This is a genomic window from Pantoea sp. Morm, assembly GCF_016643525.1.
Classification (GTDB): Bacteria; Pseudomonadota; Gammaproteobacteria; order Enterobacterales; family Enterobacteriaceae; genus Pantoea; species Pantoea dispersa.
The window spans coordinates 115344-171961 of sequence record NZ_VOQX01000001.1; the positions used below are offsets into that span (position 1 = coordinate 115344).

Genomic DNA, 56618 nt, shown 5'->3' on the forward strand with positions numbered 1-56618 from the left:
TGCGCGCTGCGGTTATAGACGTTGACCACCGCCGGCACAGCACGGCGCACGCCCTGATTGAAACTGAAGGGCGCTTCATCGGCGCTGCTGTCGTGATCAAAGGTGACGTTGCTGCCCATTCGCAGCGCCGGGATCGCGACAAGCAGTAAACCTGCCACGATCAGGCCCATCACCACAGAACGTAAAAGTTTAAGAAACATGGTGTTATTTCAGGCAAGAGTTGATCGCAGGGCAGAATAGCACGAGAAGGGCGGACAAACACCTGCTTGTCCGCCCGTTGCGAGGATTATCGCAGAAGCAGGTAAATACTCTCGTCGCCGCGCACCACGTTCAGCGCCAGTACCGGCGGTTTGCCCTCCAGCACTTTGCGCATCTCGGCGAGGCTCTGCACCCGCGTACGGTTAACGCCGACAATCACATCGTCTTTCTGCAGGCCAACCTGTTCTGCCGGCGTGCCTTTTTCGATGGTATCGACTTTGACCCCTTTATCGCCGGCTTTGGTATTGCCGTCACTGAGCGTGGCGCCCTGCAGCGCTGGCGACATCAGCTGGGCGCTGGCGGTACTCTGCGCGCTCTGTTCCAGCGTTACGGTCACCGTCAGCGGTTTGCCATCGCGCAGCAGACCGATTTTCACCTGCTGGCCTGGCGGCGTGGTGCCGACTTTCACCCGCAGTTCGGCAAAGCTGGTGATTGGCTTATCGTTAATGGCGGTAATGATGTCGCCCGCTTTGATGCCCGCCTGTTCCGCCGCCGACTTCGGCAGCACTTCAGAGACAAATGCCCCGCGCTGCGCATCGACGTTAAACGCTTTCGCGATATCGGCGGTCATTTCTGTCCCTTTGATCCCGAGCTGACCGCGCTTCACTTCGCCGAACTGAATCAGCTGCTGAGCCAGGTTCATCGCCATGTTGCTGGGGATGGCAAAGCCAATACCAATGTTGCCGCCGCTCGACGCCAGAATGGCGGTGTTAATGCCGATCAGCTCGCCGTTGAGGTTCACCAGCGCGCCGCCAGAGTTACCACGGTTGATGGCGGCATCGGTCTGAATAAAGTTCTCCAGCCCTTCCAGATTCAGCCCGCTGCGGCCCAGCGCCGAGATAATGCCGGACGTCGCCGTCTGACCGAGGCCGAACGGGTTGCCGATAGCCACGGCAAAATCACCCACTTTCAGCGCGTCAGAATCAGCAATTTTCACCTGCGTGAGGTTTTTTGCGCCTTCTACCTGAATCAGCGCGATGTCGGTTTGCTCGTCATGACCAATCAGCTTTGCGTCATATTCGTTGCCATCACTCAGCTGCACGCTGATTTTATCCGCACCGTTTACCACGTGATTGTTGGTCAGAATGTAGCCTTTAGCTGCGTCGATGATGACGCCGGAACCCAGCCCTTCAAACGGCTGTGGCTGAGACTGCCCGGGCGCCTGGCCAAAGAAGCGCTTCAGCGGCTCGGGAATATCCTGGCCCTGCTGACCGCTGTCGGTGCCCTCGACATGCACGCTGACCACCGCCGGCAGCACTTTTTCCAGCATCGGTGCCAGGCTTGGCAGTGCTTGTCCCTGAATCTGTGCCGGCAACGTGGCCATGGCACCCGGCGTCGCCGCCAGACTCATCCCAATGCTCAAGGCTAATGCGCTTAACAGTCGTGCTGGTTTTTTCATTGCTATGACGCTCTCGCTGCGAAAAGGGGGATAAAAGAAGTGTGACAGTTATTGGTAATAAGCGTTCGGAAAACAAAAAGGGCACAGCCATGCTGTGCCCCAAAAGGATTAACTGCGGGTGGTGCGTTCGCCGCTGCGCAGCAGGCCCGATGCGCCTTCAGAGTAGTCGCGCGGGATCTGCACCGGCGCCTGGTCGTTATCGGCCTCGGCTTCCGTCAGCTGGTAAGCAAACGGGTTTTTCTCGCCCGGCAGATTTGGCAGCAGGTCATTCGACCCTTTCGCCATGTGCTGATACAGCTGGCGATAGTCGCGCGCCATGTTGTCCAGCAACTCTGCGCTGCGCGCAAAGTGGTTGGTGAGCTCTTCGCGGTAATCCGCCAGCTCCGCTTTGGATTTTTCCAGTTCGTACTGCATGCTGCGCTGCTCACGCAGCTTTTTGTTGCCAAAACGCATCGCTACCGCGCCGACAATAATGCCAATCACTAAACCAATCAGCCCGTATTCCCAGGTCATAATGACTCCCGTGTAATTTCCGTTGCTTCGTAGGGCATTGCTTCTGTTTCAACTTCAATAGTAGCCACTATACCCGTTAATCCATCGGAAGTGGAATCCTCGGGCTGTATCGCTTAGTGTAGAGCGGCCTAATTTTCGACAACCGACACGTGAATCGGACTTTTTCAGGGATTCTGAGAGAACCATGCAAACCTCATCTCCGCTTGCGCGCTATGAGCAGGCGCTGTCGCAGGGCGAGTTTCGTCCGGACGATGTACAACGTGACGCCATCACCCGTTTAGATCGCATCCAGCAAGGCCTGATTGCCCGCCAGCAGCAGCCGCAGCCGGCAGCGAAAGGGCTGTTTGGCCGCTTATCGAAGCTGATGAATAAAGCGCCGGAGAGCCATGAAGCGCCGGTGCGTGGCCTGTATATGTGGGGCGGCGTCGGACGCGGTAAAACCTGGGTAATGGATCTGTTTTTTCAGTCTATTCCTGGCGATCGCAAACTGCGTCTGCATTTCCATCGCTTCATGCTGCGCGTGCACGAAGAGTTAACGCAGCTGCAGGGCCACAGCGACCCGCTGCTGATTGTCGCTGACCGTTTCAAAGCGGAAACCGATATTCTCTGTTTCGACGAGTTTTTCGTCTCCGACATTACCGACGCAATGCTGCTTGGTACCCTGATGGAAGCGCTGTTTGCCCGCGGCATTACGCTGGTGGCGACCTCCAACATTCCGCCGGATGAGCTGTACCGCAACGGCCTGCAGCGGGCGCGTTTTCTGCCGGCTATCGAGCAGATTAAGCGCCACTGCGATGTGATGAATGTCGATGCCGGCATTGATTATCGCCTGCGTACCCTGACATCGGCCCATCTGTGGAATTTCCCGCTAAACGACGCAACGCACGCGGAGATGGAGCGCATGTTCAGCGCGCTGTCCGGTAAACCGCGCGGCGACGCGCCGGTGCTGGAGATTAACCATCGTCAGCTGCCGACGCTCGGCGTTCACGAAGGCGTACTGGCCATCAATTTCCTCGCGTTGTGCGGTGAAGGGCGCAGTCAGCACGATTACATTGAGCTGTCGCGCCGCTTCCACAGCGTGCTGCTGTACGATGTGCCGGTGATGATTTACAAAACGGAAGACCAGGCGCGGCGGTTCCTCGCGCTGGTGGATGAGTTCTACGAGCGCCACGTCAAGCTGGTGGTGGCGGCAGAAACCTCGCTGTTTGAAATCTATCAGGGCACGCGGCTGAAATTCGAATATCAGCGCTGTCTGTCGCGCCTGCAGGAGATGCAGAGCGAGGAGTATCTTCGCCTGCCGCACCTGCCCTGAGGGGCAAACAGAAATCACCGCTTCGGGCGCAAAAAGAGTCGATCTTTAGATTCGACTTCTCTATAATCTTGCGACCCCACGTTACAGCACAGGCTTTCTTTTCCCGGAAAACTGTGTGATCCGGTAACTCTACCTGAGGGGGTGGGCTTGCTGGGCGAATTGGTCGTGTGAGCCTCAATCGTTAACTTAGCGTTTGGGATTTCACCAACGTGTAACTTTTATTTGGGTAAGCTTTTCAATGAAAACTTTTACAGCTAAACCAGAAACCGTACAGCGTGACTGGTATGTTGTTGACGCAACTGGCAAAACCCTGGGTCGCCTGGCGACTGAACTGGCGCGCCGTCTGCGTGGTAAGCACAAAGCGGAATACACTCCGCACGTTGATACCGGTGATTACATCATCGTTCTGAACGCTGACAAAGTTGCTGTAACCGGCAACAAGCGTAACGACAAGATTTACTATCACCACACTGGCCACATCGGTGGTATCAAGCAAGCGACCTTTGCAGAGATGATCGAACGCCGTCCTGAGCGTGTGATTGAAATCGCGGTTAAAGGCATGCTGCCAAAAGGCCCACTGGGTCGTGCTATGTACCGTAAACTGAAAGTTTACGCAGGTAACGAGCACAACCACGCGGCGCAGCAACCGCAAGTTCTTGACATTTAATCGGGATTATAGGCAATGGCTGAAACTCAAAACTACGGCACTGGTCGCCGCAAAAGCTCTGCCGCTCGCGTCTTTATCAAGCCGGGTAGCGGTAACATCGTAATTAACCAGCGCTCTCTGGAGCAGTACTTCGGTCGTGAGACTGCACGCATGGTCGTGCGTCAGCCGCTGGAGCTGGTTGATATGGTTGGTAAACTGGACCTGTACATCACCGTTAAAGGTGGTGGTATTTCTGGTCAGGCTGGTGCGATCCGTCACGGTATCACCCGCGCTCTGATGGAATACGACGAGTCTCTGCGTTCTGAACTGCGTAAAGCGGGCTTCGTTACCCGTGACGCGCGTCAGGTTGAACGTAAGAAAGTCGGTCTGCGTAAAGCACGCCGTCGTCCACAGTTCTCCAAGCGTTAATTGCTGGCTGCTTCGGCAGTTACAATTGGCTCAAAAAACCCGCTTCGGCGGGTTTTTTATTGCCTGAATCGCGGCTTTTTCAGCGCAAAAACGCGAGCTTTCCCCGCATTTTGCCCGCAAATGATTATCCCCGCCCCACAAGCTGCTTAAAATCTGGTAAACTGACTGACACTTTGCGCCCGTGAGTCGCGGCGTTGTGCATACTGCTCCTGTCGGGACGACCGGACAATGCCCGTGACGCCCGGCTGTGTGCGAATCTGATGAGCAGGTGAGTCGCCGCGTGGTTGGCTATTCGCAGTATTTTTTTGTGAACAAACTTGGAGGTTTTCATGGCTGTCGCTGCCAACAAACGTTCGGTAATGACGCTGTTTTCTGGTCCGACTGACATTTTCAGCCATCAGGTACGTATCGTGCTGGCTGAGAAGGGCGTCAGCGTGGAGATCGAGCAGGTTGAAACGGATAATCTGCCGCAGGATCTGATTGACCTCAACCCGTATCGCACTGTGCCAACGCTGGTCGACCGTGAACTGACGCTGTATGAATCCCGCATCATCATGGAATACCTCGATGAGCGTTTCCCGCATCCGCCACTGATGCCGGTTTATCCGGTCGCGCGCGGTGAAAGCCGTCTGATGATGCACCGCATTGAGCAGGACTGGTACAGCCTGATGCGTACCATTGAAACCAGCAGCGGTGCCGAAGCCGATGCCGCGCGCAAGCAACTGCGCGAAGAACTGCTGGCCATTGCGCCGCTGTTCTCACGTACGCCGTTCTTTATGAGCGAAGAGTTCAGCCTGGTGGATTGCTATCTGGCGCCGCTGCTGTGGCGTCTGCCGCAGCTGGGTGTGGATCTGGCTGGCGCAGGTTCGAAAGAGCTGAAAGGCTACATGACGCGCGTATTTGAACGTGACTCCTTCCTCGCTTCTTTGACGGAAGCCGAACGTGAAATGCGCCTGCAAGCCCGGGGCTAATCTATGGAAATGTCGCAACTTACTGCCCGCCGTCCCTATCTGCTGCGGGCCTTTTATGAATGGCTGCTCGACAACCAGCTGACGCCGCATCTGGTGGTGGATATCAATCTGCCTGGCGTACAGGTGCCGCTGGAGTACGCTCGTGACGGACAGATTGTCCTGAACATCGCGCCGCGCGCGGTGGGTAACCTTGAGCTTGCCAACGATCAGGTGCGCTTCAATGCGCGTTTCGGCGGCGTGCCGCGCCAGGTATCCGTGCCGATGGCTGCGGTGCTGGCGATTTACGCGCGCGAAAACGGCGCCGGCACCATGTTCGAACCGGAGCCTGCGTATGAGCTGTCCGGCGACGAGCAGGAAGGCGGCCAGGAAGAGACGCTGATGTCGGTGATTGATGGTGACCGTCCGGACGATGCGACGGATGACGACTCTTCACCGGATGACGAACCGCCGCCGCGCGGTGGACGTCCTTCACTGCGCGTAGTGAAGTAAATCGCGGAAAATAAAAAACGGGCTGACTAGCCCGTTTTTTTATGCCTGTGTCGCGGCGCGGCTTAGCGCGCGGCAGACCAAAGGAAGCGCAGCGCTCCCTTTGTACCGATCTTAATAAACGTCGCGCAGATAACGCTTATCTTTCTTCAGTTGATCGATATAGGCTGCGGCACGCTCGCTGGAAAGACCACCGAACTGACGCACCACTTCATACAGCGCGGCATCGACATCTTTCGCCATGCGTGAGGCATCGCCACAGACGTAGAAGTAGGCGCCTTCCTGCAGCCAGGCGTACAGCTCAGCGCCTTTCTCCAGCATGCGGTTCTGCACGTAAATCTTCTCTTCCTGATCGCGGGAGAAGGCCAGGTCGAGATGCGTCAGCAGACCGCTCTGCTGCCAGCCCGCCAGCTCATCCGCGTAAATGTAATCATGTTCCTGATGCTGGTCGCCGAAGAACAGCCAGTTTTTACCTTCAGCACCGGTCGCCTGGCGCTCCTGCAGGAAGGCGCGGAACGGCGCGATGCCGGTACCCGGACCGACCATGATCAGCGGGGCGTTATTGTTCGCCGGCACGCGGAACGCTTTGTTCGGCGAAATAAAGATCGCCGGCTTCTCTCCGCGACGCACGCGTTCAGCCAGGTAAGTGGAGCACACGCCTTTACGCTCACGGCCACCGCTGTGATAGCGCACGGAAGCGATGGTCAGATGCACCTGGTTAGGGTGCGCCTTCGAGCTGGACGAAATGGAGTAAGCACGGTGCTGCAGCGGACGCAGCATCGCTACCAGCTCCGGCACCGACAGATTACGCTTCAGCTCGAGCTGCAGCAGATCCAGCGTATCTTTGCCCCACAGCCAGTTGGCCAGTGTGTCTTTATCGTCGTGCTGCAGGACGTGCAGCAGCTCCTGGTTGGTAGTGTGCTGTCCGACCCACTCAATCAGCTTGCGCGACGGCTCAGAAATCTCGAACTGATAGGTCAGCAGATCGCCGAGGTTACGGTCAAAGCCCGGCACCGGGGTTTCGTAGTCAGCTTTCAGCTCGCTCAGCAGCAGGCTCACCAGCCCGGCATCGTTAACCGGGATCACGCCCAGCGCATCACCGGCTTCGTATTTCAGGCCGCTGTCGCTCAGGTCAAATTCGAAGTGACGGATATCTTTGGCGGACTGCTCGCCGGACAGACGCTTATTGGTCACCAGCGCCGCCGCGTACGGGTTTTGCTTGTTGCTGCCCGGGATCACCGGCGCTTCCGGCGCGCTCTCCAGCACCGTGCCGCTGCTGCCCGCGCTGGCGGCAAACTGTGGCATGGCACTGCCAATCCACTCGCTGGAAGGCTCTTCGTAATCGATGTCGCAGTCGATGCGATCCACTACGCGTTTCGCCCCCAGCTGCTCCAGGCGCATATCAATGAACTTACCGGCCTGGCAGAAACCGTCGTAGCCGGTATCGCCGATTGCCAGCACGGCAAAGTGCATCTGCTCCAGACGCGGCGCGGTGCTGGCTGAGATGGCCTGCCAGAACAGCTGTGCGTTGTCTGGCATTTCGCCTTCGCCGTAGGTGGAGGTGACGATCAGTACATGACGCATGGTGGCGAACACATCCAGATCCACTTCACCCAGTGCCTGCACTACCGGCACCAGGCCTTTAGCGCGCGCCGCCTTGGCTGCGGTCTGCGCCAGCGCTTCGGCGTTACCGGTCTGGGAACCAAACAGAATATGCAGCTGGGTGGTGGCGCTGGCGCCCGCTGCCGGTGCGGTCTGCTTGTCTTCTAATACCAGCAGGCGCGAGTGGAGACCGGCGAGAAACCCCGCCAGCCAGTATTTCTGTTCGCCGTTAAACGGCGCGTCTTCAGGAATGTAAGGAATCTTCATGGATATCAGTACTCAAACCGTTTTATCGTCATCAATCTTCTTTCGCAGCGCAATCAGGAGAGTTTCCCGACCGCGGCGGCAATCTCTGGCAGTGCGGCGCGTGCAAACAGCTCTTCAAAATCAGGCAGATGGCCCAGCACCTCACGGTTGCAGGCGTCCTGATAAATGATCCAGCCATAGGTTGCCAGGCTGTCCATGGAGCGAATGTTGCGCTGCGTCAGCGCGGCTTTGTAATCCGACATACGCTTGGCGGCGATCAGGCTTGCCAGCTCATCATCACTGTAGTTCTCAATGGCCGCACGGGCATGACGCTGCAGCTTGCTGACCAGCGCGAAATCTTCGGTCATCAGCAGGTTGCGAACCGCTTTCTCGACTGCCGCGTCTTCCACCGCTGTGCCTTTCGGCAGTTTGCCCAGCGCCAGCTGCTGCGCGAAGCTCAGAACAGTGTAGTTATTCAGCAGAACAAACATCTCCTGCGTATCGGTCGCGCCGTAGGCCGGTACCGCACCGTCGGCGATGGTTTTGCCCGCACGCCAGGCTGATTTGAACTTGGCAACCTGATGCGCGGCCAGCGACGTGGACAGCTCTTCCAGCAAATCCTTACGCGTTTTCGCTTTCAGGATTTCACCGCCGTCCTGATACAGCAGCAGCGAGCGCGGCATCACATAAACGAAGTGCTGACACTCGGTTTCCCAGTTCTCCAGCAGCCATGCCGCGCGCGGCGACTGGGTGGCTTCGAGGTGCCAGTGCAGCATGGTCAGCACTGCCTGCTTGTGCACCTGCGCCATTTCGTCTTCGTCAGCGATGGAGCCGAACAGCACCGAATCACCGGCGGCGTGCGCGGCCAGGGAGCGGTACGGATCGTACTGATAGGCGAAGCCGCCGCTCATGCCGTTACCGAAACCTTTACCAAAGGTGCCGAGGTTAAGAATCGCGCCGTTGGTCATGTATTCACAGCAGAAGTCGCCGACGCCTTCCACCACCGCGGTGGCGCCCGAGTTACGCACGGCGAAACGGTCGCCTGCCTGGCCCTGAACAAACAGACGACCGCCGGTCGCGCCGAACAGCGCAAAGTTACCGATCAGCACATTGCCGTCGCTGTCCTGTGCGCCGCCGCCCGGTGACATCACCACCAGTTCGCCGCCACACTGACCTTTACCGACGCCATCGTTACAGGTGCCGTAATGCTTCATCTGCATGCCGTCGTTGCAGAACGCGCCAAATGACTGACCGGCTGATCCGCGGGTATCAATCTGCACTGTGCGCGGTGCCAGATATTTCCGGCCACGGTCATCCTGCAGTACCGCTGGCAGTGCGGCCAGCTGCTGCGCCGACAGCTCGTGGTTCAGCATGCGCTCAATATCGATCGCCAGCTGACCGCCAACGCTCTTGTTACGGTTGTTCAGCGTCACGCCGTTACCCAGCGTAATCTCGCGGCGGGCGGCATCAACCAGCTGCGCTTTCAGCTCTTCTACCCAGCCATCGTCCAGCTCGAAATCTTTTTCCAGATACACCGGCTGAGCGATCTTCTGCTCCGGCACCACGGTCAGCATGGCGCGCAGATCGAGTTTGCCCACTTCCAGCGGATGATCCATCAGGTGCAGCAGGTCAGAGCGGCCGCGCGCTTCACGCAGCGAACGCAGACCGAGGCGTGCGAGGAACTCACGCACTTCCTGCGCCACGTTGATGAAGTACTGCGCCAGCTGACGCGGATCGCCATCGAAGGCTTCAGCGTTAGTGGTGAGGCCTGCCGGGCATTTGACGTTACAGTTTTTCGCCATCACGCATTTCAGCATCATCAGCGCGGTGGTGCCGAACTCGAAGCTGTCGCCGCCGAGCAGGGCCGATTTGATCACGTCGCTGCCGGTCTGCTGTGCGCCGGAGCAGCGCAGCTGCACTTTGTCACGCAGCCCGTTCGCGCACAGCGCCTGGTGTACTTCGGCGATACCGATTTCCGCCACGCGCCCGGTGTATTTCAGGCTGGTGACCGACGCCGCGCCGGTGCCGCCGGTGTTACCGGCGACGTTGATAACGTCTGCGCCAGCTTTTGCCACGCCGACTGCGATAGTGCCGATGCCTTCAGACGACACCAGTTTGACGATAACGCGCACGCGCGCCGCTTTACAGTCGTGGATCAGCTGCGCCAAATCCTCGATAGAATAAGTATCGTGGTGCGGCGGCGGTGATACCAGCTCAACGCCCGGCGTACCGCCACGCGCGGCCGCAATCTCCACCGTCACTTTCGGTGCTGGCAGCTGACCGCCTTCGCCCGGTTTAGCGCCCTGGCCAATTTTGATCTCCAGCTCTTCCAGCATCGGGTCGGCCAGATAAGCCGCCCACACGCCGAAACGACCGGACGCCAGCTGTTTGATGCGCGATGCGCGAATGGTGCCGTGGCGTGAATAGTGTTCGCCACCTTCACCACAGTTACTCATTCCGCCCACCATATTGGTGCCGTGCGCTACCGCTTCGTGCGCCGGCGCGACCAGCGCGCCGTGGCTCATGGCGCCTGAGGCGAAGGTACGGGTGATTTCGTGCGCCGGCTGAATCTCTTCCAGCGGCAGCGAGGGCAGCGCGGTAAAGATTTTTGCCAGATAGTCTGCTGCCTGACCGTAAGCGGTAATGTGCAACACGCCTTCAGTGATGCTGCTGCTTTCGATCTCATCGTTAAAGCGGGTTTTCAGCGCGCGTGACAGCGCGGCCAGACGCTCGCTCTCCGGCTTCAGGCCGGCAATGGCATCAATCAGACGCAGCTCAAACTGGTTGAGGCTACCGTTCACCGCTTCGCAGCGCAGGCCGCGAATGGCGAAGCCGTTATTGACCAGCGAGTAGCGGCCCAGCTTGCGGCCAAATTCGGCTTCGCTGTCCACGTGGGTCAGATCGCACGGCAGCGCGAGGATGTCGCGCAGCGCCGCCGGACGACGCTTACGCTCAGCGTGCATCAGGCTGGAGAACTGACGGTAATCCGGCGTGATAGCAAAGCTGTCGATCACCGCATTCGGGATGCGCTCGAAGCTGCTGTCTTTAAACGACTCGGCTTTGATGCTGAACGCGTTGTCCAGCCTGGCCAGCGTCATCAGACGGATAAAGTTGTCCTCTTCGCGCGCTTTGTCGGCGAAACGAATCGGCTGCTCTGTCATATCAATAAAGGTACGTACTGCGATGGTGCCATACGAGTGGCCCGCACCCTCAGAACGTTCTTTGAACAGACCCAGCAGTGGCACTTCGGCTTCGCCCTGAATTTTCAGTGCGCTCTGGTGCCAGTCCACCGCCATTTGCGCGATGGCCGGGAAGCCCGCGCCGCCCACCGGAGTTTTGATATTCGGGAAATATTTCTTCAGCACCGGATCTTCGGTATCGAGGAAGTTCGGCTCGAAGAACTCACCGCAGCTGTAGCTCTCAACGGTACACAGGCCCACTTTGCCCATGGTTTTCATCAGCGCTTTTTCTGCCGCTTTGGCATAGCGTTTGAACGCTTTGTTGCCTTCTTCACCTTCGCCAAACTTCTCTTCTGCACGCATCTGTACGCCCAGCGGATACACGGCGGAGGCGCCGAAGCCGAGCGTGGCGGCGATATGGTGCGAGGAGATGCTCTGGCCGCTCTCGACCACCAGTGACACATCCAGACGCAGGCCTTCCTGCACCAGACGCTGGTTGATGGCCGACACCATCAGCAGCATCGGAATGGCAGCATGGGTTGAAGAGATATGGCGATCGGTAATCACCGCGATGCCGCCCTGCTGACGGGCAAAATCCACCACCTGCTGCGCCAGGTTATCGATAGCGTTTTCCAGCGCTTTGGCGTTGGCGGCGCGGCTGACGATGTCTTTACCGATCACCGGCTCATACAGCATCTCGAAGCGCGCATACGGCGCCACTTTCTGCTCGCGCAGACGCAGCATGTCCAGGTGCGTCAGGATTGGGCTTGGCACGATGATCTGCTGGCCTTTACTGCGGCCGAGGTGCGGTTTAGCGCCGAGTGCCACGCGCAGCGTCATGCCGTCCGCTTCACGGATGGAGTCGAGCGGCGGGTTGGTGACCTGTGCAAAGCGCTGCGAGAAGTAGTGCGCCATGCCGCCTTCATGATCGGACAGGCCATTGATGGCGTTGCCGTAACCCATCGCGGATATCTTCTCAGCGCCGGTTTGCAGCATCGGGTCCATCATGAATTTGAAGCTTTCCTGGTTGTAGTAGTAAGCCACAAAGCGCTGATAGGTTTTCAGGTCGCCGCGATAGCGCAGCGGCGAGCCGAGTTTCTCTGCCGGCACTTCCGGCAGCTGTTGCAGTTCAACGCGTGCCGCCTGCACCAGGGACAGATAATCTTTTTCCGCCGCCAGCTTTTCCAGCGCCTGCACGGTGGTGTAAGAGCGTTTCTCTTTGTGATCGTAATAGAGCATGCCGCCAGCTTCGATACGGCCACGGCGCAGCACGCTCTCCGGTGGGAAGGCGATCTGGCCGGCTTCTGACATCGCACCGATATACTCAGCGGTTTCGACGGAGCGCAGCGGACGCAGGCCAAGACGGTCCAGCCGTGCGCCAATCACTTCGCCGTTACCAAAGATCAGTGCGGCGGGGCCGTCGTTCTTCTCTTCATACAGCGAGAAGTATTCCAGCATGGCGCGCACTTCAGCCGACAGCGAGGTGTCGTTTTCCCACGCCGGCGGCATCATTGAAACCACGGCGTTGATCAGATCGAGGTTATCTTCCATCAGACGGCTGTGGATGCTCTGATCGAGACGCGAACTGTCAGACTGGCCTTTTGGCCGCACGATCTTTTTGCCGCGCGCCAGCATCAGTGCCGCTTCCGCGATGCGGTTTTTACGGTCCGTGTTCAGCTCACCGTTGTGCGCCATCAGACGGAACGGCTGCGCCATTGTGGTATGCGGATCGGTATTGGTGGAGAAGCGGGTATGGAAAAACAGTCCGCGCACCTGATGATCGGGATCGGTCAGATCTTTGAAGTAAGGAATTACTTCGTTGGAGTTCAGGCGGGCTTTGAACACCTGAGTGCGCGACGACAGCGACAGCGGATAAAGGCCGCCGAATTCGCTTTCGGTAAAGGCGCGTGCTTCGATGTCCAGCAGCGCACGGTAAATGTGGCGCTCGAAGTCGCTCTGCTCGGTAACGTCCTGCGGTGCGGCAAACACCCACTGCACGATCGGCAGCTGGAACTGCTGTGCGGCCGGGCGCGTGACGCTGTTGTCCAGCGGCATATCACGCTTCAGCAGCACCGGGAAGTTGTAAGCGGCCAGCGTCTCTTCAACCAGACGCTCTGCGTTCGCGCGCAGCGCCGCATCTTTTGGCACAAAGAAGTTGCCCACGCCAAAGCGGCCCGCTTCCAGCGCCTGACCGGTCAGCTTACGGAAGAAGTTCAGGGAGAGGTCAACGTTAACGCCCGCGCCATCGCCCACACCCTCTGCAGACATCCCGCCACGGTGCGGTACCGTGCACAGGGCGCTATGCGCCATCTGCAGGATTTCATGGGTCTGCTCGCCGTCCTTGCGGGTAATAAAACCTACACCACAGCTGTCGCTTCCTGCTGATGGATCATACAAACCCCAGGGGTTAGGTTGTTGAGTGGACATTGAGGGTCTCCTTAAACTGCTTTAGACATTACCTGCATTATTTCAGGCACAGAGCGCTGCTGCGTGCTGTATCAATTTGTTTTCGCGCGCTTTTACGCGGACGTCGCAACACCGGACAACGACAATCAAGGCACTGATTCACGTCCTTGATTGGCTGTCCATAAAATCCGGTCTCTAAGGGAGATAACTTGCATCCAGAGGGAGTCTTCTTGCTGCATAGATATGCCGAGACACAGTCCCGACTGGAAAGCATCCAGCGGAATTCCAACTTATCGGGAAAGCGAACTCAGGTCAAATAGCCAGCTTTATTACGGTTAATCAGCCTTTTTGCGATTTAACTGTATGATTATTATGTTTTTATTACGTAAATATATGTCAATCTGACCTTTCTGATTCCCTTATGAAGTGTGAGCCGTCTCACTGTGTGATCGGCCTCATATTTCCAGACCATGCTGTTGAATGTAGGGATGCCAGCACAAAATTCTGTTTGGACCGTTTCGTGCACAGCATGTATCTGTTTTTCTTATGGCGGAACATTTGAATCAAAACGCGGTTGCCATTAGTAAAATTAATTAACCGGGGTGTGATTAAAACAGCACTTAAGCTGAATGGATATGCAATAACGGAAGGCAACCATCAGGAGGGATGGCTGCAGAAAGCGGATGCGCCGGGCACGCGGCACCGGGACCCGCAAAAGCGCGGCCCTCCAGATTATTCAGTTAGCAGAATTAGTCAAGCGCTTTAGGCATAAAGGCGCGAACGTCGGCGAAACGCCGCGCTGCTGCACCATAACAGGGCGTAAAGTCAGTCCGCACGGCGCGTGCGGCGGCGCAGCGCGCAGATAATTACGCTATGATGAGCCAGATTCGTTCAGGGAGCGCGTAATGAAACAGATTCGTCTTTTAGCACAGTACTACGTGGATTTAATGGTCAAGCTCGGGCTGGTGCGGTTTTCACTGCTGCTGGCTTCGGCGCTGGTGGTGCTGGCAATGGTGGTGCAGATGGCGGTCACCATGGTGCTGCGTGGCCACGTTGAAAGTATCGACGTCGTGCGTTCGGTGTTTTTTGGCCTGCTGATTACCCCGTGGGCGGTCTACTTTCTCTCCGTAGTGGTCGATCAGCTGGAGGAGTCGCGCCAGCGGCTGTCGAAGCTGGTGGACAAGCTGGAGGAGATGCGCACGCGCGACCTTGAACTGAATCAGCAGATGAAAGAGACCATCAGCCAGCTGAACCAGGAAATCAGCGACCGTATTAAAGCAGAGCAGGCGCGCGAGCAGGTGATGGATAAGCTGCGCGAAGAGATGACGCGGCGTGAACAGGCGCAGATTGAACTGGAGCAGCAATCTTCCTTCCTGCGTTCGTTCCTTGATGCCTCGCCCGACCTGGTGTTCTATCGCAACATCGACAAACAGTTCTCCGGCTGTAACCGTGCCATGGAACTGCTCACCGGCCTGAGCGAGAAGCAGCTGATTGGTCTGACGCCGCGCGACATTTATGACGAAGATGCCGCCACCAAAGTGCTGGAGACCGATGAGAAGGTGTTTCGCCACAATGTGTCGCTCACCTATGAACAGTGGCTGCAGTATCCGGACGGGCGCAAAGCCTGCTTTGAAATCCGCAAAGTGCCGTATTACGACCGCGTCGGTAAGCGCAGCGGCCTGATGGGCTTCGGACGCGATATTACCGAGCGTAAGCGCTATCAGGACGCGCTGGAGAACGCCAGCCGTGAAAAGACCACTTTTATCTCCACCATCAGCCACGAGCTGCGTACGCCGCTTAACGGCATCGTCGGGTTAAGCCGCATCCTGCTGGATACCGATCTCAACCAGGAGCAGCTGAAGTACCTGAAAACCATTCACGTCTCGGCCATCACCCTCGGCAACATCTTTAATGATGTGATTGAAGTCGACAAGATTGAGCGGCGCAAAGTGCAGCTGGATAACCAGCCGCTGGATTTCACCGGCTTCCTCGCCGACCTGGAAAACCTCTCCGGCCTGCTGGCGCAGCCGAAAGGGCTGAAGTTCGTCATGGCACCGGAATTGCCGCTGCCGCACAAAATCTCCGCCGACGGCACGCGCCTGCGCCAGATTCTGTGGAACCTGATTGGCAATGCCGTGAAGTTTACCCGGCAGGGCGAAATCGTGGTGCGCGTCGCTTATCGCCAGGACGAAACGCTGCACTTTGAGGTGCAGGACTCCGGGATGGGCATTCCGCAGGAAGAGCAGGACAAAATCTTCGCCATGTATTACCAGGTAAAAGATCAGCACGGCGGTAAACCGGCCACCGGCACCGGGATTGGCCTGGCGGTGTCACGCCGGCTGGCGCAGGCGATGGGCGGCGATATTACTGTTAGCAGCGCACCGGGTCAGGGCTCGTGCTTTACCGTGGAAATCCATGCGCCGCGCGTGGCGGATGAAGTGGAAGATGAGGATCAGGACGACAGCATGCCGCTGCCGGCGCTGCACGTGCTGCTGGTAGAAGATATTGAGCTCAACGTGATTGTGGCGCGCTCGGTACTGGAGAAGCTGGGTTGCAGCGTGGAGGTGGCGATGACCGGCGGTGAGGCGCTGGCGATGTTCGATCCGCAGGAGTTCGACCTGGTGCTGCTGGATATCCAGCTGCCGGACATGACCGGCCTCGATGTGTCGCGCGCCATTCATCAGCAGCACGCCGGCGTGACGCTGCCGCCGCTGGTCGCGCTGACTGCCAATGTGCTGAAGGATAAAAAAGAGTATCTCGATGCCGGCATGGACGATGTGCTGAGCAAACCGCTGGCGGTGCCAGCGCTGACCGCGATGATCAAGAAATTCTGGGATTACCAGGCCGAAGCGGAAGCGGTGGTGAGTGACGCCGACGCGGAACAGTCACGCACGCTGCTGGATGTCGACATGCTGGAGCAGTATATCGAGCTGGTTGGTCCGGGGCTGATCACCCAAAGCCTGACGATGTTCGAGCAGATGATGCCGGGTTATCTTGAGGTGCTGGACTCCAACATGATGGCGCGTGACCAGAAGGGCATCGCCGAAGAGGGGCACAAGATCAAAGGCGCGGCGGGCTCCGTCGGCCTGCTGCATCTGCAGAAGCTGGCGAAACAGATTCAGTCACCGGAATTGCCGGCCTGGTGGGATAACGTGCAGGAGTGGGTCGACGAGCTGAAACACGAGTGGCGGCACGACGTTGAAGTATTACGGAACTGGGTTGCGGAGCGGGAAAAATAGCGCGGGCCAGAAAAAAAATGACCCCAGTCGAAACCGGGGTGCGCGAATACTGCGCCAACACCAGGGAAATGGGCGCTGCTGCTATTATTAGAAATCGAATACAAAAGCAACAGCGTGGTATTGGTTAACGCTTCAAAATCACCTTAGCAAATTCGCCACAGCTTGTGACAAGATTCATTAAATTGTGTGATGTTGAGCAGCGTTTAAATACAGAAAACATTAATTTGCTGACACAGTCAAGCAAGGAATCAATTTCTTTGGCGTATTGCACTATTTTTGAGCAAATGTCCGGTTTTTTGCCTGGTTTTCCCACAGTCGCGGTCCGGAAAGCGCTGCGCGGCGAAGGGAAACGGCAAAAAGCGCAGCGCAACGGCCGTTTTTATGCTCATGTTATTGATTCTAATAATGAATAACCAGATTTTGCGGCGGTTATCCAAAACGTTTTGGAAACCCCCGGCTGAAAGTTCCAGTTTGGGCATTGAACGGTTAGCGTAAACCGGATGGGCGGTAAAACGTTTTACAGGTTGCGCCCTGGCCTGAAGCGTAATTGTCGCTATTTGCGCCGTGTTTTTCAGAATGGTCTCGGTTGTCAATCAACATCTTCACTGACTACTAAAGATGATAGTTAAACATCGTGAAAGCTTTAACGTGAACGGTATCACAATCGGTTAAGTATTTATGCCCGTGCGCGCTGCGCGATTTTTCTGCATGGAACCGATTCCTTTTTGCCGGAAGTGCTTGATGCGACTGGCTCTAATAGAGGAACGATGGTTGCCCGCGCAATGAGTTTGGCTGGTGGTCGCGATGCCGCAGAGATAAAATTCCGGCTTGCATCACCGCTATTTGAAATCATGACCTGAGTAATTGATTAATCCAGGGAACCGGTAAGAGACGATTGCATGAGTAAGAGTAAAGGGAAGATGGTCCAGCGCCTGAAGCGGCTGGCTGGCAGGGTGCTTCTGGCATGGCTGGGTCTGTGGCTGGCCGGTATTGTGCTGTTCGCATTTTTGCCGGTGCCGTTTTCGGCGGTAATGGTGGAGCGGCAGCTTGGCGCGTGGTTCAGCGGACGCTTCGATTATGTCGCGCATTCAGACTGGGTGGGAATGGATGAGATTTCACCGTGGATGGCGCTGGCGGTGATCGCCTCGGAAGATCAGAAATTCCCCGAGCACTGGGGCTTTGACGTGCATGCCATTCAGCAGGTGCTAGACAATGACGGCAGTGAACGGATGCGCGGTGCATCAACGCTGTCTCAGCAGACGGCGAAGAATCTGTTCTTGTGGGATGGCCGCAGTTGGGTGCGCAAAGGGCTGGAGGCCGGGCTGACGGTGGGACTGGAAACGGTATGGACCAAACGCCGCATTCTGACGGTGTACCTGAATATTGCGGAATTCGGTAATGGAGTGTTTGGTGTGGAAGAGGCATCGCAGCGCTATTTCCACAAGCCTGCCAGCCGGCTGAGCATGGCGGAAGCCGCTTTGCTGGCGGCGGTGCTGCCGAATCCGATTCGCTTCCGCGCGGATGCGCCGTCCGGCTACATTCGTCAGCGCCAGCAGTGGATTATGCGCCAGATGCGCCAGCTGGGCGGTGAGGGCTTTCTCAACCGTTACCAGCTGCACTGACGTGGTTAGTCTTCGTCAAAACCGGCTTCAAACAGCTCAATGACCGCGGCCAGCGCCTGGGTTTCCTGCGGGCCGCTGGCCTCGATTTCGATATGACCGCCTTTAGCTGAGTCGAGCATCAGTAGCGCAATCACGCTGCTGGCTTCGGCTTCGGTACCGGCCTCGTTACGCAGCAGCACTTCCGCATCAAAACTCTGCACCAGCTCAAACAGCTTCATCGCCGGGCGCGCATGCATACCCAGCTTATTTCGAATCTCAACGGTTTGCTTCACGGTCATGATTTGCGTTTTTCCAGGGTGCGATGACGGGACTGCACATTTTTACCGCGCGAACGGAAATAGTCTGCCAGCTGTTCGGCAATGTAGACCGACCGGTGCTTACCGCCGGTACAGCCAATCGCCACCGTCAGATAGCTGCGGTTATTGGTTTCCAGCATCGGCAGCCACAGCTCGAGATAGCTGCGTGTCTGGTAGATAAAGTTGTGCACTTCGGTGTGACGATCGAGGAAGGCCGCCACCGGACGATCGAGCCCGGTCATCGGACGCAGTTTCGGATCCCAGTGCGGGTTGGGCAGAAAACGCACGTCAAACACGTAATCAGCGTCGATCGGGATGCCGTGCTTGAAGCCGAAGGATTCAAACACCATGGTGAGTTCACGCTCACGCTTGCCCAGCAGGCGCGTGCGCAGCATTTCTGCCAGCTCATGCACCGACATCTCTGAGGTATCGATGATCAGATCGGCACGCGAGCGCAGCGGCTCCAGCAGATCGTTCTCCTCATCAATGGCGCTTTCCAGCGACAGATTTTTGCTGGAGAGCGGATGCAGGCGGCGCGTGTCGCTGTAGCGGCGGATCAGCGTGTTGCGATCGGCGTCCAGAAACAGCAGCTGTGGCGAGAACGCTTCCGGCAGATTGTTCAGTGCCTGCTCAAACACCTCCGGTGATTCCGGCATGTTGCGCACGTCAATGCTAACCGCCGCTGAGATATTGCGCTCGGTTAAGGTGTTCGCCAGCTCCGGCAGCAGCACCACCGGCAGGTTATCGACACAGTAGAAGCCCATATCCTCAAGGGCGCGCAGCGCGACTGATTTTCCTGAGCCTGACCGACCGCTAACGATCATCAGCACCATCACATTTCTCCCGTGTTAAACCGGCACGCAGGCCGGTAAAAGTGTCTGTCGCTTAAGCGTGATCTTCCTGAGCTTCTGTAATGATGGCGTAGAGCTCTTCATCGCTCTGTGCCGCGCGCAAACGGCGGCAGACGGTTTTATCCGCCAGGCGTTTCGCCACCAGCGACAGGGTGTGCAGATGGGTTTTGCACTGGTCTGCGGGCACCAGCAGGGCAAACAGCAGGTCAACCGGCTGGTTGTCGATGGCGTCAAAGGCGATAGGCTGGTCGAGGCTGATAAACACGCCAACGGCGCGCAGCGTATCCTCCTCCAGCTTGCCGTGCGGGATGGCGATGCCGTTGCCAATGCCGGTACTGCCCATGCGTTCACGGGTCAGGATGGCTTCAAAAAGCGTCTGGTGCGGCAGATTGAGCTGCTTAGCGGCCAGCTCGCTGATAATTTCCAGCGCGCGCTTTTTACTCTGGCAGTGTACGCCGCTGCGGGTGCAGTCCAGCGAAAGGACCGCGCTCAATTCCAGTGTCAGATCGTTGTTCATCATCGTTTCACTTGCGTGTTCACATAGCCGTAAGGCACGTACCGGGACACCGCGAACGGGCAGGGCAGGTGACTGCAGGCGCTTGCGCAGATGACAAAACGGGGCGGTGACCCGCCCCATTTCTCCTCTGAGTGCTGAACCCGTCAGCACTCTGCAAGCGTGAAGGTTAGTGTTTTTTCAGTTTGTCTTTGTGTTTGGTCAGCTGACGGGCCAGCTTGTCAATCAACCCGTCGATGGCCGCGTACATGTCTTCCGCTTCCGATGTGGCGTGCAGCTCCCCGCCGTTGACGTGCAGGGTTGCTTCCGCAATCTGCGTTACCTTCTCCACTTTCAGAACAATATAAACCTGATTGATACGATCAAAATAGTGTTCCAGTTTGGCAAATTTGTTATTTACAAATTCGCGCAGTGGGTCGGTTATCTCAACATTCAGTCCGGTAAGGTTTAGCTGCATAGGTCTTCCTTCTTGTTTCGGTCAAACCAGCTGCTTGCGCTGGTTTGATGGCGGTATAGATAAAGACTCGCGATACTTAGCAACCGTACGTCGCGCCACCATGATGCCCTGTTCAGATAACATGGAGGTCAGTTTGCTGTCGCTCAAGGGTTTTGCGGGATTTTCCGCGGAGATTAATTTTTTCACCAGTGCACGGATCGCCGTCGACGAGGCTTCGCCACCGCCTTCGGTGCTGACGTGACTGGAGAAAAAATACTTCAGTTCAAAAATGCCACGCGGGCTGTGCAAATACTTTTGCGTGGTGACGCGGGAAATGGTGGATTCATGCATATCCACGGCCTGGGCGATATCCGCCAGCACCATCGGACGCATATGCTCTTCACCCTGTTCAAAAAACGCCTGCTGCTGTTCGACAATACAGCGCGTCACTTTCAGCAGCGTGTCGTTGCGGCTCTCCAGGCTCTTAATCAGCCAGCGGGCTTCCTGTAAGTTGCTGCGAATAAACTGACTGTCACTGTCATTACGCGCAGAACCGCCCATCGCGGCGTAATGCTGATTGATTTTCAGGCGCGGCAGGCTGTCGGCGTTCAGCTCCACCGTCCAGCGCGTGCCAGTCTTGCGCACCAGCACATCGGGAATCACATACTCGGGCTCGCTGGTATTGATGGACTGCCCGGGGCGCGGATCGAGCGACTGAATCAGCAGCATCGCTTCCTTCAGCACCTCTTCTTTCAGCCGCGTCACGCGCATCAGGCTGCGGAAATCGTGGTTAGCCAGCAGGTCGAGGTGCTCGCTGACAATCAGCCGAGCTTCGTTCAGCATCGGCATATCGGCCGCATACTGCGACAGCTGCACCAGCAGGCAGTCACGCAGATCGCGTGCGCCGACGCCCACCGGATCGAAACGCTGTACGCGCTTCAGCACCGCTTCCACCTCTTCCAGCGTCAGCTCTTCGTCACCAATACTGTCACAAATGTCCTGTAAGCTGACGGTGAGATAACCGGTATCGTCAATGGCATCGACGATGGAGGTAGCGATGGCGCGGTCGGTGTCGGTGAACGGCGTCAGTTCTACCTGCCACATCAGATAGTCCTGCAGCGACTGCGTGGTTTCACCCTGATACACCGGCAGCTCGTCGTCCTGGTAATCGGTGCCGGTGCCGGAGGGCGTACCGGCCGTGTAGATCTCGTCCCAGGTGGCATCGAGCGGCAGCTCTTCCGGCATCTCTTTCTGTTCGAGTGCCTCACGGGTATCTAACGCCTCGTTCTCCTGAAATTCGCGGGCGTCGACTTCATCGTGCAGATCGGTTTGTTCAAGCAGCGGATTGCTTTCCAGCGCCAGTTGCAGTTCCTGCTGGAGTTCAAGCGTAGAGAGTTGCAGCAAGCGGATTGCCTGCTGCAACTGGGGGGTCATCGCCAGCTGTTGGCTGAGCCTGAGTTGCAAACCTTGCTTCATAATCCGGCTAGAATTTCCTAAGCAAATGTCGGGTATGCCGACACCTTATCAGAGTCTGAACTCTTCGCCCAAATAAACCCGCTTAACCTGCTCATCTGCAAGAATTTCATCTGGCGTGCCGTGGGCAATCAGATGGCCCTGGCTGACGATATATGCGCGCTCACACACCGCGAGCGTTTCACGCACGTTGTGGTCGGTGATCAGCACGCCGAGGCCGCTGTCACGCAGGTGTTCGATGATCTTTTTGATATCGATAACGGAGATGGGGTCAACGCCGGCAAAAGGTTCATCCAGCAGGATAAACTTTGGATTGGCGGCCAGCGCACGGGCAATCTCGACGCGGCGACGTTCACCGCCCGACAGCGCCTGGCCCATGCTGTCGCGCAGATGGCCGATGTGGAACTCGTCCATCAGCTCATTGGCGCGATCCTGACGCTGCTCTTCCGTCAGGTCGTCACGCACCTGCAGTACCGCCATCAGGTTGTCGTAGACGCTCAGACGGCGAAAGATCGACGCTTCCTGCGGCAGATAACCGATGCCGCGCCGCGCGCGCGCATGCAGCGGCAGAATACTGATATCTTCTTCATCAATGATGATGCGGCCGGCATCACGCGGCACGATGCCGACCACCATGTAGAAGGTGGTGGTTTTACCGGCCCCGTTGGGGCCCAGCAGGCCGACAATCTCGCCGGATTTCACCTGCAGGCTGACATCTTCTACTACGCGACGGCCTTTGTAGGCTTTCGCCAGGTTTTCAGCGACTAATGTGGCCATAGCGATCAGTTACTCTTTTTGGGGCTCGCAGACGAACCGTTTTTATCCTGCAGCTGCGACGGCACCAGCACGGTGGTGACGCGCTTGCTCTGGCCCTGACTATAGGCCTGCATTTTCTGCTCTTTCACCAGATAGGTGATGCGATCGCCTTTGATGTTGCTGTCCTGCTGCTCGATAAAGGCGTTGCCGGTCAGCTCGACGAAATCGTTGGCCAGCTCATAGTGCAGTTTGGCGGCGTGCCCCTGCACCGGTTTGCCGTTGTCCTGCATCTGATAAAAGGTGGCTGGATTGCCGTAGGCATCAACGATGGTTTTGTTGCTGTCGCCGCCGGGACGCGTTACCACCACTTTATCGGCGGTAATTTTGATGGTGCCCTGGGTCACGATCACGTTGCCGGTAAAGGTGGCGACGTTACCCTGCAAATCGAGCGCCTGGTTCACCGAGTCGATGTTAACCGGCTTGTCCGAATCGCCTGTTAACGCCAGCGCCGGCAGGCTGGTTGCCAGCAGCGCACTCACCAGCAGCAACTTAAGGCTATTTTTGTTCATTTTGAATTTCATAGGAGGTTTTGACCTTTTCAAGCAGCTCGGCATTCTTTGTCCGTAGGTTGCCGCGCATCTTCATGCCAGTGGAGTTAAAACTGCGGCCAAATAGGGTGACCTGATCGTCAGACGTCACATCCTGGCTGACCAGATTAACCTGAGCATTATCCGTGATGATGCGCTCAAGCTGGGAATCCTGCGTCAATGTGTGTACTTCAACGTGGCCATAAAGATACAGCATACGATCTTTCGTCAGCTTTGCCTTGTCAGCACGAACCGACCACGTGGGCACTTTGTTTTCGTCGTAAGTGGTCATCACCGGATTATCGAACCAGCTCACTTCTTCGGCCGAAAAGTAGGTCACTTTATCCGAGACCAGCTTATAGGCCAGCGCACCCGTCGGGTTATACACCACGGTGCTGGAGTTGGCGCTGGTATAGGTCGGCGCCTGATCGTTGGTCGCCACCGGCGTGGCGCTGTCGTCCTGGTTGGTAAGATTCCAGCCGATCAGCACCAGGGCGATCAGCGCCAGAATCAGCGTTATCCAACGCCTGCTTTTACTCATACTGATTGCCCTTTGGCATCCTCAAATTTGTTCTGCGCCAGCAAAATCAGGTCGCATAGCTCACGTACTGCACCGCGACCGCCAGCAATGCGCGTCACGTAATGCGCGCGCGGCAGTAATACCGGATGCGCATCGGCGACGGCCACGCTCAGACCCGCCTGTGCCATTACCGGCCAGTCGATCAGGTCGTCACCAATATACGCGACCTGGTCTGCCGATAGTGACAGTTTATCCAGGAGTTCGCGCCAGGCCAAAAGCTTATCCGACTGTCCCTGGTAAAGATGCGTAATGCCGAGCGTTTTACAGCGATCTTCCAGCAGTTTAGCGCGACGGCCGGTAATAATAGCCACTTCGATGTCCGAGGTCAGCAGGCAGCGCACGCCGTAACCGTCGCGCACGTTAAAGGCCTTTAGCTCTTCACCGCTGTTGCCCATGTAAATCAGGCCGTCGGACATCACGCCGTCGACATCGCAAATCAGCAGGCGGATATTGGCCGCCCGCGCCATCACGTCGGCGCTCACCGGGCCGTAGCAGGTGTCGACCATCGTGGTTTCAGCACTCATTGTTGTTTCCCGTTCAGACCACGCCAGCGCGCAGCATGTCATGCATATGTACCACACCGAGCAGGCGATCGTCATCGGCCACCAGCAGCGCAGTGATGTTTTTGTTTTGCATCAGATTAAGCGCGTCCACCGCCAGCAGGTTAGGGCGCACGCGAATCCCGCCGCGCGTCATCACATCCTGGATGCGGGCCGACTGGAAATCGATGCCCATATCGAAGATGCGGCGCAGGTCACCGTCCGTGAAAATCCCTTCGATTTTCATCAGGTCGTCGACAATCACTGTCAGGCCGAGGTTTTTGCGCGTGATTTCCAGCAGCGCGTCGCGCAACGAGGCGTCACGGGTGACGTGGGGAATTTCATCGCCGCTGTGCATAATGTCGCTGACGTGCAGCAGCAGTTTGCGCCCCAGTGCGCCACCCGGATGCGACAGCGCGAAATCTTCCTGCGTGAAGCCGCGCGCTTCCAGCAGCGCCACCGCCAGCGCATCGCCCATCACCAGCGTGGCGGTGGTGCTGGAGGTCGGTGCCAGCCCGAGCGGACAGGCTTCCTGCGGCACTTTCACGCATAAATGCACATCGGCAGCCCGGCCCATGGCGCTCTCCGGACGGCTGGTCAGGCAAATCAGCTGCACTTTCTGCCGTTTGAGCACCGGGATCAGCGCGAGGATTTCGCCCGACTCGCCGCTGTTCGAGATGGCGATCACCACATCGTTGGTGCTGACCATGCCGAGATCGCCGTGGCTGGCTTCACCCGGGTGGACGAAGAACGCCGGCGTGCCGGTGCTGGCGAAGGTGGCGGCCATTTTCTTGCCGATATGGCCGGATTTGCCCATGCCCATCACCACCACTTTGCCACGGCAGGCAAAGATCATTTCGCAGGCGCGGCTGAAGTCGGCGTTAATATACTGGTCGAGCTGTTCCAGCCCTTCGCGTTCAATGCGCAGTACCGCTTTACCTGCCTGCTGGAAGTCGAAATCCGGTTGCTGATGTGACATGGTCAGTCATCCTTAATAGCTTGCGATAAGCGTGGGGCTGAGCCACAGCCACAGCACCCACACGATAAATCCACCTAACAGCAGCGTGCCCGCGATGCGGCCGATGCGGCGCTTGCGCAGCAGGCACAGCAGGGCGAACAGCACGCTGACGCCCAGCATAATCCAGTAATCCCGCGCAAAGGCGTGCGCATCGATCGCGCCGGGATGCACCAGCGCAGGCAGGCCCAGCACAATCGCCAGATTGAAGATATTGGCGCCAATCAGGTTGCCGATGGCGATATCGTCTTCGCCTTTCAGCGCGCCGGCCAGCACCGTGGCCAGTTCCGGCAGACTGGTACCGACAGCAATCAGCGTCAGTCCCATCACCAGTTCGCTAACGCCGAAGTAATCCGCAAACACTGTGGCGTTGTCGATCACCATGCGCGTCGACATCGGCAGAATAATCAGCGCCACCGCCAGCCAGAGAAACGCCACCGTGTTGCCGCTTTCGTCGCGCGGCAGCTCCGCCAGTTGTTCACGCGTCAGGGTGTCATTATTATCGCGCTCGGCCCGCCGGGCGATGCGGATCGCCACCAGCAGATAACCCAGCGCCAGCAGCAGCAGTGCCACGCCATCCAGCCGGCTGAGCTGGTTATCAAACAGCATGATGCCGCTGAGCAGTGAGACCAGCAGCAGCAGAGGGAGTTCGCGGCGAATCAGATTGGAGTGTACGGTTAAAGGGTGCAGCAGCGCAGCGCCACCAAGGATCAGCAGAATATTGGTGATGTTCGAGCCCAGCGCGGTACCCACGGCTAAATCCATCTGACCATGCTGCGCGGCAGAGAACGAGACGATCAGTTCCGGCAGTGAAGTGCCAATGCTCACCACCGTCATGCCAATGATCAACGGGGGAATGCCAAGGGATCGACACAGGATCGCGGCGCTGAACACCAGGCGGTCAGCTCCGTAAGCCAGTAAAATCAATCCGATAAACAGCAGGGCAGTGGCTACGAACATGAAAAATCCTTGATGGATAACGGTGCCGGCAAACCTTGTCCGACAGGTAAAAGCAGTGCGCGTGCGGAATCAGGCGCTGATTTTGACTGTCTGAGAGGCAAAAGTAAATTTTAAGGCCGTTTTCGCCACACCGGACGGGTAAGTTTCTGTAAAACTATCGTGCATTGTGGTTTACCAGGCTACCATCCACCACGTTAATTACGCCCGATCCGTTTAAAGAGGTAATGATGATCCAGCAGCAAACGAATCTGGTTGAGGTTCGTGGCGTCAGTTTTACGCGCGGCAATCGCACCATCTTCGACGACATTTCGCTGACCGTTCCGGCGGGCAAAGTCACGGCGATTATGGGCCCTTCCGGCATCGGTAAAACCACCCTGCTGCGCCTGATTGGCGGGCAGCTGCAGCCGGACAAAGGTGAGATCTGGTTTCGTGACCAGAACATTCCGACGCTGTCGCGCCGTAAGCTGTATGACGTGCGTAAAAAAATGAGCATGCTGTTCCAGTCCGGTGCGCTGTTCACCGACCTTAACGTCTATGAAAACGTTGCCTGGCCGCTGCGCGAACACACCCGGCTGCCAGCTGAATTGCTGCACAGCACGGTGATGATGAAGCTGGAAGCCGTCGGACTGCGCGGCGCAGCCCAGCTGATGCCGGCCGAACTCTCCGGCGGCATGGCGCGCCGGGCGGCGCTGGCGCGTGCAATTGCGCTGGAGCCGGAGCTGATTATGTTCGACGAACCCTTTGTCGGCCAGGATCCCATTACCATGGGCGTGCTGGTCAAGCTAATCGATGAGCTCAACCATTCGCTGGGCGTCACCTGCATTGTGGTTTCACACGACGTGCCAGAGGTCTTGAGCATTGCCGATCATGCCTATATTGTTGCCGGGCAAAAGATTATTGCTCAGGGTAGTGCGCCGCAGCTGAGGGAGAATCCCGATCCGCGCGTGCGCCAGTTTATTGAGGGTCATGCGGATGGTCCGGTGCCGTTCCGCTTCGCTGCCGGGGATTACCTCAGCGATCTGACCCGCACAGGGAGAAGCTAAACTGATGTGGTTACAGGCACTGGCGTCATTTGGGCGTCAGGGAATTAACACCTGTGCGGCCTTTGGCCGGGCGGGCTTAATGCTCTTCCATGCGCTGGTGGGTAAACCGGCGTTTCGTAAGCATGCGCCGCTGCTGGTGAAGCAGCTGTATAGCGTGGGCGTGCTGTCATTGCTGATCATTGTGGTCTCCGGCCTGTTCATTGGCATGGTGCTGGGGCTGCAGGGCTATCTGGTACTCACCACTTACAGCGCGGAAACCAGCCTGGGTATGCTGGTGGCGCTGTCGCTGCTGCGCGAACTGGGGCCGGTAGTCACCGCGCTGCTGTTTGCCGGGCGCGCCGGTTCGGCGCTCACTGCGGAAATTGGCCTGATGAAAGCCACTGAGCAGCTCTCCAGCATGGAGATGATGGCGGTCGATCCGCTGCGCCGCGTAGTGTCGCCGCGCTTCTGGGCCGGCTTTATCAGTATGCCGCTGCTGGCGCTGATCTTTACCGCGGTGGGCATTGCCGGTGGCGCGCTGGTCGGGGTGGCCTGGAAAGGCATCGACCCGGGTTTCTTCTGGTCGGCGATGCAGAACGCGGTCGATTTTCGTACCGATGTGATCAACTGCCTGATCAAGAGCGCGGTGTTTGCCATCACGGTGACCTGGATCGCGCTGTTCAATGGGTATGACGCCATCCCGACTTCGGAAGGGATCAGTCGCGCGACGACGCGTACCGTAGTCCATGCTTCGCTGGCGGTGCTTGGACTGGATTTTGTGCTGACGGCACTGATGTTTGGGAATTAATGCAATGCAAAGCAAAAAAAACGAAATCTGGGTTGGCGTGTTTATGCTGGCGGCGCTGCTGGCGCTGCTGTTCCTCAGCCTGCGCGTCGCCGATCTTAAATCGCTGGGTACTGAGCCAACGTGGAAGCTGTACGCCACCTTCGATAATATCGGCGGCCTGAAAGTCAGCTCGCCGGTGAAAATTGGCGGCGTGGTGATTGGCCGCGTCACCGACATTTCACTGGATGACAAAACGCTGTCGCCGCGCGTCACCATGGATATCAGCGAACAGTATGCCAATAAAATTCCTGACACCAGCTCGCTGGCGATTCGCACCCAGGGTCTGCTGGGTGAGCAGTTCCTCGCGCTCAACTTAGGTTTTGACGATCCGGAGCTTGGCTCGGCGATGCTGAAAGATGGCGGCACGCTGCGGGATACCAAATCGGCGCTGGTGCTGGAAGACCTGATCGGCCAGTTCCTCTACAAGAGCGGCGACAACAAGGACAATGAGAAATCGTCGGGCGCCGCCAGCGCGAGCGCCCCGGCAGCACCTGCTACAACGGAATAACCCAGAGAGGTACAACACGATGTTAAAACGTTTCCTGATGGTGGCCCTGCTGGCCATCGCGCCGCTGGCGGCAAACGCAGCGGACGCCAACCAGAGCAATCCGTACAAGATGATGAACGAAGCGGCGGAGAAGACCTTTACCCGCCTGAAGAACGAACAGCCGAAGATTAAGCAGGATCCGAATTACCTGCGCGAAATTGTGCGCCAGGAGCTGCTGCCGTACGTGCAGATTAAATACGCGGGGGCGCTGGTACTGGGCCGTTACTACCGCGAAGCCACGCCGGCGCAGCGCGACGCCTACTTTGCCGCGTTCGGGGATTATCTGGCGCAGGCTTATGGTCAGGCGCTGGCGTTATATCACGGTCAGACTTACCAGATTCAGCCTGAGCAGCCGATTGGCGATGCCAATATCGTGGCAATTCGCGTCACCATCATCGATCCCAACGGCCGTCCGCCGGTGCGCCTTGATTTCCAGTGGCGCAAGAACAGCCAGACCGGCAACTGGCAGGCTTATGACATGATTGCCGAAGGCATCAGCATGATCACCACCAAACAGAATGAGTGGAGCGATCTGCTGCGCACCAAAGGCATCGACGGCCTGACTGCGCAGCTGAAAACCTATGCCGCGCAGCCTATCACCCTGGACAAGCAGCAATAATGAGCGAACCGTTACGCTGGCAGCGCACTGCCAGCACGCTGGCCCTGAGCGGCAAACTGGACCGCGATACGCTGCTGGCGCTGTGGCAGGCGCGTGACAGCGCCATGGCCGGTATCACCACGATTGACGTGGCGGCGCTGGATCGGGTTGATTCTGCCGGGCTGGCGCTGCTGGTGCATCTGCGCGAAATCGCGCGGGCGCAGGGCACGACGCCGCTTTTCAGTGGCATCACCGATAAGCTCGACTCGTTAATCAAGCTGTACAACCTGCAGCAGATTATTGTTTCTGCGGAACAAATCGCCTGATTAACGGCGCTGCTGACAAAGCCCCTGTTTTTTTCAGGGGCTTTTGCGTATTTAAGAGTCAGGCGCTTTCCTCTAAGATATCCGCCTTATTATTATCAAGTGAAGCAATGAGCGATGGAAAATAGTGAAGTTCAGGCCGTGCTAATGCAGGCGCTGCCGTTAGAAGAAGTACATGTTCTCAGCAACGATGGCAGCCATTTCCAGGTCATTGCCGTGGGCGAAATGTTTGGCGAGCTGAGCCGCGTAAAGAAACAGCAGGCTGTGTACGCGCCGCTGATGGAATACATTGCGGATAACCGTATTCATGCGGTGTCCATCAAGACTTATACCCCAGCCGAGTGGGCGCGCGACCGTAAACTCAACGGTTTCTAAGCGCCACTCTGGCTGTTTTGTTGATAGATAATTGAGAGCCGTGTTAATGGACAAATTTCGTGTGCAAGGCCCCACCCGTTTAAGCGGTGAAGTGACCATTTCCGGGGCGAAGAATGCTGCGCTGCCGATTCTGTTTGCTGCGCTGCTGGCTGAAGAGCCGGTAGAGATTCAGAACGTGCCGAAGCTGCGTGACATCGATACCACCATGAAGCTGCTGAGCCTGCTCGGTGCGCGCGTGGAACGCAATGGTTCGGTCCACGTTGATGCGCGCGAAGTTAATGTCTTCAGTGCGCCGTACGATCTGGTGAAAACCATGCGCGCCTCCATCTGGGCGCTGGGGCCGCTGGTGGCGCGTTTTGGCCAGGGCCAGGTTTCTCTGCCGGGCGGCTGTGCGATTGGTGCGCGTCCGGTCGATCTGCACATTACCGGCCTGGAGCAGCTGGGTGCCGAGATCAAACTGGAAGAGGGCTATGTTAAAGCCTCTGTGGATGGTCGCCTGAAGGGCGCGCACATTGTGATGGATAAGGTCAGCGTGGGCGCGACCGTGACCATCATGAGCGCCGCAACGCTGGCGACGGGCACCACCATCATTGAAAACGCGGCGCGTGAACCGGAGATTGTCGACACGGCAAACTTCCTTAACACGCTGGGCGCGAAAATCAGCGGCGCCGGCACCGACAAAATCACCATCGAGGGCGTTGAGCGCCTCGGCGGCGGCGTCTATCGCGTGCTGCCGGACCGTATCGAAACCGGCACCTTCCTCGTGGCCGGCGCTATCTCGCGCGGCAAAGTGGTGTGCCGCAATGCGCAGCCAGACACGCTGGACGCCGTGCTGGCGAAACTGCGTGACGCGGGTGCGGAGATTGAAGTCGGTGAAGACTGGGTGAGCCTGGATATGCACGGCAAGCGTCCGAAAGCGGTTAACATCCGTACCGCACCGCACCCGGGTTTCCCGACCGACATGCAGGCGCAGTTTACGCTGCTCAACCTGGTGGCTGAAGGCACCGGCGTCATTACCGAGACCATCTTTGAAAACCGCTTCATGCACATCCCGGAGCTGATTCGTATGGGTGCGCACGCCGAAATCGAAAGCAACACCGCTATCTGTCACGGTGTTGAAACCTTGTCCGGCGCGCAGGTGATGGCGACCGATCTGCGTGCGTCAGCCAGTCTGGTACTGGCAGGCTGCATTGCAGAAGGTGCGACGCTGGTGGATCGTATCTACCACATCGATCGTGGCTACGAGCACATTGAAGACAAGCTGAAAGCGTTAGGCGCCAACATTGAGCGCGTCAGCGGCGAGTAATCCTTTGTCCTGATTGCCAGGCATGAAAACCAGTCACGACAGCGTGGCTGGTTTTTTTTTGCTTTATCCGCGTGAGACGATCTTTTTCAGATCTTGGGGCGATCGAATGCGTTTTTTACGATCCAGTAGACGCTGCGTGACCGGATCAAAATAGCGGCTGGGCCAGATCTCGGAAGGATGGACCTTCAGCGCCGTGGCGATCAGCCATTCACCTTTAGGCCAGGGGCGTGACAACGCGTTGGCCAGCGTCGATGAACTGAGGCCAGATTGACGTGACAGGGCGGCCAGTGATGTGCCGCGCTTGCGCAGGGCCGCAATGATATCTGCCGGATGCCAGTCTTCTCTCCTTGCATGCATAACTCTCTTCTCCGTGTCCGTGTTAGTGCTCCATCTCTGCAGCGCTGTGGCTCTCCTGCGCAGAGATAACTGGAAAAATCCGGATTTTTATAGCAAATAATTTCCATATGTTTCCAGTAATTGTTTTGCCTGTGCACGAAACTGCGCAGTTTTTCGCAAAAATGCTGCAAGGGGAATGTAATCAGACGGGCAGAGCAGGGGAGAAATAAAAACGGGGCCGAACGGCCCCGTAGCAGGTCAGAAATCGCGCTGCACCGACATATGTGCCAGTGCTTCCAGCGCGCTGCGCCACGGCGTTTCTGGCAGTGCCTGTAGCGCGGCGATGGCTTTATCCGCCTCTTCTTCGGCGCGTTTGCGCGTCCATTCCAGCGAACCGGTTTGCTGCATTGCCGCCAGCACCGGCTCCAGCAGATGACGACCATTACCCTCTTCGATCGCCTTGCGGATCATCTGCGCCTGCTCGGGCGTGCCGTTGTGCATGGCGTGCAGCAGCGGCAGCGTCGGCTTGCCTTCGCTCAGATCGTCACCGGTATTTTTGCCCAGCGTCTCGCCGTCGGCGCTGTAATCCAGCAGATCGTCGATCAGCTGAAACGCCGTACCGAGATAGCGGCCATAATCCTGCAGCGCTTTCTCCTGCGCTGGCGTGGCCTCTGCGAGGATCGCCGACGCCTGCGAAGCGGCTTCAAACAGGCGGGCGGTTTTGCTGTAGATCACCCGCATGTAGCTCTCTTCGGTGATATCCGGATCGTTGCAGTTCATCAGCTGCAGCACTTCGCCTTCGGCGATCACGTTCACCGCTTCGGACATCAGTGCGAGGATCTTCAGCGATCCCATGCTGGTCATCATCTGGAAGGCGCGGGTATAGATAAAATCCCCGACCAGCACGCTCGCCGCATTGCCGAACGCGGCGTTAGCGGTGGCTTTGCCACGGCGCATATCGGATTCATCCACCACATCATCGTGCAGCAGCGTCGCCGTGTGGATAAATTCGATCAGCGCCGCATTGGTCACATGCAGCGATCCCTGATAATTCAGCGCGCGTGCTGACAGCACCGCGATCATCGGACGGATGCGTTTGCCTCCCCCGCTGATGATGTAATAGCCCAACTGGTTAATCAGTGAGACATCTGAATTCAGCTGGTCGAGGATGGTCTGGTTGACGGCCGCCATGTCCTGCGCGGTTAATTCGTTAATCTGTTCTAAGTTCATTCGTCTGTTCAGCTTTGACTCGTTTTCTGCATGGTAAGCGCTTTTACCCAGCGTGAGTTCAGGTAATCTGTTACTGATTGTACTTGAAAAATCGGGTTGAGAAACGTTTGCATTCGTCCTGCGCTTTTTTTCTGCAAGAGAGTGCAAAGTGCACTTGTCTTCTGCTGGAGTTTTGCGTAGAATTCGCGCCCTATTGTGAATATTTATCGCGCCGCCTGATGAACAGAAAGGCATGCGCAGAAGCGGAGTTTTATATGTACGCGGTTTTCCAAAGTGGTGGTAAACAACACCGAGTAAGCGAAGGTCAGACCGTTCGCCTGGAAAAGCTGGACATCGCAACCGGTGAAACCATCGAGTTCGACCAGGTTCTGATGATTGCAAATGGCGAAGACGTGAAAATCGGCGCGCCACTGGTTTCAGGCGGTGTGATCAAGGCAGAAGTTGTTGCTCACGGTCGTGGCGAGAAAATTAAAATCGTTAAGTTTCGTCGTCGTAAACACTACCGTAAGCAAGCTGGTCACCGTCAGTGGTTCACTGATGTGAAAATCACTGTGATCAGCGCGTAAGAGGAGATCTGACAAATGGCACATAAAAAGGCTGGTGGCTCGACTCGTAACGGTCGCGACTCCAATGCAAAACGTCTGGGTGTTAAGCGTTTCGGTGGTGAATCTGTTCTGGCAGGTAGCATCATCGTTCGTCAGCGTGGTACCAAATTCCACGCCGGTAACAACGTAGGTTGTGGTCGTGACCACACTCTGTTTGCTACCGCAGACGGCAAAGTTAAATTCGAAGTTAAAGGTCCTAACAACCGTAAATACATCAGCATCGTTGCTGAGTAAGGTTGTTGTGCCGCAGACGATTAACGTCTGAACACACGAATGGAAGGCCCCGCAGCTTTGCGGGGCTTTTTACATTCTGCCGCAGGTTACGGCAATCACGCTGACCTTGCGCCTCAGTTTGCTGTACACTTTATGTACACATGACTTTGCCAATCCTGTATTATCCGCCGCCGGTCAGCGCAGAAGACCCTGGCGGACCCGTTTGTCGCCCGCAGCGTGGCGCAAACGACAGTGTGACGGAGATAAAAAATGAAGTTTGTTGATGAAGCGACGATCCTGGTGGTCGCGGGTGATGGTGGCAACGGTTGCGTCAGCTTCCGCCGCGAGAAGTACATTCCCAAAGGGGGACCGGACGGCGGTGACGGCGGTGACGGCGGCGACGTTTACCTGCTGGCGGATGAAAACCTCAACACCCTGATCGATTATCGTTTCGAAAAATCTTTCCGCGCCGAACGCGGCCAGAATGGCCAGAGCCGTGACTGTACCGGTAAACGCGGTAAAGACATCATTGTTAAAGTGCCGGTGGGTACGCGCGTGATCGATCAGGGCACGGGCGAAACGCTGGGCGACATGACGCGCCATGAGCAGAAGCTGATGGTGGCGAAAGGTGGCTGGCACGGTCTGGGCAACACCCGCTTCAAATCGTCCGTGAACCGTACGCCGCGTCAGAAAACCATGGGCACGCCGGGCGAGAAGCGCGACCTGCAGCTGGAACTGATGTTGCTGGCAGACGTGGGTATGCTGGGTCTGCCTAACGCCGGTAAATCGACCTTTATCCGCGCGGTATCGGCGGCGAAGCCAAAAGTGGCGGATTATCCGTTCACCACGTTGGTGCCAAGCCTCGGCGTGGTACGTATGGACAGCGAAAAGAGCTTCGTGGTCGCCGACATTCCCGGCCTGATTGAAGGCGCAGCGGAAGGCGCAGGCCTCGGCATTCGCTTCCTCAAGCATCTGGAGCGCTGCCGTGTGCTGCTGCACCTCATCGACATCGCGCCAATCGACGAATCCGATCCGGTAGAGAACGCCCGCATCATTCTCGGCGAGCTGGAGAAATACAGCGACAAGCTGTACCAGAAGCCGCGCTGGCTGGTGTTCAATAAAACCGACCTGCTGAGCCGTGAAGAGGCGGAAAGCCGCGCTAAAGCGATTGCCGAAGCGCTGGGCTGGGATGAGAAATACTATCTGATCTCCGCCGCCAGCCGTGACGGTGTCAATGAGCTGTGCTGGGATGTGATGAGCTTTATCATCGCGAATCCAAAAGAAGCGGAAGAAGAAGCGAAGCAGCCAGAGAAAGTGGCCTTCATGTGGGATGATTACCACCGTGAAGCGCTGGAAAATGCTCAGGAAGTGGAAGAAGACGAAGACTGGGATGACGACTGGGATGAAGACGACGACGAAGGCGTCGAGATCATTTATCAGCGTTGATGTCAGCGAAAAAAGCGGCCAGATGGCCGCTTTTTTTATTGCTGTTTAGCGCAGAGCATCAGGCCGCACAATCATTCCCTCTCCCCGTGGGAGAGGGCAGGGTGAGGGCATCAGGCCGCAGCGGAACCAAACCTACCCCAGCACCGCCACCGTCAGCCGCGAACTGCAACACAGCTGATCGCGACCATTGCGTATCTCAATCTGCCAGCTCTGATTGCGCGCCCCCAGATGCAGCGGACGACAAACACCGCGCACCTCGCCGCTGCTCACCGCCCGATGATGGCTGGCGCTCACCTCAATGCCCACCACGCTTTTACCTTCTTCCACGCTCAGGTAACCGGCAATGGAGCCCATCGACTCCGCCAGCACCACCGACGCGCCGCCGTGCAGCAGGCCAAACGGCTGCTGCGTGCGGCTGTCTACCGGCATGGTGGCCTCCAGATAATCGTCACCGATGGCGGTAAACACGATGCCCAGATGCGCCACCAGCGAGTTATCGCCCAGCTGATTCAGCGTGGCGAGATCCACCGTACGTTTCCAGATTGCCATGCCTCAGGCTCCCAGCGTTGCGCCACCGTCCACCACAATATCCTGCAGCACCACGTGGCTGGCAAGATCCGAGGCCAGGAACAGGATGTTGTTCACGATCTCCTGCGGCTGGGCGATCTTACGCAGCGGGATCCCCAGTTTGTACTGATCCGGGAAACCGTTAATCATCTCCTGCTCGGCTTCCGGCGTATGCCACAGGCTGCGCTGCATATCGGTATCGGTTGATCCCGGTGAGACAATGTTGCAGCGCACGCCATACGGTGCCATCTCAAGGCCAACCGTCTGGCACAGGCTGCGCAGCGCTGCTTTAGACGCGCCATAGGCTGACATGCCGAGGCGCGGGGCGTGCGCGGCGTTAGAGGCGATGGTGACAATCGCGCCAGCGCGCTGCTGGCGGAAGACCGGCAGCGTCTGCTGGAACAGGTTAAACGCGCCGCCGGCGTTCACGGCGAGACACGCCTGCCAGTCAGCAAATGACAGCGCATCGGTGCTGCCGATGCGCAGAATGCCCGCGCCGTTCACCAGGATATCCAGCCGCGGCTGGCTGGCCAGCAGTGACTGACAGCAATCGCGCACCGCAGCACTGTCGGCGACGTCCAGCTGGCAGGTGGCGAACGGATAGTCATCCTGGCCAAAGTGCAAATCAAAACCGGTCACCTCCGCACCGGCCTGATGGAATGCCAGCGCGGTGTGATAGCCGATGCCTTTACCGGCACCGGTCACCCAGACAATTTTTCCGCTGAAATCAAAACAGGCGCTCATTATGCTGGCACCCGTGACAGCAGCGTCCACCAGCCATCAATGCTGGGGTTTTTCGCCAGGCTGATGAAGTCGATATCGCTGTGCACCTGACGCCAGCGCGCCGCCAGCGCCATCACGCGCACCGAATCCAGCCCATAATCGATCAGGTTTTCATCATCTTCCGGCACGTCATCATCTTCCAGCAGCGGCAGAATCAGCGCGCGCAGCGCGTCCTTGCTCTGTGGCAGCGGCATCAGGTCGGCGGTCATCACCACTTTGCCACTGCGGCCTGCGGTGTAGGTCAGCGCCATCATATGCTCGTCGCGCGAGAAGTCGGCCAGCGCATCGGCCACCATAAACGGCTGGATGTTACGCATGAAGGCGTCGGTGGCGGTGGTCAGGCAGCCGATGTGGGCATACACGCCAGTAATGATCAGCTGATCGCGGCCCATCTCCTGCAGGATAGATTCCAGCGGCGAGCGCACAAACGCGCTGTAGCGCCATTTAGTCAGCACCTGATCGTCCTGATCCGGCGCCAGCGCGTCGACGATCTTCTGCTGATCCGGATGTTTGTTCAGCCCCGGTCCCCACATATCATTCAGCAGCGCGCGATCCTCATCGCTTTGCTGGTTGGGCTGGGCGGTATAGAACACCGGAATGCCCTGCGCTTTGCAGTAAGCGCGCAGGCGGGCAATGTTCTCCACCACCTGATTCACCAGCGGGCTGTCTTCGCCCCAGAAGTTGAGGAAATAGGCCTGCATATCGTGAATCAGCAGCGCCGCGCGCTGCGGCTCCAGCGCCCATTGTACTTTGTTAGCCGGCAGCTCAGTGGCGGCGGGCAGCGCATAAGACGTCAGTTTTGGAATAGCCATTACAATCTCCGGAAAAAATCAGGCTTGCGTCTGCTCAGCAAGCTGTTGGCGTAAACGTTTTTTATCCACTTTGCCTACCGGGGTAAGCGGCAGGTCGTCGACGCAGGTAATGCGGTCGGGAAGTTTGAATTCGGCAATGCCCAGCTCGCGCAGATGGCGGCGCAGCGCGACCGGTTTTACCGGCTGGCGCGCCACAATGAAGGCACAGCTCTTTTCACCCATCAGCTCGTCATGCATGGACACCAGCGCGGCGTGGATTACATCCGGATGGCGCAGCAGCAAGTTTTCGATCTCTTCTGCGGCGATCTTCTCGCCGCCGCGGTTGATCTGATCCTTTTCGCGTCCCTGTACGGTGATGTAACCCTGAGCGTTGATCTCAATCAGATCGCCTGAGCAGTAAAAACCGTCAGCGTCGAAGCTGGCGGCATTGTGCTCCGGGCTGTTGTAGTAGCCCCGGAAGGTGTAAGGGCCGCGCGTCATCAGGCGACCGACCTGGCCTGGCGGCAGCGGATTGCCGTTCTCGTCGGCCACCCACACTTCGTCATCGTCCGAAATCGGGCGCCCCTGGGTAGTCAGAATGGTTTGCTCGTCATCGCCGAAGCGCGTGTAGTTAACCAGTCCTTCCGCCATGCCAAACACCTGCTGCAGCTGGCAGCCGATTTCACGCTGAATGCGTGCGGCCAGCGTTTCGCCCAGTTTGGCCCCGCCCACCTGAATGCGCTGCAGCGAGGCCAGCGCTGAATTGCCGCCCCACTCCTGAATCGCCTGCAACCACAGGCTGACCGCCGGCGGCACCAGTCCGGTATCGGTCACCTGGTGCTGCTCAATCAGCGGGAAGCAGAGCGTGGCGCTGGGATCCGCGGCGAGAATCACCTGGCCACCGGCATAGAACACCCCGAGCGAACCGGGGGAACTCATGGCAAAGTTATGCGGCGCGGGCAGGGCGATCAGATAGCGCGTGTCGGCGTTGATGTGGCAAATCTCGTCGCTGGCGCGGATGCTGTAGTAGTAGTCGTTGTGGGTGCGCGGAATCAGCTTCGGCGTCCCGGTGCTGCCGCCGGAGAGCTGGAAAAACGCCACTTCATCGGCGGCCGTTGGTGTCGCGACAAAATCGCCAGCCGCTTCATCCTGCAGCGACGCCAGCGTATTTTCCGCCTGCGCGTCGTTACGCAGGATCACCTGCTGCAGCGTGGGCTGCGCCTCGCACAGCGTGGCGATGAAGTCATCGCTGGCAAACAGCGCATGCTGGCGATCGGCGATCAGCAGTTTCGGTGCAATCTGCTGCGCATAGGCCAGCAGTTCAGTGCGCTGATGGCTGAACAGCGCGTACACCGGGACCACGCCCAGCTTAAACAGGGCAAACAGCGTAACGTAAAAGTCCGCCACGTTGCCGAGCTGCACCAGCGCCGTGTCACCGCGCTGTAAACCGCGCCGCTGCAGCGCCGCCGCCAGATTATCACTGCGTTGCGCCAGCTGGCGGTAGCTGAGCTGCAAAGGGCCGTCGATCACGGCGATAGCGTCGTTTTCGCGATGGCGGTCGATGATGTCGGTCAGCGGCACGTCGATCCAGTAGCCTTTTTCGCGATAGCGCGCGGCCAGATGTGCCGGCCAGCGGCTGAAGGGAATGCTCATGCTTGTTCCTTTATTGCAGTCCAAAAGCGCGCAACATGGTGTCCAGCTTCACACCCGTTTCACGCCATTCTGATTCCGGTTGTGAGTCGGCGACGATGCCAGCGCCGGCAAACAGCCGCACGCGCGTGCCGTTTACCGTCCCGCAGCGAATGGTCACCACCCATTCGCCGTTGCCTTCGCTGTCGCACCAGCCGACGATGCCGCCAAACAGCTGGCGATCAAAGGGTTCGAGCTGCTGAATCAGCTGCTGCGCGCGAGCGTGCGGGAAGCCGCTCAGGGCAGGGGTTGGGTGCAGCAGCGCAGCCAGCGACAGCGCGTTTTCGCGCTCATCCTGCACTTCGCCATCGATTTGCGTCGCCAGATGCCACAGCGTGGCGGTGGTGATCAGCGACGGCACGGTAGGCACCGACAGCAGGCGGCTACGCGGCTGCAGCGTGCTGCGCATCGCGTCGGTCACCAGCTGATGTTCGTGGCGATCTTTGGCTGACGTCATCAGGGTGTTACCTGCCGCGCGATCGGCGCTGACGTCGTCGTGATGGCGGCGCGCCGAGCCGGCCAGTGGGCAGGAGGAGAAATCGCGCCCCTGTTTGCGCAGCATCAGTTCCGGGCTGGCACCTACCAGCGCGCCTCCTTCCGCCAGCGGCAGATGGAAATGGTAGCTATTGGGATTTTGCGCGATCACGCGCTGCATCAGCGCGGCGGTATCCACCGGCTGCTCCGTGACGATATCCATCAGGCGCGACAGCACCACTTTGTCCGGATCGCCGCGCTGGATGGTGGCAACGGCGTCGGCCACCATGCGGGTAAACACCGCGTGGTCTGGCACTGCCGTCCGCCGCCGCACTGCCGGCAGATCGCTCTGCTGCGCCGTCAGCGCCTGTTGCAGGTCGGCGCGATTAAAGCTCTGCCAGGATTCGGGTATGAACAGCGACGCTGGCTGGCTGACGTCAAACGGAATCGCGCCCACCAGCAGCGGATTGGCGATCCCCTGCTTTTTCGCCGCGGCAAAGTGCTGGCGCAGCTGCTGTTGAAAGTCGCCCTGCAGCAGCGCGGCATCGCCCACCGGCGTGTTGATCGTGGTATAGCAGCCCTGGGTGGCCAGGCTGCGCCATGGCGAGGTGAAAAGGAAACCGCGGCACAGCGCGGAAAAATCCTTCAGCCAGGCATTTTCAAACGTGGAGCTTTCCACCATAATTTTCACCTATAAATGATAAGATTATTAAGAATGATTATCATTTTTATTATGGCTCTGTAACCTACGTCGAAAGGGGCAAAGAGTCAATCCATTCGCGGGATTTACCGTGCTGTCAGACGTAAGCGGCGGCTGACGCCGGGCCAGGCATTAAGCTAAAAGGTGGATCAAAACTTATGAATAAATGCGGTTTATGGGGCATGGCTGTCCTATTGTTCATTTTCCAGTCGCTGTCAGGGACAGCGCGGGCCAACCAGGGCTGGCCGCGCAGCGTACAGGGCGCGACCGGAACGGTAACGCTTAACCAGGCACCGCAGCGCATTGTCTCCACCAGCGTCACGCTGACCGGCTCGCTGCTGGCGATTGACGCGCCGGTCATCGCCTCAGGCGCGACCGCACCGAAAAGCCGCCTGGCCGACGATCAGGGCTTCTTCCGTCAGTGGGGCGAGGTGGCAAAGCAGCGCCACGTTAAGCGGCTGTACATTGGTGAGCCGAGCGCCGAGGCGATTGCGGCGCAAGCCCCGGATCTGATCATCGTCAGCGCCACCGGTAATGACTCCGCCCTGAAGCTGGTTAGTCAGCTGTCCGCCATTGCCCCCACGCTGGTGGTCAACTACGACGATAAGAGCTGGCAGGATGTGGTTACGCTGCTGGGGCAGGCCACCGGCCATGAAGCACAGGCGGCGCAGCGCGTAAAAGAGTTCGACGATCGCGAAGCGGCGCTGAAGCAGGCCATTACGCTGCCGCCGCAGCCGGTCTCCGCGATGGTATGGAACGGTGAAGGCCGGGCGGTGAATCTGTGGACCGCCGCATCGGCGCAGGGCAAACTACTGCAGCAGCTCGGTTTTACCCTGGCGCAGCCGCCGGCCGGTACGCAACAGGGGCACAGCATGGGCCAGCGCAAAGATATTATTCAGCTCTCGGGCGAGAATCTCGCCGCCAGCCTGACCGGTCACAGCTTCCTGCTGTTTGCTGGCGATGACAAAACCGCGCAGTCAGTGCTGAGCAACCCGTTCCTGGCACAAAACGCGGCGGTGCGCGATAAGCAGGTCTATGCGCTGGGTATCGACACCTTCCGCCTGGATTACTACAGCGCCAGCAATCTGCTGACGCGTCTGCATCAGCTGTTCGTCAAATCATGATGTTTGCTGCGCCAGCACGGGCGCGGGCGCCTGATAGCGCCGTAATCCTTTCATCATCAGCCACATCATGACGCCAAGCAGTGTCGCGGCACAGCCAAACGCCGCGGCAGCCTGCGCCGGTAACAGCCACGAACCGAGGGCACCAATCAGCGCTGCGCCGAGGGCATCGCCGCACACGTTCTGCGCCGTCCACAGGCTGTTGATGCGGCCCAGCAGATGATCCGGCGTCAGCAGCTGAATCATCGCGTACTGCACCAGGCTGTTGATGGCACTGAAATAGCCGAAGCCCGCCAGACACAGCAGCGCCAGCCACAGCGTCGGCATCAGGCTGAACAGGCCCAGGGCGACGAAACCGGCCACGGCACTGCCCAGCACCAGCCGCCCCGGGCGCGCTGCCTGTTTCAGCCTGCCGCTGGTAAGTGCACCCACGGCGGCACCGAGTGGCACGGCGGCGTACAGCATACCGAGCTGGTCGGCGCTGACTGACCAGTGCGGTGCCAGCGCCGGGTACAACACGCGGATGGCGCTGGCCAGCGTCACCAGCGCACCGGTCAGCGCCACCATGCCGACCACCGGGCTGGCGAACAGGAACTGCACGCCGGTTGCCAGCGCCCGCAGCGGATGCTCGCGCGGCTGCGGAGGCGGGGGCAGCGCAGGTAGCTGCAGCAGCGTCAGCACTGTCAGCAGCGTGCCGAAGGCGGTCAGTCCGTAATTCCACAGCACGCCGCCGTGCGCGATCACCACACCCGCAATCGCCGGCGATAAAATCGAGCCGAAGCGCACCGTCAGCATGGTGATCGCGCCGGCCTGCATAATGTTTTCGCGTCCCACCAGCGCCGGCGTAGCGGCCAGCAGCGCCGTGACGCCAATCGCACCGAAAAAGCCGTCCCACAAGCCCAGCAGATAGACCGCCAGCAGCGAAGGCGCGGGCAGCGCGGCATTTATCGCCAGCGCGACAAAGCCCAGTCCGCAGGTGGTGCGGGCAAACAGGATCAATTTCTTACGCTCATAGCGATCGGCGAGCACGCCGCCGGTCAGCAGGCCAGTAAACATGCCGGCAGCGGACAGCGTGACGGCGAGGCCCACCAGCAGCGGTGAATGGGTCATCTGCTGAATCTGCACCGGCACGGCAACGGCCAGCATGCCGAGCGCCACAATCGAGATAAAACGCGCAATAAACACCGCGCGAAACGCCGCGTGGGTTTTCAGCAGTGAGAGATCGATAAAGTGAGAGGGTTTGTTCATTGTTTCGCCTTTTTGCACCAATTTTCCTCATCATCCGCGAGGCGACTCATGGTAACATAGGCAAACGCGAGTAATAACGATAACAAATATCATTATCACATTACGTTGCACTGCAACGACGTCGAACAGTGAAGGTTTAGAACGCTATGCGCCAGATCCGTGCATTAGCAGGCTCAGGGATTCTGCTTTTGCTCCTCTTGGCGCTCAGTCTGATGCTGGGTGCCAAATCAATACCGCTTTCCGATGTGTATCACGCTCTCACCGCCTCCTGCTCAAGCGCGGAGTGCATCATCGTGCGCGATGCGCGCCTGCCGCGCACGCTGGCCGGTCTGCTGGCGGGTGTGGCGCTGGGGCTGGCTGGCGCGCTGATGCAGAGCCTGACGCGTAATCCGCTGGCCGAGCCGGGCATTCTGGGCGTGAACGCCGGTGCCGGTTTTGCCATCGTGCTCGGCATCGCGCTGCTGGGGGCGGACTCCCCGCTGCAGTGGCTGACGCTGGCCTTCAGCGGCGCACTGCTGGCGGCGCTGCTGATGACGGTGATTGGCGCGATGGGCGGCGGGCGCGTCAATCCGGTGCGTCTGACGCTGGCAGGCGTGGCGCTGGCGGCGGTGCTGGAGGGCTTAACCTCCGGCCTGTCGCTGCTCAATCCGGACATTTACGATCACCTGCGCTTCTGGCAGAGCGGCTCATTGGACATCCGCGATTTCAGCGTGTTGCGCACCCTGAGCCCGGCGGTGCTGGCCGGTGCGGCGCTGGCGCTGGGTCTGGCGCAATCGCTGAACAGCCTGAGCATGGGCGGTGATATGGCGGCGGCGCTGGGTACGCGCGTGGTGCGCACCCAACTGCTGGGCCTGCTGGCGATTGCCTTACTGAGCGGCGCGGCGACCGCCGCCGTCGGGCCGATCGCTTTTATCGGCCTGATGACGCCGCATTTTGCCCGCTGGCTGGTGGGCAACGATCACCGCTGGCTGCTGCCGGCGACGGCGCTGATCACCCCGGCGCTGCTGCTGGCGGCGGATCTTCTGGGGCGGATGATGGTGGCAGGCGAACTGCGTGTCTCAATTGTGACCGCCATCCTTGGCGCGCCGATGCTGATTTTGCTGGTACGGCGCCAGCGCGGGCGAGGTGGATTATGACGCGGCGTGCCTGGTTGCATGGCGGCTGGCTGCTATTAGCGTGTGCGCTGCTGACGTGGCTGGCGCTGACGCGCGGTGCGCTGCCGATTACGGCGGAGCAGGTGTGGCAGGCGCTGCGCGGGCAGGGAGCGGCCAACGTGCAGCTGATTGTGGTGGAGTGGCGGCTGCCGCGCGTGCTGATGGCGCTGCTGATCGGTGCGGCGCTGGGTGTCAGCGGGGCAATTTTTCAGTCGCTGCTACGTAACCCGCTCGGCAGCCCGGATATTCTCGGCTTCAATACCGGCGCTTACAGCGGTGTGCTGGTGGCGCTGGTGCTGTTCAATCAAAGTATTACCGCGATGACCGGGGCCGCGCTGATCGGCGGTATCGCGACGGCTGCGCTGGTGTATCTGTTTGCCTGGCGCAACGGGGTGGAAACGTTTCGCTTAATCATCGTGGGCATTAGCGTGCGCGCGCTGCTGATGGCGCTCAATGCCTGGCTGATTATCAGCGCTTCGCTGGAGTCGGCGCTCAGCGCCGGGCTGTGGAGCGCCGGCTCGCTCAACGGCATCACCTGGGCGAAAACGCCGCCGGTGGTGACGGTGCTGCTGCTGTCGCTGCTGCTGGTGGCGCTGTTAACGCGCCGCATGCGTCTGCTGGAGATGGGCGATGACACCGCCTGCGCGCTCGGCGTGCCGGTGGAGCGCAGCCGCCTGTGGCTGATGCTGCTGGGCGTGCTGCTGACCGCGGCGTCCACCGCGCTGGCGGGGCCGATCTCGTTCGTGGCGCTGCTGGCACCGCAGATTGCGCGCCGGCTGAGCGGCGGGGAAAAAGGCGCATTATGGCTGGCGGCGCTGTGCGGCGCGCTGCTGTTGTGCGCCGCCGATTATGCCGCGCAGCATCTGTTCCTGCCTTATCAACTGCCGGTTGGCGTGATTACCGTCAGCCTGGGCGGACTCTATCTGATTGCGTTACTGGTGCGGGAGGCGCGACGCCAATGATCGATATCCCTTCACGGCTGTATGGCGAAGGCCTGACGCTGGGTTATGACAAAAAAGTGGTGGCGGAAAATCTCTCGGTGGCGATTCCGCAAGGGGAGCTGACCGTGATTATCGGCCCTAACGCCTGCGGTAAATCCACCCTGCTGCGTACTCTCAGCCGCCTGCAGGCACCGCTGAAAGGCGACGTGCTGCTGGACGGCGAGGCGATTGCACGTTATCCCACCAAAGAGGTGGCGCGCCGTCTTGGCCTGCTGCCGCAGAGTTCAAACGCACCGGCGGGCATCAGCGTGAGCGAGCTGGTGGCGCGCGGACGTTATCCGCATCAGTCACTGTTTGGCCGCTGGCGCGCGGAGGATGAAGCGGCGGTGCAGCAGGCGATGCTGGCCACCGGCGTGGCGGATCTGGCGCAACAGGCGGTCGATACTCTGTCCGGCGGGCAGCGTCAGCGCGTATGGATCGCCATGGTGCTGGCGCAGCAGACGCCTCTGCTGCTGCTGGATGAGCCCACCACCTGGCTGGATATAACCCACCAGATTGATCTGCTTGAGCTGATGCAGACGCTCAATCAGCAGCATGGCCGCACGCTGGTGGTGGTGCTGCACGATCTCAATCACGCCTGCCGCTACGCCACCCATCTGATCGCCATGCGTCACGGGAAGATCATTGCCGAGGGCAAGCCTGGCGAGATTGTGACGCCAGCACTGATTGAGCAGGTGTACGGATTACGCTGTGTGATTGTTGAGGATCCGGTGGCGCATACGCCAATGATTGTGCCGCTGGGGCGCGGGCGCTAAGGCGGAGAAGGGGCTGTGGTGTAAACGTTTTCTGCCATGCGGTTCCCTCTCCCGCCGGGAGAGGGTGAGGGCAAAACCGCTACGCCAGCAACTGCTGCAACAGTGGCCCGATCTGCTCAAACATGCGAGGCGAGATAATCTCGACGTGGGCGCAATCCACCGGCCACACCGTCAGCTCACCGACATAGGGCGCCCAGGCGCGGCGCGCATCCTGGCCTGGCTGCTGCGTCTGTTCGGCGAGGAACAGCGTAGCGCGGCCGCCGAAGCGTGCGCTGCGCGCCGTGGCCAGCAGACGCACCGAGCTGGCGTAGTTGGCTTCGATGGTATCGAACATGGCCTGCATCTCTTCTCCGGCCTGATGGCGCTGCGCGGCGATAAACTGTTCGCGCTCGCGATTCACCTCCTCCAGCACCGCCGGATCCAGCACATTCTCGCCGCGCTTCTCATCCCAGTTCTGCGTTTCCGGCGGCCAGGTGTCGAGCAGGCCAAGGAAGGCGACCTCTTCACCCGCCGCTTCCAGCCGGGCAGCAATGCCCTGCGCCAGCGTACCGCCCAGCGAGTAGCCGAGGAAATAGTAGGGCCCGTGCGGTTGTACCTCGCGCAGCGTGCGCAAATGCGCCTCACAGACCTCATCGAGGTGCGCGCTCTGATTCAGCGGTCCCTGCGTGTCAGGCGACTGAATGCCGACCAGTGACCAGCGTGGGTCAAGGTAACGCTGCAGCACGCTGAACTGCCAGGCGAAGCCGGACGCCGGGTGGAAGCAGAACAGCGTCGGTCCGCTGCCTTTACGCAGCGGCAGCACCGCTTCAAAGCCCGCCTGCTGATGGGATTGTCCATCGCTCAGCAGTGCCGCCAGTTTTTCCACCGTCGGGGCGATCATGATCTGCCCGACCGAGACCGGCAGCTGGAGCTCGCGGCGCAACTGCGCGGCCAGGCGCATCGCCAGCAGCGAATGGCCACCGAGCGCAAAGAAATCATCCTGCGCACCGATCGTGTCGCAGGCCAGCAGGCGGCAGAACGCTGCGGCCAGCGTGCTCTCTAAACCGGGCAGTGGCGCGCGCCCCTGGCGCTGCGTGGTGCTCTGCGGCAGCGGCAGCGCTTTGCGATCCAGTTTGCCGTTGCTGCTGAGCGGCAGCGCCTCCAGCTGGACGATGGCCACCGGCACCATGTGTGCCGGTAGCTGCTGTGCCAGCGCCTGACGCAGCGCATCGCCATCCACCGGCTGAGGCGCCACCACGTAGCCCACCAGCTGACGTGCATCGCCCTGTGCCGTCGCACTGCCCAGCACCACCGCATGCGTCACCGCCTGCTCAATGCCGGGCTGGGCGCACAGCGCATGATCGATCTCGTTCAGCTCAATGCGCTGACCGCGGATCTTCAGCTGGTCATCGCTGCGCCCGAGATACTCCACCGCACCGTTGTCCAGCCAGCGCGCTACGTCGCCGGTCAGGTACATGCGCTCGCCAGCGGCGTACGGGTCGGCGATAAAGCGGCTGGCGGTCAGCTCCGGCCGGTTGAGATAGCCGTGCGCCAGCTGAATGCCGGTAAGATAGAGATCGCCGGCCACGCCCGGCGGCACCGGCTGCATTTGCGCATCAAGAATGCGCAGACCGGTGTTCCACACCGGGAAGCCGATCGGTACGCTTGGCCCATCGACGGCGGCGAGCGCCGCGCCATACGCCGGATACCAGCTGACATCAACGGCCGCTTCGGTTGGCCCATACAGATTGTGCAGCGGCACGCGGGTCAATGTTTCCCAGCTGCGCGACAGATCGGTGGGCAATGCTTCACCGCTGCAGAACACGTTGCGCAGGCTGGCGCAGCACGCTATCGCGGCCGGGTGGTCGAGCGCCGCGACAAAGGCCGCCAGCATCGAGGGTACGAAATGCGTGGTGGTGACTTTGTAGCGGGCAAACAGTTGCTGTAAGGCTTCCGGATCGCGGTGTGCATCCGGCGGCGCCATCACCAGCTGCGCGCCGACCAGCAGCGGCCAGAAGAACTCCCACACCGAGACATCAAAGCTGCTCGGTGTTTTCTGCAGCACCACGTCATCCGCCTGCAGCGGATAACGATCCTGCATCCACAGCAGGCGATTAACGATCGCCTGATGGCCGACCAGCACGCCTTTCGGCCGGCCGGTAGAGCCGGAGGTATAGATGATGTACGCGCCATCCTGCGGCGTCGGCGCGCTGGCCGGTGCCGGTGCATGTTCGGCATTGTACAGGGTGTCAAAGTGCAGCTGACTGACCGGCGCGATGGCGCGGAAGCGGGCACTGAGCGCGGCAGCGGTAATCAGCGTTTTGGGCGCGGCGTCTTCCAGCATCAGCTGGAGCCGCTCGTCCGGATAGCCGGTATCCAGCGGCAGATAAGCGGCCCCGAGCGTCACAATCGCCTGCAGCGCCAGCGACAACTGCACCGAACGCGGCAGCGCCACGGCGACGATATCACCCCGCTGCACGCCGGCCGCACTGAGATCGGCCGCCAGCGCGAATACCTGCTGCTGCATCTGGCGATAGTTCAGCTGGTGCTGCGCATCGGCCAGCGCCGGTGCGTCCGGGGTGCGCTGCGCCTGCTGCGCCAGCAGCGACGCCAGGGTTTCCGCCGGCAGCGGATGGGCGGTCTGATTGATGGCCGCAATCTGCTGCTGCTCCGCTGGCGTCAGCAGATCGAGCTCGCCCAGCGCGCGCTGCGGCTGCGCGGCCAGCTGGCTGAGCAGCAGGGCAAAGCGGCTGGCATGGCGCTGCAGCGTCTCGGCAGCATAGCGCTGCGCGTTCGCCAGCAGCTCCAGCGTCAGATCGCCGTGCTCGCTGAGGTAAATCGCGATTTCAAGATCGCGCACCGGGCCGGAGGCCAGCTGATGCGTAATGCCTTCAATGCCGGCGAAATCGAGCTGGTAGTCAAACATCTTCAGGTTGATCACCGGGCCATACAGCGGATCGCTATCGCCGAGGCGGCCGAGATCGCGCTGCACCTGTTCAGCATCGTAGCGCTGATGACGGCGCATTTTTTTCACTTCCGCGGCCAGCTGAGCGGCGAGATCGCCGAGCGTTTGTCCCGGCTGATAGTGCACCGCCATCGGCAGCACGTTGATCACCGGACCGGTGGCGCACAGCGCGGCGGAGCCGATGCGGCGCATGAAGATGAAGCCGGCAGCAAAATCATTTTGTCCGCTGAGACGAGCCAGCCACAGCGCTACCAGCGCAAAGGCCAGATCGGCGGCGCTGTGCTGTGGATGCTGGCTGGTCAGCGTCTGGAAGCGGTGACGATCCAGCGTAACGCTGTGGCGCAGCAGATCGGTGCTGGCGCTCTGACCGGCCAGCGGCAGCGGAGACAGCGAGGCGGGCGCGGGCAGGGCGCGGCCTTTTTCGCGCCAGAATTCGCCGTCACGGGTGTAAGACGCCGATTGCTGATAGCGCTGATACTCGTCAACCACGGCGCTGAACGGAATAAACGGTGTCGGCTCAGGCGGCTGCTGCTGTACGGCGGCGCTGTACAGATTGGCGATGCGGCGCGTCAGCGCGGTAAAGCTGAAGCCATCCACCACCAGATGGTGATAGCGCTGATACCAGAACCAGTGCTGCTCGCCGAGGCGGAACAGACGATGGTGCCACAGCGGTGCGCCACTCAGCACACGCAGGTCACCCCGCATATCGGCACGCATCAGGGCGCGCGCGGCGGCAGCGGCATCCGCTTCGCCGCGCAGATCAACAATGTCTGGCAGGCTGAAGGTCTGCGGCTGCGGCCACTGTAGCGGCTCGCCGTCGATTTCGCCGAACGCCATATTCAGGGTATCGGCTTCCTGCATGCCGTCGACGATGGCCTGCGCCAGCAGCGCACTGTTGATGTCGCCGCGCAGTTCGACAAAGTGCGCGACCGCGAAGGCGTTGTGATGGCGGCTGAGCTGGTCGGCGATCCAGATGCCAGGCTGCGCCGCCACCAGCGGCAGAGTTTGTTGGTCAATCATAGTGTCGTTCATCAGAGAATTTACTGTCGCTCCGGTTCACGTCTGGCGTGATGAATGAATTTGGATTGCGCCACAAAGCTTGCAGACCGTCGAGCAGACCACCGCGCCAGCACAGCGCGTCATGGCCGCCCTCTACCGGCTGGTAATACACCTGATAGCCGGCAGCGGTAAGTTGTTGTTGTAATTGTTGATTGGCTTGCAGAATCAGGCCTTCACGCTGGCCTGCCTCCAGCCAGAAACGCAGCGGCTGGCGAGGTGCCAGGCCATGGTCCAGCGCCTGCAACAGCCAGCCATGCGGGTTACCACGCTCCGGCCACCAGAAGGAGCCGGACAGGCTGAGCGCATTACCAAAGGTATGGGGAAAGTGCAGCGCGGCAAACACCGCGGCCAGACCGCCAAAGCTTTGTCCGGCAACCAGCGTGCGCGCCGGCTGCGCATCGTACGGCATCCAGCGTGCTACCTGCGGCAACAGCTCCTGCTGCACCGCCTGCCAGAATTGCGGATTGCATGGCAGCTCGCGACTGCGGTGTTCGCGATCGATGATGTCGATAAACAGGTAGACCGCCGGCGGCAGCTTGCCCGCGGCGGTCAGCTGCTGCAGCGGTCCGGCGATCGGCATCTGCTGCGCCCAGAACTGACCATCGAGCAGTATCGCCAGCGGACGCGGGCCGTGCTGCGCCTCGCCTGTGGCGTACAGCCACACCCGGCGACGATTGCCGAGCAGCGCGCTTTCCCACTGCTGCACCTGCAGCGTCAGCGCCGGGGCGCGGCCCTCATCCACCGCACGCCACACCTGCTGGTCGGGCGCGTCAGGCAGGTGCAGCGGTGACACGCCCATGCCGCGCCCGCCGGACCAGCTGCGCAGCGGATTGAGCGCATCGGCCTGCGCGGCAGGGAATTTTTCGCGCCACCAGTGGCGCAGCGCATGCATGTCAGGCTCGCCGCTGAAATCGCTGGCCTGCCGATCCGGCATCAGGCAGTAGCTGCCGCGCCAGTGTGACGGCAGCACGGTTTGCCAGTACCAGACATCGCTACTGGCAACGCGCATCAGCGATTGCGGCGGGCGCCGCTGGTGGTGATCGGTCACGCCAGTGATGTTGACCCACACGCGCTGGGTGTGGGAGGTGGTTTCACTGCCTTGCGGATCGCGCCAGAAGAAGGTCACCAGACAGGTGCCATCCTGCTGCGGCTCAATGCGCGGAATGCCCTGAGTCTGTTGCTCCTGCCACCAGGCTTCGCTACCAATTCCATCATTTCGCCAGGTCATAGGGGCTGCCAGTCGCCGTCTGTACGGGGAGGTTTACATAGGATTGATAAATAATACTATTGATAATTATTTGCATTTGCAATAGGGTGACTGCGCTCAAAATGAGCACGCACGTTCCGTCTGGCACCCGGTAAGTCATGGGATTCAGCAAAGGATGGCCCTGCCAGGTGTGAACGGCTGCGCGATAAAGACAGGGATCTTCTCACCGGCTCGCCAGTCACTCCGCTGTGGCGCAGAACTGGCCTTCCAGGAATGAAAAAAAATGAAGCATTACTCGCGGTTAACCTTCGCTATTTTGATCGAACTGGGGCTCAGCGCCTCACTGCTCTCCGGCAGCGCCTGGGCAGCAGAGACTTCCAGCAAGACGACTTCCAGCAACGCCTCTTCTCCCGACGCCAGTGCAATGGACGGTGGCACCTTAATGGTGACGGCCCAGCAGCAGACGCTGCAGGCACCGGGGGTTTCCACCATCACCGCCGATGAGATCAAAAAGCATCCGCCGGCGCGCGATGTCTCAGAAATTATCCGTACCATGCCGGGGGTTAACCTGACCGGTAACTCGACCAGCGGCCAGCGCGGCAACAACCGTCAGATCGATATTCGCGGCATGGGACCGGAAAATACACTGATCATGGTGGACGGCATGCCGATCACCAGCCGTAACTCAGTGCGTCTCGGCTGGCGCGGTGAGCGTGATACGCGCGGCGATACCAACTGGGTGCCGCCGGAGATGATTGATCACATCGACGTGATTCGCGGGCCGGCCGCGGTGCGCTACGGTAACGGCGCGGCGGGCGGTGTGGTGAACATCATCACCAAAAAGTACAGCGATCAGCAGTGGCACGGTTCGTGGAATACCTACTTCAACGCGCCGGAACACAAATCGGAAGGGGCGACCAAACGCACCAACTTCAGCCTTGAAGGGCCGCTGGGCGACGACTTCAACTTCCGGCTGTATGGCGGCTTAGCCAAAACCCAGGCCGACGCGTACGACATCAATGAAGGGCACGCGGCAGCGCGCACCGGCAGCTATGCGGGCAGCTACCCGGCAGGCCGCGAAGGCTCGGTAAACAAAGACATCAATGCGTTGCTGAGCTGGGCGTTTGCGCCCATGCAGACGCTGGAGCTGCAGGCCGGTTACAGTCGTCAGGGCAACCTGTACGCGGGCGATACGCAGAACACCAACACTAACGCGCTGGTGAAGAGCCTGTACGGCGACGAAACCAACCGTCTGTATCGCCAGAATATTTCACTGAAATGGACCGGCGCGTGGGACAACGGCATCAGCACCAGCAGCTGGGCGCGCTACGAGAAAACCCGCAATACGCGCATTAATGAAGGTCTGGCGGGTGGCACGGAAGGGATCTTCTCCAACAGCGGGTTCAATACCATCCAGCTGGACGATGTGCTGCTGCACAGTGAAATCAGCCTGCCGTTTGAGCTGGGCGTCAATCAGACCGCGACGCTGGGCACCGAGTGGAACCAGCAGCGCATGAAAGATCCTTCGTCGACCACCCAGGCCGCCAGCAACGGTGCCGTGCCAGGCATCGCCAGCACCGGCCGCAGTCCTTATGCCCAGGCGGAGATTTTCTCCCTGTTTGCCGAAGACAACATGGAGCTGACCGACAGCACCATGCTGACGCCGGCGCTGCGCTTCGATCATCACTCCATCGTTGGCAACAACTGGAGCCCATCGCTTAACCTGTCACAGGGGCTGGGCGATGACTTCACGCTGAAGATGGGGATTGGCCGGGCCTACAAAGCGCCGAGTCTGTACCAGACGAACCCGAACTACCTGCTGTACAGCAACGGCCAGGGCTGCGCCGCCAGCACCGGCGCCTGCTATTTGCAGGGTAATCCGAATCTGAAAGCGGAAAACAGCATCAATAAAGAAGTTGGGCTGGAGTGGAAGCATGAAGGTTATCAGGCCGGTCTGACCTGGTTCCGTAACGACTACCGCAACAAGATTGAAGCCGGCTATGCGCCTTCAGGTAAAGCCTCTAACGGCACCACGGATATCTATCGCTGGGAGAACGTGCCGAAAGCGGTGGTGGAAGGGCTGGAAGGTACGGTCAATGTTCCTTTCTCTGACAGCGTGATGTGGAATAACAACTTTACCTACATGCTGCAGAGCAAGAACAAGGAGACCGGCGATCGTCTGTCGATCATTCCGGAGTATACGCTGAACTCGACGCTGAGCTGGCAGGCAACGCAGGATCTGTCGCTGCAAACCACCCTGACGTGGTACGGCACCCAGACGCCGAAGAAGTATGACTACAAAGGACAGCCGGTGACCGGCAGCGCCACCGACAAAGTGAGCCCGTACTCGATTGTCGGCCTGAGCGGTACTTACGATATTAATAAGTACGCCAGCGTGACGCTGGGCATCGATAACCTGTTCGATAAGCGCCACTTCCGTGAGGGCAATGCGCAAACCACCGGTAATGCTACCACCGGCGCTTATCTCTACGGTGCCGGTGCCAATACCTATAACGAATCAGGCCGTACTTACTATATGAGCCTCAACACCCACTTCTGATGGCGTTCAGCCAATCAGTTGCGTTGGCAAACAGCAGCGGGCAATCAGTCCGCTGCTGTCTTCGCGGTTGACCAGTTCCAGCCTGCCGCGATGCATCTGCACAATACGCAGCACAATGTTCAGGCCCAGGCCGCTGCCGCCATAGCGTTGATCGCGCCGCCGGAACGCCTGCGTCAGCTCTTCTGCCGCATCGGCATCAATACCCGGCCCCTGATCCCACACTTCAACCCAGACCTGCTGTTGCACCTGACGCAGCTTAACCTGCACGCTGCTGCCTTCCGGACTGTAGCGCGATGCGTTCTCCAGCAAATTGCGCAGCATCAGGCGCAGCAGCACCGCTTCACCCTGCTGCGGCACATCGTCGCCGTCTGGCCAGTGCAGCGTCTGCTGACGCTGGGCATACAGTTCAGCCATCTCCGGCATCAGCGGCTGCATGATGTCACGCTGCCACTGCAGCTGCTGATAGTGGCCGCCCGCCAGCGCCTGACCGGCGCGCGACAGCATCAGCAGCTGTTCGACGGTGTGCATCAACTGGTCGATACGCTCAATCAGCATGGCGCTTTGCGGCACCTGCTGCTGATGCAGAAGCTCGAGATGCAGGCGCAGCCCGGCCAGCGGCGTACGCAGCTCGTGCGCGGCGTCGGCGGTGAATAATCGCTCCTGCTGCAGCGTGTGGTCGAGACGGGAAAACAGTTGATTGATGGAGGAGGTGACCGCAACGATCTCATCCATCTCGGAGTAAATCGGCAGCGGCGTCAGGTTGTCGGCAGAGCGGTGGGCAAGGCTGTCCTGTAGCGATTTGAGCGGACGGATAATCCAGTTGATGGCCCAGAACGACAGCAGTAGCGTCAGGCTTACCATCACCAGCGAAGGCAGCAACAGCGAAGCGATGGCCTCACGGATCTCATTCTCCACACGATCGTTACGCGCCTGGGCCGACAGGGTTTCATTGACGAGGAAACTGATCTGTTCGCGGCTTTCGTGCCACAGCCAGATGGCGCTCATCACCTGGCAGGTGAGGAGAATCAGCGCCAGCATGATCAGTAACCGCTGACGCATGCTGTTCATTCGCGCAGTTCCAGCCGGTAGCCAACGCCGCGCACGGTTTTGATGCGATCTTTCCCCAGCTTACGGCGCAGATTATGAATGTGGACTTCTAAAGTGTTGGAGCCGGGATCGTCGTTCCAGCTGTAGAGATCCTGCTGCAGCGTTTCGCGATGCACATTCTGCCCCACGCGCATCAGCAGGCGGGTGAGCAGGGCGAACTCTTTGGGGGTGATCTCCAGCGGCAGATTTTCCAGCAGCACCTGCTGCGAGCTGAGATTGAGCGTCAGATCGCCCTGCTGCAGCAGGTTGTCGCTGTGCCCCTGATAGCGGCGGATCAGCGCGCGCACCCGCGCCTGCAATTCTGCCAGCGCAAACGGCTTGACCAGGTAATCATCGGCACCGGCGTCCAGCCCGTCGACGCGATCCTCCAGCGCATCGCGCGCGGTCAGGATCAGCACCGGCACCGCGATGCCGTCGCGTCGCCACTGGCGCAGCAGCGTGGCGCCATCGCGATCCGGCAGACCGAGATCCAGCACGATCAGGCTGTACTGGCTGCTGCGCAGCAGGGCGTTGCTTTCCGCCGCGCTGCCAGCGCAATCCACGGCGTAGCCCTCGCTGCTCAGCGCCTGCGCCAGCCCCGATTGTAATAACGCATCATCTTCAACGATCAACAGTTTCATTAGTTGTTCTTGTTAATGTCGGTATAGAGCCGGCTCTCAAAGCGCACCAGCGGAATCCGCCGCGTTTTCTGGTCTTCCGGCGGTACCGCATAGCCAGAGAGGAACTGGACAAAGGCCACGCGCGCACCGCTCGACGTGGTGATGAACCCAGCCAGATTATAGACGCCCTGCAGCGAACCGGTTTTTGCCGACACTTTGCCATCCAGCCCCGCTTCGTGCAGACCGCCGCGATACTGCAGCGTGCCGTCATAACCTGCCAGCGGCAGCATCGAAATATAATTCAGCGTAGTGTCATTTTTGGCGATGAACTGCAGCACCTGCATCATGGTATCCGGCGCGATCAGGTCGTGACGCGACAGGCCGGAACCATCCACCTGAATACTGTTGCCGAGGTCGACGCCGGCTTTTTCGCGCAGCACACGCCTGACCGCATCCGAACCGGCGCGGAAAGTACCCGGCACGTTAAAGTAGTGATGGCCGATGGTGCGGAACACGGTATCAGCGATCATGTTGTCTGACTTCTTCAGCATGGTGTGCAGCAGGTTGTGCAGCGGTGCGGACTGCGTCGAGGCCAGCACCGTGCCCGGTGACGTCACCTGCGTCTGGCGCACTAAATGGCCGCTGTAATCAATATCGGCGTCGCGCAGCTGCGCTTTAAGGATCTCGCCGGCCCACGCGGCGCCATCCTGCACGGCAAATGCCAGGGGCAGCGGTTCCGCACGCTGGCGCATACAGCCGGTCAGCGTGTAGCGATTGAGCTCTCCGGGCACCACGTCGAGCTCGCAATACTGCCCGTCACCGCTGTTGCGTCCGATCGTGCGCACCTGACTGAACATGTGCGCCGGATAGTAAGAGGCGATGCGCACAAAGGCGTTTTCGCCGGGCGTATTGGCACTGTAGAGCGAAACCGAGAAGCAGTTTTTATCAACAATCGCCGCACCTGGCGGGGCGCTGAAGCACTGTGTCAGATCGTTCCACGGCCAGCCTGGCGCCATATCGTGACTGGCGAACACCGAGGTGTCGATCACCAGATTGCCTTTGATATGGTTGATGCCCTGCTTTTTCAGCGCCGCCACCATATTGCGCAGATCCTGGCGGCTGAGCGTCGGATCGCCGGCAAAGCGCGCCACCAGGTCGCCATTTAAGGTGCCATCGCTGACCGCGCCTTTGGTCTCCAGCGTGGTCTGAAAACGGAAGTCCGGGCCCAGCTCCAGCAGTGCCGCCAGCGCGGTGATCACTTTCATGGTACTGGCCGGCAACGCCATCTGTTTGCCGTGATAGTCGATTATCGGGGTGGATGCGCCCACTTTTTGTACCATCAGCGCCAGGTTTGCGCCGTCTGGCAAATACTGCATGTATTCTTCAACGGGTGCTGCTTGTGCCTGCAGCATAAACGCACAGGTTAATCCGGTAACAAGTCGTGAAAATCGCATAATCTCGCGGTAACTGACGGGTGAAGGCGTCAATACTATGTCCCCGGACGGTGCAAAGTAAACAATGACCCACAGGGAACTCTGGGGTAAAATACGTATCAAAATGCAAAACCGATACCTGACCCGGAAAGCTTTCCGGGTCAGGATTCTTTTGCTTGTGAAAAGAGGTTACGCGCCGCAGAAGCCGATCTTCTGCTGTCACCGGTCAGGATGACGCCGTTAACCAGGATAGATGACGAGGA

General features: G+C 59.2%; 52 protein-coding genes (1 of these 52 only partly in view). 22 read left to right on the forward strand and 30 right to left on the reverse strand.

Going from position 1 to position 56618, the window contains the following annotated elements; all coding sequences use genetic code 11:
• The 3 genes from degS to zapG all read right to left on the reverse strand — a co-directional run.
• Positions 1-200: the 5' portion of an outer membrane-stress sensor serine endopeptidase DegS gene (gene degS, locus FT726_RS00500; protein ID WP_021507759.1), read on the reverse strand. Its footprint begins 874 nt before the window's first position; 200 of the gene's 1074 nt are visible here — the first part of the coding sequence; its start codon is at positions 198-200; the stop codon falls past the left edge of the window.
• An 86-nt stretch (positions 201-286) separates the two neighbouring features.
• Entirely contained in the window at positions 287-1657 is a 1371-nt protein-coding gene (gene degQ, locus FT726_RS00505; RefSeq protein ID WP_031279744.1) for a serine endoprotease DegQ, read from the reverse strand.
• 108 nt (positions 1658-1765) lie between these two features.
• Positions 1766-2170, reverse strand: coding sequence for a Z-ring associated protein ZapG (gene zapG / locus FT726_RS00510; protein WP_021507757.1), 405 nt, complete (start codon positions 2168-2170; stop codon positions 1766-1768).
• Between the two features lie 184 nt (positions 2171-2354).
• Between zapG and zapE the strand changes: the two genes are divergently transcribed.
• From zapE to sspB, 5 genes are all read left to right on the forward strand, one after another.
• Positions 2355-3482, forward strand: coding sequence for a cell division protein ZapE (gene zapE, locus FT726_RS00515; protein ID WP_058759600.1), 1128 nt, complete (start codon positions 2355-2357; stop codon positions 3480-3482).
• 238 nt (positions 3483-3720) lie between these two features.
• On the forward strand, positions 3721-4149 hold the full coding sequence (gene rplM, locus FT726_RS00520) for a 50S ribosomal protein L13 (protein WP_021507755.1): 429 nt from the start codon (positions 3721-3723) through the stop codon (positions 4147-4149).
• Positions 4150-4164: 15 nt separating this feature from the next.
• The gene (gene rpsI / locus FT726_RS00525) at positions 4165-4557 is read left to right on the forward strand and encodes a 30S ribosomal protein S9 (protein WP_021507754.1); all 393 of its coding nucleotides are present in this window, start codon (positions 4165-4167) and stop codon (positions 4555-4557) included.
• A gap of 329 nt (positions 4558-4886) precedes the next feature.
• Positions 4887-5528 carry a stringent starvation protein SspA gene (gene sspA, locus FT726_RS00530; RefSeq protein WP_021507753.1) on the forward strand — a complete coding sequence of 214 codons (642 nt, stop codon included), beginning with the start codon at positions 4887-4889 and terminating at the stop codon, positions 5526-5528.
• A gap of 3 nt (positions 5529-5531) precedes the next feature.
• Positions 5532-6017 carry a ClpXP protease specificity-enhancing factor gene (gene sspB / locus FT726_RS00535; RefSeq protein WP_021507752.1) on the forward strand — a complete coding sequence of 162 codons (486 nt, stop codon included), beginning with the start codon at positions 5532-5534 and terminating at the stop codon, positions 6015-6017.
• A 111-nt stretch (positions 6018-6128) separates the two neighbouring features.
• Here sspB and FT726_RS00540 read toward each other — a convergent pair whose 3' ends face one another.
• Both FT726_RS00540 and FT726_RS00545 read right to left on the reverse strand, forming a co-directional pair.
• A complete protein-coding gene (locus FT726_RS00540) occupies positions 6129-7883 on the reverse strand; it encodes a sulfite reductase subunit alpha (RefSeq protein ID WP_058770697.1) in 1755 nt (584 codons plus the stop codon).
• A gap of 53 nt (positions 7884-7936) precedes the next feature.
• Entirely contained in the window at positions 7937-13468 is a 5532-nt protein-coding gene (locus FT726_RS00545; protein WP_058759598.1) for a glutamate synthase-related protein, read from the reverse strand.
• Positions 13469-14352: 884 nt separating this feature from the next.
• On the opposite strand from FT726_RS00545, the gene arcB reads away from it, so the two are divergent.
• Positions 14353-16686 carry an aerobic respiration two-component sensor histidine kinase ArcB gene (gene arcB / locus FT726_RS00550; RefSeq protein ID WP_058759597.1) on the forward strand — a complete coding sequence of 778 codons (2334 nt, stop codon included), beginning with the start codon at positions 14353-14355 and terminating at the stop codon, positions 16684-16686.
• A 248-nt stretch (positions 16687-16934) separates the two neighbouring features.
• Here the strand turns inward: arcB and FT726_RS00555 are convergent, their stop codons facing one another.
• A complete protein-coding gene (locus tag FT726_RS00555) occupies positions 16935-17279 on the reverse strand; it encodes a hypothetical protein (RefSeq protein ID WP_346302303.1) in 345 nt (114 codons plus the stop codon).
• A 306-nt stretch (positions 17280-17585) separates the two neighbouring features.
• On the opposite strand from FT726_RS00555, the gene mtgA reads away from it, so the two are divergent.
• Entirely contained in the window at positions 17586-18308 is a 723-nt protein-coding gene (gene mtgA / locus FT726_RS00560; RefSeq protein ID WP_031279742.1) for a monofunctional biosynthetic peptidoglycan transglycosylase, read from the forward strand.
• A gap of 5 nt (positions 18309-18313) precedes the next feature.
• Here the strand turns inward: mtgA and npr are convergent, their stop codons facing one another.
• From npr to FT726_RS00615, 11 genes are all read right to left on the reverse strand, one after another.
• Positions 18314-18586: a PTS phosphocarrier protein NPr gene (gene npr / locus FT726_RS00565; protein ID WP_058759594.1), complete on the reverse strand. Its 273-nt coding sequence runs from the start codon at positions 18584-18586 to the stop codon at positions 18314-18316.
• Positions 18583-19437 (reverse strand): RNase adapter RapZ, encoded by an 855-nt coding sequence (gene rapZ / locus FT726_RS00570; protein WP_021507744.1) that lies wholly within the window; start codon positions 19435-19437, stop codon positions 18583-18585. Before rapZ ends, npr begins: the two co-directional genes overlap by 4 nt.
• Before the next feature lie 52 nt (positions 19438-19489).
• Positions 19490-19972: a PTS IIA-like nitrogen regulatory protein PtsN gene (gene ptsN, locus FT726_RS00575; RefSeq protein WP_288425083.1), complete on the reverse strand. Its 483-nt coding sequence runs from the start codon at positions 19970-19972 to the stop codon at positions 19490-19492.
• Positions 19973-20138: 166 nt separating this feature from the next.
• Positions 20139-20426: a ribosome hibernation promoting factor gene (gene hpf, locus FT726_RS00580; RefSeq protein ID WP_010618250.1), complete on the reverse strand. Its 288-nt coding sequence runs from the start codon at positions 20424-20426 to the stop codon at positions 20139-20141.
• Between the two features lie 21 nt (positions 20427-20447).
• Positions 20448-21881, reverse strand: coding sequence for an RNA polymerase factor sigma-54 (rpoN, locus tag FT726_RS00585; RefSeq protein ID WP_088516015.1), 1434 nt, complete (start codon positions 21879-21881; stop codon positions 20448-20450).
• A gap of 48 nt (positions 21882-21929) precedes the next feature.
• Complete coding sequence (gene lptB / locus FT726_RS00590; RefSeq protein WP_010618248.1) at positions 21930-22655, reverse strand: LPS export ABC transporter ATP-binding protein; 726 nt, start codon at positions 22653-22655, stop codon at positions 21930-21932.
• 5 nt (positions 22656-22660) lie between these two features.
• Positions 22661-23215 carry a lipopolysaccharide ABC transporter substrate-binding protein LptA gene (gene lptA, locus FT726_RS00595; RefSeq protein WP_031279739.1) on the reverse strand — a complete coding sequence of 185 codons (555 nt, stop codon included), beginning with the start codon at positions 23213-23215 and terminating at the stop codon, positions 22661-22663.
• The gene (lptC, locus tag FT726_RS00600; RefSeq protein WP_021507740.1) at positions 23190-23762 is read right to left on the reverse strand and encodes an LPS export ABC transporter periplasmic protein LptC; all 573 of its coding nucleotides are present in this window, start codon (positions 23760-23762) and stop codon (positions 23190-23192) included. The genes lptA and lptC overlap by 26 nt, the downstream gene beginning before the upstream one ends.
• Positions 23759-24325, reverse strand: a complete 567-nt coding sequence (gene kdsC, locus FT726_RS00605) for a 3-deoxy-manno-octulosonate-8-phosphatase KdsC (protein ID WP_021507739.1) — start codon at positions 24323-24325, stop codon at positions 23759-23761. Before kdsC ends, lptC begins: the two co-directional genes overlap by 4 nt.
• A 13-nt stretch (positions 24326-24338) precedes the next feature.
• The gene (gene kdsD, locus FT726_RS00610; protein ID WP_021507738.1) at positions 24339-25319 is read right to left on the reverse strand and encodes an arabinose-5-phosphate isomerase KdsD; all 981 of its coding nucleotides are present in this window, start codon (positions 25317-25319) and stop codon (positions 24339-24341) included.
• Positions 25320-25331: 12 nt separating this feature from the next.
• Positions 25332-26315 carry a calcium/sodium antiporter gene (locus tag FT726_RS00615; protein ID WP_021507737.1) on the reverse strand — a complete coding sequence of 328 codons (984 nt, stop codon included), beginning with the start codon at positions 26313-26315 and terminating at the stop codon, positions 25332-25334.
• A gap of 227 nt (positions 26316-26542) precedes the next feature.
• Between FT726_RS00615 and mlaF the strand changes: the two genes are divergently transcribed.
• From mlaF to murA, 7 genes are all read left to right on the forward strand, one after another.
• The gene (gene mlaF / locus FT726_RS00620) at positions 26543-27358 is read left to right on the forward strand and encodes a phospholipid ABC transporter ATP-binding protein MlaF (protein ID WP_021507736.1); all 816 of its coding nucleotides are present in this window, start codon (positions 26543-26545) and stop codon (positions 27356-27358) included.
• Positions 27359-27362: 4 nt separating this feature from the next.
• Positions 27363-28145: a lipid asymmetry maintenance ABC transporter permease subunit MlaE gene (gene mlaE / locus FT726_RS00625; protein ID WP_021507735.1), complete on the forward strand. Its 783-nt coding sequence runs from the start codon at positions 27363-27365 to the stop codon at positions 28143-28145.
• 4 nt (positions 28146-28149) lie between these two features.
• Positions 28150-28692 carry an outer membrane lipid asymmetry maintenance protein MlaD gene (gene mlaD / locus FT726_RS00630; protein ID WP_021507734.1) on the forward strand — a complete coding sequence of 181 codons (543 nt, stop codon included), beginning with the start codon at positions 28150-28152 and terminating at the stop codon, positions 28690-28692.
• Positions 28693-28711: 19 nt separating this feature from the next.
• A complete protein-coding gene (gene mlaC, locus FT726_RS00635; protein WP_021507733.1) occupies positions 28712-29350 on the forward strand; it encodes a phospholipid-binding protein MlaC in 639 nt (212 codons plus the stop codon).
• The gene (gene mlaB, locus FT726_RS00640) at positions 29350-29655 is read left to right on the forward strand and encodes a lipid asymmetry maintenance protein MlaB (RefSeq protein ID WP_021507732.1); all 306 of its coding nucleotides are present in this window, start codon (positions 29350-29352) and stop codon (positions 29653-29655) included. Before mlaC ends, mlaB begins: the two co-directional genes overlap by 1 nt.
• A 114-nt stretch (positions 29656-29769) precedes the next feature.
• Positions 29770-30027: a BolA family iron metabolism protein IbaG gene (gene ibaG, locus FT726_RS00645; RefSeq protein WP_007886637.1), complete on the forward strand. Its 258-nt coding sequence runs from the start codon at positions 29770-29772 to the stop codon at positions 30025-30027.
• Positions 30028-30073: 46 nt separating this feature from the next.
• Positions 30074-31333 carry a UDP-N-acetylglucosamine 1-carboxyvinyltransferase gene (murA, locus tag FT726_RS00650; protein WP_021507731.1) on the forward strand — a complete coding sequence of 420 codons (1260 nt, stop codon included), beginning with the start codon at positions 30074-30076 and terminating at the stop codon, positions 31331-31333.
• Positions 31334-31396: 63 nt separating this feature from the next.
• Here murA and FT726_RS00655 read toward each other — a convergent pair whose 3' ends face one another.
• Together FT726_RS00655 and ispB are read right to left on the reverse strand one after the other, a co-directional pair.
• Positions 31397-31690 carry a helix-turn-helix transcriptional regulator gene (locus FT726_RS00655; RefSeq protein WP_021507730.1) on the reverse strand — a complete coding sequence of 98 codons (294 nt, stop codon included), beginning with the start codon at positions 31688-31690 and terminating at the stop codon, positions 31397-31399.
• 237 nt (positions 31691-31927) lie between these two features.
• Positions 31928-32899 carry an octaprenyl diphosphate synthase gene (gene ispB, locus FT726_RS00660; protein WP_021507729.1) on the reverse strand — a complete coding sequence of 324 codons (972 nt, stop codon included), beginning with the start codon at positions 32897-32899 and terminating at the stop codon, positions 31928-31930.
• 254 nt (positions 32900-33153) lie between these two features.
• Here ispB and rplU point away from each other — a divergent pair, with 254 nt between their 5' ends.
• The 3 genes from rplU (at position 33154) to cgtA (ending at position 35163) form a co-directional block, all read left to right on the forward strand.
• Entirely contained in the window at positions 33154-33465 is a 312-nt protein-coding gene (rplU, locus tag FT726_RS00665; RefSeq protein WP_021507728.1) for a 50S ribosomal protein L21, read from the forward strand.
• Between the two features lie 15 nt (positions 33466-33480).
• Positions 33481-33738: a 50S ribosomal protein L27 gene (gene rpmA, locus FT726_RS00670; protein WP_006121751.1), complete on the forward strand. Its 258-nt coding sequence runs from the start codon at positions 33481-33483 to the stop codon at positions 33736-33738.
• 249 nt (positions 33739-33987) lie between these two features.
• The gene (cgtA, locus tag FT726_RS00675) at positions 33988-35163 is read left to right on the forward strand and encodes an Obg family GTPase CgtA (protein ID WP_058759590.1); all 1176 of its coding nucleotides are present in this window, start codon (positions 33988-33990) and stop codon (positions 35161-35163) included.
• A gap of 132 nt (positions 35164-35295) precedes the next feature.
• Here cgtA and FT726_RS00680 read toward each other — a convergent pair whose 3' ends face one another.
• The 5 genes from FT726_RS00680 to FT726_RS00700 are packed head-to-tail and all read right to left on the reverse strand — an operon-like array spanning position 35296 to position 40149.
• Positions 35296-35712, reverse strand: coding sequence for a hotdog fold thioesterase (locus FT726_RS00680; RefSeq protein WP_021507726.1), 417 nt, complete (start codon positions 35710-35712; stop codon positions 35296-35298).
• A gap of 3 nt (positions 35713-35715) precedes the next feature.
• Positions 35716-36474: a 2,3-dihydro-2,3-dihydroxybenzoate dehydrogenase gene (dhbA, locus tag FT726_RS00685; protein WP_021507725.1), complete on the reverse strand. Its 759-nt coding sequence runs from the start codon at positions 36472-36474 to the stop codon at positions 35716-35718.
• Entirely contained in the window at positions 36474-37325 is an 852-nt protein-coding gene (locus FT726_RS00690) for an isochorismatase family protein (protein ID WP_058770693.1), read from the reverse strand. Before FT726_RS00690 ends, dhbA begins: the two co-directional genes overlap by 1 nt.
• An 18-nt stretch (positions 37326-37343) precedes the next feature.
• The gene (locus FT726_RS00695) at positions 37344-38957 is read right to left on the reverse strand and encodes a (2,3-dihydroxybenzoyl)adenylate synthase (protein WP_166711380.1); all 1614 of its coding nucleotides are present in this window, start codon (positions 38955-38957) and stop codon (positions 37344-37346) included.
• Between the two features lie 10 nt (positions 38958-38967).
• Complete coding sequence (locus FT726_RS00700) at positions 38968-40149, reverse strand: isochorismate synthase (RefSeq protein ID WP_346302304.1); 1182 nt, start codon at positions 40147-40149, stop codon at positions 38968-38970.
• Between the two features lie 176 nt (positions 40150-40325).
• On the opposite strand from FT726_RS00700, the gene fepB reads away from it, so the two are divergent.
• On the forward strand, positions 40326-41291 hold the full coding sequence (gene fepB / locus FT726_RS00705) for a Fe2+-enterobactin ABC transporter substrate-binding protein (protein WP_346302305.1): 966 nt from the start codon (positions 40326-40328) through the stop codon (positions 41289-41291).
• On the opposite strand, the gene entS is transcribed toward fepB, so the two are convergent.
• Positions 41286-42536 carry an enterobactin transporter EntS gene (gene entS / locus FT726_RS00710; protein ID WP_166711376.1) on the reverse strand — a complete coding sequence of 417 codons (1251 nt, stop codon included), beginning with the start codon at positions 42534-42536 and terminating at the stop codon, positions 41286-41288. The genes fepB and entS overlap by 6 nt on opposite strands.
• Positions 42537-42682: 146 nt before the next feature.
• Here entS and fepD point away from each other — a divergent pair, with 146 nt between their 5' ends.
• From fepD to FT726_RS00725, 3 genes are read left to right on the forward strand one after another with little or no spacing between them, the layout of a single operon-like run.
• Positions 42683-43672, forward strand: coding sequence for a Fe(3+)-siderophore ABC transporter permease (gene fepD, locus FT726_RS00715; protein WP_282996182.1), 990 nt, complete (start codon positions 42683-42685; stop codon positions 43670-43672).
• Entirely contained in the window at positions 43669-44652 is a 984-nt protein-coding gene (gene fepG / locus FT726_RS00720; RefSeq protein ID WP_058759584.1) for an iron-enterobactin ABC transporter permease, read from the forward strand. The genes fepD and fepG overlap by 4 nt, the downstream gene beginning before the upstream one ends.
• The gene (locus tag FT726_RS00725) at positions 44649-45446 is read left to right on the forward strand and encodes an ATP-binding cassette domain-containing protein (protein ID WP_058759583.1); all 798 of its coding nucleotides are present in this window, start codon (positions 44649-44651) and stop codon (positions 45444-45446) included. The genes fepG and FT726_RS00725 overlap by 4 nt, the downstream gene beginning before the upstream one ends.
• 79 nt (positions 45447-45525) lie before the next feature.
• On the opposite strand, the gene FT726_RS00730 is transcribed toward FT726_RS00725, so the two are convergent.
• Both FT726_RS00730 and fes read right to left on the reverse strand, forming a co-directional pair.
• Entirely contained in the window at positions 45526-49410 is a 3885-nt protein-coding gene (locus FT726_RS00730) for an enterobactin synthase subunit F (protein WP_346302306.1), read from the reverse strand.
• Positions 49403-50677 (reverse strand): enterochelin esterase, encoded by a 1275-nt coding sequence (gene fes / locus FT726_RS00735; RefSeq protein WP_346302307.1) that lies wholly within the window; start codon positions 50675-50677, stop codon positions 49403-49405. Before fes ends, FT726_RS00730 begins: the two co-directional genes overlap by 8 nt.
• Positions 50678-50939: 262 nt before the next feature.
• Here fes and FT726_RS00740 point away from each other — a divergent pair, with 262 nt between their 5' ends.
• A complete protein-coding gene (locus FT726_RS00740) occupies positions 50940-53216 on the forward strand; it encodes a TonB-dependent siderophore receptor (protein WP_058770686.1) in 2277 nt (758 codons plus the stop codon).
• A 6-nt stretch (positions 53217-53222) separates the two neighbouring features.
• Here the strand turns inward: FT726_RS00740 and pmrB are convergent, their stop codons facing one another.
• Genes pmrB through dacB form a run of 3 tightly spaced genes read right to left on the reverse strand, consistent with a single transcriptional unit; the run spans position 53223 to position 56376 of the window.
• Positions 53223-54284, reverse strand: coding sequence for a two-component system sensor histidine kinase PmrB (gene pmrB, locus FT726_RS00745; protein ID WP_058780380.1), 1062 nt, complete (start codon positions 54282-54284; stop codon positions 53223-53225).
• The gene (gene pmrA, locus FT726_RS00750; protein WP_021507711.1) at positions 54281-54943 is read right to left on the reverse strand and encodes a two-component system response regulator PmrA; all 663 of its coding nucleotides are present in this window, start codon (positions 54941-54943) and stop codon (positions 54281-54283) included. The genes pmrB and pmrA overlap by 4 nt, the downstream gene beginning before the upstream one ends.
• The gene (gene dacB / locus FT726_RS00755) at positions 54943-56376 is read right to left on the reverse strand and encodes a serine-type D-Ala-D-Ala carboxypeptidase (protein WP_346302308.1); all 1434 of its coding nucleotides are present in this window, start codon (positions 56374-56376) and stop codon (positions 54943-54945) included. Before dacB ends, pmrA begins: the two co-directional genes overlap by 1 nt.
• Positions 56377-56618 lie beyond the last annotated feature (242 nt).

Coding starts and splice junctions, on each gene's coding strand:
- degQ (WP_031279744.1), bottom strand. CDS start 1,657: ATGAAAAAACCAGCACGACTGTTAAGCGCATTAGCCTTGAGCATTGGG.
- zapG (WP_021507757.1), bottom strand. CDS start 2,170: ATGACCTGGGAATACGGGCTGATTGGTTTAGTGATTGGCATTATTGTC.
- zapE (WP_058759600.1), top strand. CDS start 2,355: ATGCAAACCTCATCTCCGCTTGCGCGCTATGAGCAGGCGCTGTCGCAG.
- rplM (WP_021507755.1), top strand. CDS start 3,721: ATGAAAACTTTTACAGCTAAACCAGAAACCGTACAGCGTGACTGGTAT.
- rpsI (WP_021507754.1), top strand. CDS start 4,165: ATGGCTGAAACTCAAAACTACGGCACTGGTCGCCGCAAAAGCTCTGCC.
- sspA (WP_021507753.1), top strand. CDS start 4,887: ATGGCTGTCGCTGCCAACAAACGTTCGGTAATGACGCTGTTTTCTGGT.
- sspB (WP_021507752.1), top strand. CDS start 5,532: ATGGAAATGTCGCAACTTACTGCCCGCCGTCCCTATCTGCTGCGGGCC.
- FT726_RS00540 (WP_058770697.1), bottom strand. CDS start 7,883: ATGAAGATTCCTTACATTCCTGAAGACGCGCCGTTTAACGGCGAACAG.
- FT726_RS00545 (WP_058759598.1), bottom strand. CDS start 13,468: ATGTCCACTCAACAACCTAACCCCTGGGGTTTGTATGATCCATCAGCA.
- arcB (WP_058759597.1), top strand. CDS start 14,353: ATGAAACAGATTCGTCTTTTAGCACAGTACTACGTGGATTTAATGGTC.
- mtgA (WP_031279742.1), top strand. CDS start 17,586: ATGAGTAAGAGTAAAGGGAAGATGGTCCAGCGCCTGAAGCGGCTGGCT.
- npr (WP_058759594.1), bottom strand. CDS start 18,586: ATGACCGTGAAGCAAACCGTTGAGATTCGAAATAAGCTGGGTATGCAT.
- rapZ (WP_021507744.1), bottom strand. CDS start 19,437: ATGGTGCTGATGATCGTTAGCGGTCGGTCAGGCTCAGGAAAATCAGTC.
- ptsN (WP_288425083.1), bottom strand. CDS start 19,972: ATGAACAACGATCTGACACTGGAATTGAGCGCGGTCCTTTCGCTGGAC.
- hpf (WP_010618250.1), bottom strand. CDS start 20,426: ATGCAGCTAAACCTTACCGGACTGAATGTTGAGATAACCGACCCACTG.
- rpoN (WP_088516015.1), bottom strand. CDS start 21,881: ATGAAGCAAGGTTTGCAACTCAGGCTCAGCCAACAGCTGGCGATGACC.
- lptB (WP_010618248.1), bottom strand. CDS start 22,655: ATGGCCACATTAGTCGCTGAAAACCTGGCGAAAGCCTACAAAGGCCGT.
- lptA (WP_031279739.1), bottom strand. CDS start 23,215: ATGAAATTCAAAATGAACAAAAATAGCCTTAAGTTGCTGCTGGTGAGT.
- lptC (WP_021507740.1), bottom strand. CDS start 23,762: ATGAGTAAAAGCAGGCGTTGGATAACGCTGATTCTGGCGCTGATCGCC.
- kdsC (WP_021507739.1), bottom strand. CDS start 24,325: ATGAGTGCTGAAACCACGATGGTCGACACCTGCTACGGCCCGGTGAGC.
- kdsD (WP_021507738.1), bottom strand. CDS start 25,319: ATGTCACATCAGCAACCGGATTTCGACTTCCAGCAGGCAGGTAAAGCG.
- FT726_RS00615 (WP_021507737.1), bottom strand. CDS start 26,315: ATGTTCGTAGCCACTGCCCTGCTGTTTATCGGATTGATTTTACTGGCT.
- mlaF (WP_021507736.1), top strand. CDS start 26,543: ATGATCCAGCAGCAAACGAATCTGGTTGAGGTTCGTGGCGTCAGTTTT.
- mlaE (WP_021507735.1), top strand. CDS start 27,363: ATGTGGTTACAGGCACTGGCGTCATTTGGGCGTCAGGGAATTAACACC.
- mlaD (WP_021507734.1), top strand. CDS start 28,150: ATGCAAAGCAAAAAAAACGAAATCTGGGTTGGCGTGTTTATGCTGGCG.
- mlaC (WP_021507733.1), top strand. CDS start 28,712: ATGTTAAAACGTTTCCTGATGGTGGCCCTGCTGGCCATCGCGCCGCTG.
- mlaB (WP_021507732.1), top strand. CDS start 29,350: ATGAGCGAACCGTTACGCTGGCAGCGCACTGCCAGCACGCTGGCCCTG.
- ibaG (WP_007886637.1), top strand. CDS start 29,770: ATGGAAAATAGTGAAGTTCAGGCCGTGCTAATGCAGGCGCTGCCGTTA.
- murA (WP_021507731.1), top strand. CDS start 30,074: ATGGACAAATTTCGTGTGCAAGGCCCCACCCGTTTAAGCGGTGAAGTG.
- FT726_RS00655 (WP_021507730.1), bottom strand. CDS start 31,690: ATGCATGCAAGGAGAGAAGACTGGCATCCGGCAGATATCATTGCGGCC.
- ispB (WP_021507729.1), bottom strand. CDS start 32,899: ATGAACTTAGAACAGATTAACGAATTAACCGCGCAGGACATGGCGGCC.
- rplU (WP_021507728.1), top strand. CDS start 33,154: ATGTACGCGGTTTTCCAAAGTGGTGGTAAACAACACCGAGTAAGCGAA.
- rpmA (WP_006121751.1), top strand. CDS start 33,481: ATGGCACATAAAAAGGCTGGTGGCTCGACTCGTAACGGTCGCGACTCC.
- cgtA (WP_058759590.1), top strand. CDS start 33,988: ATGAAGTTTGTTGATGAAGCGACGATCCTGGTGGTCGCGGGTGATGGT.
- FT726_RS00680 (WP_021507726.1), bottom strand. CDS start 35,712: ATGGCAATCTGGAAACGTACGGTGGATCTCGCCACGCTGAATCAGCTG.
- dhbA (WP_021507725.1), bottom strand. CDS start 36,474: ATGAGCGCCTGTTTTGATTTCAGCGGAAAAATTGTCTGGGTGACCGGT.
- FT726_RS00690 (WP_058770693.1), bottom strand. CDS start 37,325: ATGGCTATTCCAAAACTGACGTCTTATGCGCTGCCCGCCGCCACTGAG.
- FT726_RS00695 (WP_166711380.1), bottom strand. CDS start 38,957: ATGAGCATTCCCTTCAGCCGCTGGCCGGCACATCTGGCCGCGCGCTAT.
- FT726_RS00700 (WP_346302304.1), bottom strand. CDS start 40,149: ATGGTGGAAAGCTCCACGTTTGAAAATGCCTGGCTGAAGGATTTTTCC.
- fepB (WP_346302305.1), top strand. CDS start 40,326: ATGAATAAATGCGGTTTATGGGGCATGGCTGTCCTATTGTTCATTTTC.
- entS (WP_166711376.1), bottom strand. CDS start 42,536: ATGAACAAACCCTCTCACTTTATCGATCTCTCACTGCTGAAAACCCAC.
- fepD (WP_282996182.1), top strand. CDS start 42,683: ATGCGCCAGATCCGTGCATTAGCAGGCTCAGGGATTCTGCTTTTGCTC.
- fepG (WP_058759584.1), top strand. CDS start 43,669: ATGACGCGGCGTGCCTGGTTGCATGGCGGCTGGCTGCTATTAGCGTGT.
- FT726_RS00725 (WP_058759583.1), top strand. CDS start 44,649: ATGATCGATATCCCTTCACGGCTGTATGGCGAAGGCCTGACGCTGGGT.
- FT726_RS00730 (WP_346302306.1), bottom strand. CDS start 49,410: ATGATTGACCAACAAACTCTGCCGCTGGTGGCGGCGCAGCCTGGCATC.
- fes (WP_346302307.1), bottom strand. CDS start 50,677: ATGACCTGGCGAAATGATGGAATTGGTAGCGAAGCCTGGTGGCAGGAG.
- FT726_RS00740 (WP_058770686.1), top strand. CDS start 50,940: ATGAAGCATTACTCGCGGTTAACCTTCGCTATTTTGATCGAACTGGGG.
- pmrB (WP_058780380.1), bottom strand. CDS start 54,284: ATGAACAGCATGCGTCAGCGGTTACTGATCATGCTGGCGCTGATTCTC.
- pmrA (WP_021507711.1), bottom strand. CDS start 54,943: ATGAAACTGTTGATCGTTGAAGATGATGCGTTATTACAATCGGGGCTG.
- dacB (WP_346302308.1), bottom strand. CDS start 56,376: ATGCGATTTTCACGACTTGTTACCGGATTAACCTGTGCGTTTATGCTG.